This window comes from Streptomyces sp. WG5 (assembly GCF_049974565.1).
In the GTDB taxonomy this organism is placed as follows: domain Bacteria; phylum Actinomycetota; class Actinomycetes; order Streptomycetales; family Streptomycetaceae; genus Streptomyces.
In genome coordinates this window covers 1-57671 of sequence record NZ_JBNGGC010000001.1, presented here as the reverse complement: position 1 = coordinate 57671, position 57671 = coordinate 1, and the positions used below count along the sequence as shown (strand labels likewise).

At 73.2% G+C, this 57671-nt stretch carries 38 protein-coding genes and 1 rRNA gene (1 of these 39 running past the window's edge); 24 read left to right on the top strand and 15 right to left on the bottom strand.

All coding sequences use genetic code 11. The features are described from left to right. The 9 genes from ACP4IX_RS00195 to ACP4IX_RS00155 all read left to right on the top strand — a co-directional run. Positions 1–3385, top strand: partial view of an FHA domain-containing protein gene (locus tag ACP4IX_RS00195; protein WP_426554544.1) — the 3' portion only. Its footprint begins 329 nt before the window's first position; only the last 3385 of its 3714 coding nucleotides appear in the window; its start codon lies beyond the left edge, outside the window; its stop codon occupies positions 3383–3385. Between the two features lie 542 nt (positions 3386–3927). Continuing rightward, the gene (locus tag ACP4IX_RS00190) at positions 3928–5373 is read left to right on the top strand and encodes an ABC transporter substrate-binding protein (RefSeq protein ID WP_426516602.1); all 1446 of its coding nucleotides are present in this window, start codon (positions 3928–3930) and stop codon (positions 5371–5373) included. Positions 5374–5377: 4 nt separating this feature from the next. Next, positions 5378–6736 (top strand): carbohydrate ABC transporter permease, encoded by a 1359-nt coding sequence (locus ACP4IX_RS00185; protein ID WP_426516600.1) that lies wholly within the window; start codon positions 5378–5380, stop codon positions 6734–6736. After that, positions 6733–7650 carry a carbohydrate ABC transporter permease gene (locus ACP4IX_RS00180; protein ID WP_426516598.1) on the top strand — a complete coding sequence of 306 codons (918 nt, stop codon included), beginning with the start codon at positions 6733–6735 and terminating at the stop codon, positions 7648–7650. Before ACP4IX_RS00185 ends, ACP4IX_RS00180 begins: the two co-directional genes overlap by 4 nt. Positions 7651–7836: 186 nt before the next feature. Further along, positions 7837–10134 (top strand): bifunctional glycosyltransferase/CDP-glycerol:glycerophosphate glycerophosphotransferase, encoded by a 2298-nt coding sequence (locus ACP4IX_RS00175; protein ID WP_426516596.1) that lies wholly within the window; start codon positions 7837–7839, stop codon positions 10132–10134. A 250-nt stretch (positions 10135–10384) separates the two neighbouring features. Next, on the top strand, positions 10385–12592 hold the full coding sequence (locus ACP4IX_RS00170) for a bifunctional glycosyltransferase/CDP-glycerol:glycerophosphate glycerophosphotransferase (RefSeq protein ID WP_426554385.1): 2208 nt from the start codon (positions 10385–10387) through the stop codon (positions 12590–12592). Between the two features lie 7 nt (positions 12593–12599). Then, positions 12600–14843 (top strand): bifunctional glycosyltransferase/CDP-glycerol:glycerophosphate glycerophosphotransferase, encoded by a 2244-nt coding sequence (locus ACP4IX_RS00165; RefSeq protein ID WP_426516592.1) that lies wholly within the window; start codon positions 12600–12602, stop codon positions 14841–14843. Beyond that, positions 14840–16117 carry a hypothetical protein gene (locus tag ACP4IX_RS00160; protein ID WP_426516590.1) on the top strand — a complete coding sequence of 426 codons (1278 nt, stop codon included), beginning with the start codon at positions 14840–14842 and terminating at the stop codon, positions 16115–16117. Before ACP4IX_RS00165 ends, ACP4IX_RS00160 begins: the two co-directional genes overlap by 4 nt. A 128-nt stretch (positions 16118–16245) precedes the next feature. Continuing rightward, on the top strand, positions 16246–17808 hold the full coding sequence (locus ACP4IX_RS00155; protein WP_426554384.1) for a hypothetical protein: 1563 nt from the start codon (positions 16246–16248) through the stop codon (positions 17806–17808). On the opposite strand, the gene ACP4IX_RS00150 is transcribed toward ACP4IX_RS00155, so the two are convergent. Next, a complete protein-coding gene (locus ACP4IX_RS00150) occupies positions 17809–18222 on the bottom strand; it encodes an organic hydroperoxide resistance protein (RefSeq protein ID WP_426554383.1) in 414 nt (137 codons plus the stop codon). A gap of 132 nt (positions 18223–18354) precedes the next feature. Between ACP4IX_RS00150 and ACP4IX_RS00145 the strand changes: the two genes are divergently transcribed. Both ACP4IX_RS00145 and galE read left to right on the top strand, forming a co-directional pair. Beyond that, positions 18355–18825, top strand: a complete 471-nt coding sequence (locus ACP4IX_RS00145) for a MarR family winged helix-turn-helix transcriptional regulator (protein ID WP_426554382.1) — start codon at positions 18355–18357, stop codon at positions 18823–18825. Positions 18826–18899: 74 nt separating this feature from the next. Next, positions 18900–19880, top strand: coding sequence for a UDP-glucose 4-epimerase GalE (gene galE, locus ACP4IX_RS00140; RefSeq protein ID WP_426554381.1), 981 nt, complete (start codon positions 18900–18902; stop codon positions 19878–19880). A 195-nt stretch (positions 19881–20075) separates the two neighbouring features. Here galE and ACP4IX_RS00135 read toward each other — a convergent pair whose 3' ends face one another. Next, on the bottom strand, positions 20076–20702 hold the full coding sequence (locus tag ACP4IX_RS00135) for a TetR/AcrR family transcriptional regulator (protein ID WP_426554380.1): 627 nt from the start codon (positions 20700–20702) through the stop codon (positions 20076–20078). A 194-nt stretch (positions 20703–20896) separates the two neighbouring features. Here ACP4IX_RS00135 and ACP4IX_RS00130 point away from each other — a divergent pair, with 194 nt between their 5' ends. From ACP4IX_RS00130 to ACP4IX_RS00110, 5 genes are all read left to right on the top strand, one after another. Then, positions 20897–21826, top strand: a complete 930-nt coding sequence (locus ACP4IX_RS00130; RefSeq protein WP_426516578.1) for an ABC transporter permease — start codon at positions 20897–20899, stop codon at positions 21824–21826. After that, on the top strand, positions 21819–22676 hold the full coding sequence (locus ACP4IX_RS00125; RefSeq protein ID WP_426516576.1) for an ABC transporter ATP-binding protein: 858 nt from the start codon (positions 21819–21821) through the stop codon (positions 22674–22676). The genes ACP4IX_RS00130 and ACP4IX_RS00125 overlap by 8 nt, the downstream gene beginning before the upstream one ends. A gap of 313 nt (positions 22677–22989) precedes the next feature. Continuing rightward, on the top strand, positions 22990–23586 hold the full coding sequence (locus tag ACP4IX_RS00120) for a hypothetical protein (protein ID WP_426554379.1): 597 nt from the start codon (positions 22990–22992) through the stop codon (positions 23584–23586). A gap of 156 nt (positions 23587–23742) precedes the next feature. Continuing rightward, positions 23743–25986 carry a CDP-glycerol glycerophosphotransferase family protein gene (locus ACP4IX_RS00115; RefSeq protein WP_426554378.1) on the top strand — a complete coding sequence of 748 codons (2244 nt, stop codon included), beginning with the start codon at positions 23743–23745 and terminating at the stop codon, positions 25984–25986. Further along, on the top strand, positions 25983–27674 hold the full coding sequence (locus ACP4IX_RS00110) for a glycosyltransferase family 2 protein (RefSeq protein WP_426554377.1): 1692 nt from the start codon (positions 25983–25985) through the stop codon (positions 27672–27674). Before ACP4IX_RS00115 ends, ACP4IX_RS00110 begins: the two co-directional genes overlap by 4 nt. A 138-nt stretch (positions 27675–27812) precedes the next feature. Here the strand turns inward: ACP4IX_RS00110 and ACP4IX_RS00105 are convergent, their stop codons facing one another. The 4 genes from ACP4IX_RS00105 to ACP4IX_RS00090 all read right to left on the bottom strand — a co-directional run bounded on the left by ACP4IX_RS00105 (position 27813) and on the right by ACP4IX_RS00090 (position 36251). Next, positions 27813–29279 (bottom strand): hypothetical protein, encoded by a 1467-nt coding sequence (locus ACP4IX_RS00105; RefSeq protein WP_426554376.1) that lies wholly within the window; start codon positions 29277–29279, stop codon positions 27813–27815. Between the two features lie 97 nt (positions 29280–29376). Next, positions 29377–34317 carry an NAD-glutamate dehydrogenase gene (locus ACP4IX_RS00100; RefSeq protein WP_426516568.1) on the bottom strand — a complete coding sequence of 1647 codons (4941 nt, stop codon included), beginning with the start codon at positions 34315–34317 and terminating at the stop codon, positions 29377–29379. Positions 34318–35002: 685 nt separating this feature from the next. Further along, the gene (locus ACP4IX_RS00095; protein WP_426554375.1) at positions 35003–35674 is read right to left on the bottom strand and encodes an HAD family hydrolase; all 672 of its coding nucleotides are present in this window, start codon (positions 35672–35674) and stop codon (positions 35003–35005) included. Between the two features lie 58 nt (positions 35675–35732). After that, the gene (locus ACP4IX_RS00090) at positions 35733–36251 is read right to left on the bottom strand and encodes a DUF6912 family protein (protein ID WP_426516564.1); all 519 of its coding nucleotides are present in this window, start codon (positions 36249–36251) and stop codon (positions 35733–35735) included. A gap of 594 nt (positions 36252–36845) precedes the next feature. On the opposite strand from ACP4IX_RS00090, the gene ACP4IX_RS00085 reads away from it, so the two are divergent. Continuing rightward, complete coding sequence (locus ACP4IX_RS00085) at positions 36846–37463, top strand: Rv3235 family protein (RefSeq protein WP_426554543.1); 618 nt, start codon at positions 36846–36848, stop codon at positions 37461–37463. A 147-nt stretch (positions 37464–37610) separates the two neighbouring features. On the opposite strand, the gene secA is transcribed toward ACP4IX_RS00085, so the two are convergent. Beyond that, positions 37611–40457 (bottom strand): preprotein translocase subunit SecA, encoded by a 2847-nt coding sequence (secA, locus tag ACP4IX_RS00080; protein WP_426516562.1) that lies wholly within the window; start codon positions 40455–40457, stop codon positions 37611–37613. 277 nt (positions 40458–40734) lie between these two features. Here secA and ACP4IX_RS00075 point away from each other — a divergent pair, with 277 nt between their 5' ends. Both ACP4IX_RS00075 and ACP4IX_RS00070 read left to right on the top strand, forming a co-directional pair. Next, complete coding sequence (locus tag ACP4IX_RS00075; RefSeq protein WP_426516560.1) at positions 40735–41301, top strand: GNAT family N-acetyltransferase; 567 nt, start codon at positions 40735–40737, stop codon at positions 41299–41301. Between the two features lie 64 nt (positions 41302–41365). Further along, positions 41366–42568, top strand: coding sequence for a winged helix-turn-helix domain-containing protein (locus ACP4IX_RS00070; protein WP_426516558.1), 1203 nt, complete (start codon positions 41366–41368; stop codon positions 42566–42568). A 72-nt stretch (positions 42569–42640) separates the two neighbouring features. Here ACP4IX_RS00070 and ACP4IX_RS00065 read toward each other — a convergent pair whose 3' ends face one another. From ACP4IX_RS00065 to mtnA, 7 genes are all read right to left on the bottom strand, one after another. Then, complete coding sequence (locus ACP4IX_RS00065) at positions 42641–43399, bottom strand: response regulator (RefSeq protein ID WP_426516556.1); 759 nt, start codon at positions 43397–43399, stop codon at positions 42641–42643. Positions 43400–43623: 224 nt separating this feature from the next. Next, positions 43624–44316, bottom strand: coding sequence for a ribosome hibernation-promoting factor, HPF/YfiA family (gene hpf, locus ACP4IX_RS00060; RefSeq protein ID WP_426516554.1), 693 nt, complete (start codon positions 44314–44316; stop codon positions 43624–43626). A gap of 313 nt (positions 44317–44629) precedes the next feature. Next, a complete protein-coding gene (locus ACP4IX_RS00055; RefSeq protein ID WP_426516552.1) occupies positions 44630–45547 on the bottom strand; it encodes a ComF family protein in 918 nt (305 codons plus the stop codon). 192 nt (positions 45548–45739) lie between these two features. Continuing rightward, the gene (locus tag ACP4IX_RS00050; RefSeq protein WP_426554374.1) at positions 45740–47581 is read right to left on the bottom strand and encodes an LpqB family beta-propeller domain-containing protein; all 1842 of its coding nucleotides are present in this window, start codon (positions 47579–47581) and stop codon (positions 45740–45742) included. Then, positions 47571–49646 (bottom strand): MtrAB system histidine kinase MtrB, encoded by a 2076-nt coding sequence (mtrB, locus tag ACP4IX_RS00045; protein ID WP_426554373.1) that lies wholly within the window; start codon positions 49644–49646, stop codon positions 47571–47573. Before mtrB ends, ACP4IX_RS00050 begins: the two co-directional genes overlap by 11 nt. Position 49647: 1 nt before the next feature. Continuing rightward, a complete protein-coding gene (gene mtrA, locus ACP4IX_RS00040; RefSeq protein ID WP_193776289.1) occupies positions 49648–50337 on the bottom strand; it encodes a two-component system response regulator MtrA in 690 nt (229 codons plus the stop codon). Between the two features lie 4 nt (positions 50338–50341). Beyond that, positions 50342–51484 carry an S-methyl-5-thioribose-1-phosphate isomerase gene (gene mtnA, locus ACP4IX_RS00035; protein ID WP_426554372.1) on the bottom strand — a complete coding sequence of 381 codons (1143 nt, stop codon included), beginning with the start codon at positions 51482–51484 and terminating at the stop codon, positions 50342–50344. A gap of 140 nt (positions 51485–51624) precedes the next feature. On the opposite strand from mtnA, the gene ACP4IX_RS00030 reads away from it, so the two are divergent. Genes ACP4IX_RS00030 through ACP4IX_RS00010 form a run of 5 tightly spaced genes read left to right on the top strand, consistent with a single transcriptional unit; the run spans position 51625 to position 57307 of the window. After that, on the top strand, positions 51625–53007 hold the full coding sequence (locus ACP4IX_RS00030; RefSeq protein ID WP_426554371.1) for a glycerophosphoryl diester phosphodiesterase membrane domain-containing protein: 1383 nt from the start codon (positions 51625–51627) through the stop codon (positions 53005–53007). A 4-nt stretch (positions 53008–53011) separates the two neighbouring features. Next, on the top strand, positions 53012–53794 hold the full coding sequence (locus ACP4IX_RS00025) for a DUF4129 domain-containing protein (protein WP_426554370.1): 783 nt from the start codon (positions 53012–53014) through the stop codon (positions 53792–53794). After that, entirely contained in the window at positions 53791–55008 is a 1218-nt protein-coding gene (locus ACP4IX_RS00020) for a DUF4350 domain-containing protein (RefSeq protein WP_426516539.1), read from the top strand. The genes ACP4IX_RS00025 and ACP4IX_RS00020 overlap by 4 nt, the downstream gene beginning before the upstream one ends. Beyond that, positions 55008–55997: an AAA family ATPase gene (locus ACP4IX_RS00015; RefSeq protein ID WP_426554542.1), complete on the top strand. Its 990-nt coding sequence runs from the start codon at positions 55008–55010 to the stop codon at positions 55995–55997. Before ACP4IX_RS00020 ends, ACP4IX_RS00015 begins: the two co-directional genes overlap by 1 nt. Continuing rightward, entirely contained in the window at positions 55997–57307 is a 1311-nt protein-coding gene (locus tag ACP4IX_RS00010; protein ID WP_426554369.1) for a DUF58 domain-containing protein, read from the top strand. Before ACP4IX_RS00015 ends, ACP4IX_RS00010 begins: the two co-directional genes overlap by 1 nt. A gap of 104 nt (positions 57308–57411) precedes the next feature. Here the strand turns inward: ACP4IX_RS00010 and rrf are convergent. Further along, positions 57412–57528: ribosomal RNA gene (gene rrf / locus ACP4IX_RS00005) — 5S ribosomal RNA — on the bottom strand. Positions 57529–57671 lie beyond the last annotated feature (143 nt).

The window sequence follows — 57671 nt, the reverse complement described above, 5'->3', positions numbered from 1 at the left end:
CGGCCCCGACGCGGGCGGCGTCCACCTGCTGCACGGCGGCCAGGTCCGGCTCGGCCGCTCCGCCGACGCCGACGTCGCGCTCGACGACCCGGACGTCTCCAGGACGCACTGCGCCGTGACCGTCGCCCCCGACGGCCGCGTCTCGGTCGCCGACCTCGGCTCCACCAACGGCACCACCCTGGACGGCACCCGCGTGGGCAGCCGCCCGGTCCGCTTCGCGCCGGGGTCGCTGCTGCGGATCGGCGAGTCGGCCCTGCGGCTCGTGCCGGTCCCCCGGGGTGCGGTGGCGCGGGTGGCGACGACACCGGACGGGGAGGGGCACGTACGGCTGTCCGGTGCGGCGGCGTCCCCGTCGCCGGGCGCCGGCAGGGCCGCCGCCGGGGACGAGGTGGCGCACGCGCGCGTGGCCGACGGGGAGGGGGACCGCGCCGGCACGGGCGGTGAGCCGGGCCGTCCCGCACGCGCGGGCGGTCCCACGGACGGCACCGGCCGCCCGGCACGGGGCACGGGCAGTGCCCCGCGGACGGAACGGGCGGAACGGACGGCCGGGGAGGCGGACGGCCCCCCGCGCGGGTCCGGCACCGGGACGGCCCGGACCGGCGGGGCCGGGCCCGCGGACCGGAACCGCCCGGCCGGGCTCACACACCACGCCCACGGCACCGCCGCGGCCCGGCCCGACCCGCACCAGGTCCCCGGACAGGGCGGCGCACCGCGCATCGAGAGCCACGGCACGGGCCCCACGGCGGGCGTCCCCCGGCCGGCCCCGGCAGGAGACGCGACGCACGGAGGCGCTTCCGGCGCGACCACCTACGGCGCGGGGGCGTACCGAGCGGGCACACCCGACGCCGGCGCGTATGCGGCGGGCGCCCACGGACGGGACGCCTTCGAGGCGGCTCCCTCCGGTGCCTTCGGTGAGGCCCCCGGCGCCCCCGGTCCGGACGGCGGCACCGGGCGCAAGGGCACGCCCCTGCGCGGCACCGACGTCCCCCCGGGCGTGCGCAGGCGCGGCGGCCTCGGCGCGTGGGCGCGGCGGCTGGCCGGAGGCCGCGGCGGCCCCCAGGACACCGTCGGGTCCGGTGCGTACGCGTACGACGAGGAGCCCGCCGGACCGGCGCCGACGGCCCCGGCCGGCGTCCCCCGCGCGCCGGAGACCTGGCCGGACCCCGCCTCGCTGCTGCTGACGGCGCTCGGACCGGGGCCGCGGCTGTGGGAGCGCGGCCCGGGCCACCCGGAGGCGCTCACCGTGCGGCTCGGCACGGCCGACCGGGTGGCGCCCGGCGGCGACGTGCCGCTGCCCGCGGTCCCGGTGACCGCCGGACTGCGCGAGGTCGGGGCGCTCGGGCTGGCCGGGCCGCGCGCGCGGCTCGCCGGGCTGGCCCGGTCGGTGCTCGCCCAGCTCGCCGCGCTGCACTCCGCGGACGTCCTGGAGATCGTCCTGGTCAGCGCGGACCGCTCCCGTCCGCTCGCCGAGCGGGTCGCGGAGTGGTCGTGGCTGGGCTGGCTGCCGCAGCTGCGCCCGGGACACGGCCAGGACTGCCGCCTGCTGCTGGCCTACGACCGCGAGCAGGCCGCCGCCCGCGCGGGCGAACTCCTGCGCCGCCTGGAGGACCACCTGACGGACGCCCGGACCGGAGCACGGCGGCCGGCCCCCGCCGGCACGATCCCGGCCCAGCCGACGGCTCCCGCGCAGGACGTACGGCAGGACCCGCGGCAGGCCGCGACCACGGCCGGTACCCGGCAGCCCTCCTGGGCGCGGGCCGACGACGGGACCGACCCGGCCGGCGGCTTCGCCGGGCCGTACACCGTGGTCGTCGTCGACGGGGACCCCGGCGGTGCCGACGTGCGCGAGGCGGTGGCGCGGCTGGCCCTGGAGGGCCCGCGGGCCGGCATCCACGTCCTGTGCCTCGCCGAGACGGCCGCCGCCTCCCCGACGTCCCCGGTGACGGAGACGTACGAGGCCGCCTGCGCGGTGTCGTCGGTGTTCCGGGAGTGCGGTGCCGTGGCGCTGCTCAGCGGCGACGTGGCAACGGCCCTGCGCCTGCTGCGCGTCGCGCGCACCGGCACCTCCCAGGGCGCTCCGGACGCCTCCGCCGGCCCGGTCGGGCACGGCACCCTCGGCACGGTCGACGCCGTCTCCCTCGCCTGGGCCGAGCGGTTCGCGCGCGCCCTCGCCCCGCTGCGCACCGACGGCACGGTCGGCGACCGGCACGCCCGCGTGTCCGCGCCGCTGCCCCAGGCGGCCCGGCTCCTCGACGAGCTGGGCCTCGCCCGGGCCACCCCGGCCTCCCTGATGGCCCGGTGGGCCGACGCCGCCGACGACACGGAGGTCCCCGGCGGACGCGCCCAGGCCGTGCTGGGCGCCGGACCTCGCGGCCCGGTCACGGTCGACCTCGCCGCCGAGGGACCGCACCTGCTGATCGAGGGCCCGCCCGGCAGCGGCCGCACCGAGCTGCTGCGGGCGCTCGTCGCCTCGCTCGCCTCCGCCGAACGCCCCGACCGCCTCGGCATCGTCCTGATGGACGGCCGGGACAGCGTCGGCTCGGGCGGCGGCGGGCACGGGGAGGGACTGCGCGTCTGTACGGACGTACCCCATGTCACCACCCACCTCACCGCCAACGACCCCGTTCGCATGCGGGAGTTCGCGCAGTCCCTGAGCGCCGAGCTGAAGCGGCGCGCCGAGCTGCTCGGGCGGGCGGACTTCACCGAGTGGCACACCGGGCGCGAGGTGTCGGGCCGGATGGTCGCCCAGCGCACGGCCGCGGGCGCGCCCGGCCCCGCGGCGATATCCGATTCCGGGGACGTCGAGTCACCTCCCAGTTCCACGCTGCGGCTGCGACCGGGCGCGGTCCGGCGCCGGGCGGGGGCGGCGCCCCCGCTCCCCCGCCTCGTCGTGGTCGTGGACGACCTCGACGCCCTGGTCACTCCCCCGCTCGGCTCCCCCGGACGGCCCGCGGCGGGGTCGGTGATGCGGGCACTGGAATCGGTCGCGCGGGAGGGCGAGCGGCTGGGCGTGCACCTGGTGGCCGCCACCGCGCCCGGCGGCCGTACGGCCCAGACGGAACCCGCGCTCCGCGCCACCCTGCGCGTCGCGCTCGACGCTCCGTCGCCCGGCCCGGACGAACCCGTGCCGGGGCGTGGTCGGCTGGCCGGCCCGGACGGACGGGCCGTGCCGTTCCAGGGCGGCCGGGTCACGGGCCGCATCCCGCGCACGGCGACCCTGCGGCCCACGGTGGTCCCCCTGGAGTGGCACCGCATGGGCGACCCGCCCGCCCAGCGGCCGGTGCGCGAGCTGGGGAACGGGCCGACGGACCTGGCGTTGCTGGCCAGCGCGTTGGAGCGGGCGGCGCGGCAGGTCGCGGCGTCGGAGGTGCCGTCGCTGCTGTGACCGGGGCGTGTCACGATCTCGCCGCCGCCGTCCACGAGGCCCGGGCGCGGCGAGCCCGCGGGCACGCACTGCTCGGCGCGGGCGGGCCCGGCGGGGGCGCGGACGATGGCCGGCGTACCGCGGGGACACTCCGCGGCCTCGGCGGCAGACCCGGCGAACGGAAGGCCGGCCCGGCCTCCCCGACAGCCCGGCCCTGACGCCGCGGCCGGCGGACACGGTCACGGCCGCGCCCCGGGGAGACCGGGCCCGCGTGGGACGGTGGAGCCCTCCGGCCGGTCAGCGGCGCGCTCCCCGGGGCGGGCGGCAGCCTGCGAGCGGCCCCCGCGGCCTCACCCGGCGACCGGTCCCGGCCCCTCCGCGTGACCTCCGTGCTCCGCGGCCACGGCACGACCGCCGGACGGACACCGCCCGACGAGTCACGACGCGGTCACGATCCCCCGCTCGACAGCGGAGGCGCTCTTGCCGCCCTCACCCCCCTGGCGTACACCAGAGCCCACGGGACAGCGCCGGACGTTCGACGAGGAACGAAGAACGGGGCAGTGATGCGCACGAGCAGCACCATGCGGACACGCAGGGCCGTCAGGAAGGTCACGAGCAGGGCCGCGGGCGGGGCCACGGACAGGGCCGGGAAGAGGTCCGTCCGGGCCGCCGCCGCCCTCGCCGCGGGAGCCCTCGCGCTCTCGCTCACCGCGTGCGGCGGCGACGACGACAACGGCAGCGGCGACACGGACGGTCAGGGCGACGGCGGCAAGCAGCCGGCCGCCACCGTCACCCTCCCCCGGCTGGACGGCGAGAGCCTGGAGGTCGCCGCCGTCTGGACCGGCGCCGAGCAGGAGAACTTCAAGAAGGTCCTCGCGGAGTTCGAGAAGCGCACCGGCGCCAAGGTGACCTTCGTGCCCGCCCAGGACCCGATCATCAACTTCCTCGGCTCGAAGATCGCGGGCGGCGCCCCGCCGGACGTGGCGATGCTCCCGCAGCCCGGCGCCATCAAGCAGGCCGTGGAGAAGAGCTGGGCCAAGCCGCTGGGCACCGAGGCCACCAAGGAGCTGGCGGAGAACTACTCGCAGGGCTGGCAGGACATCGGCAAGGTCGCCGGCAAGCAGTTCGGCGTCTACTACAAGGCCGCGAACAAGTCCCTGATCTGGTACAACGCACAGGTCTTCGAGAACGCGGGCGCGGCCGAGCCCAAGACGTGGGACGAGCTGCTCACCGCCGCGCAGACGGTCTACGACTCCGGTGTCGCACCGTTCTCCGTCGGCGGCGCGGACGGCTGGACCCTCACCGACTGGTTCGAGAACGTCTACCTCTCGCAGGCGGGCCCGGAGAAGTACGACCAGCTGGCCAGGCACGAGATCAAGTGGACCGACCCGTCCGTGAAGGAGGCGCTGACCACCCTCGCCGAGATCTGGGGCAAGAAGGACTACGTGGCGGGCGGCGCGGCCGGCGCGTTGCAGACGGAGTTCCCGGCCTCGGTGACGCAGACCTTCACCGGCGGCGACCAGCCCAAGGCGGGCATGGTCTACGAGGGCGACTTCGTGCAGGTCAACATCGGCGAGACGGACGCGAAGGTCGGCACGGACGCGAAGGTGTTCCCGTTCCCGGCGGTCGGCGACACCGCGCCGGTGGTCTCCGGCGGTGACGCGGCCGTGATCCTGGAGGACTCGAAGGCGTCGCAGGCGCTGGCCACCTGGCTGGCCTCCCCGGACGCGGCGGCGATCCACGCGAAGCTCGGCGGCTACCTCTCGCCGAACAAGAACCTGGACGCGTCGGCGTACCCGAACGACGTGCAGAGGAAGATCGCCGAGGCGCTGGTCGCGGCCGGTGACGACTTCCGCTTCGACATGTCGGACCAGGCCCCGCAGGCCTTCGGCGGCACGCCCGGCAAGGGCGAGTGGAAGGCGTTGCAGGACTTCCTGAAGAACCCGAAGGACATCGCGGGCACGCAGCAGCGGCTGGAGGCGGACGCGGCCGCCGCCTACGGAGGCTGACGCGATGGCGTCGGCCACGGCGGCAGGAGCCTCCCAAGGGGCCTCACCGGGCCCTGCCGCCCCCGAATCGCGCAAGAGCGTGACCGGCACCCGCAGGACCGTGGCGGCCCTGTTCCTGCTGCCCGCCCTGGTACTGCTCGGCGCGCTCGTGGTCTACCCGATCGGGTACTCGCTGATCCGCAGCTTCTACGACCAGTCCGGCGACTCCTTCGCCGGAGTCGACAACTACCGGGCGCTGTTCACCGACGACGGCATCCGCACCGCCCTGAAGAACAACGTCATCTGGGTGGTGTTCGCCCCGACGGTCGCCACCGCGCTCGGCCTGGTCTTCGCGGTGCTGACCGAACGGGTGCGCTGGGGAACGGCGTTCAAGCTGGTCGTCTTCATGCCGATGGCCATCTCGATGCTGGCCGCCGGGATCATCTTCCGGCTGGTGTACGACCAGGACCCGGACAAGGGCGTCGCGAACGCGGTGTGGGTCGGGGTGCACGACACGTTCGCCGAGTCGTCCGCGTTCCCGAAGGCGCACCCGGGCCGCGAGTCGCCGCTGGAGCCGGCCGGCGGCGGCGCGTTCATCACCAGGCAGCCGGTGAGCGCGGGCGAGACGGTCGTCCTCCCCCTCGTGGGCGTCGCCCCGGACGTGATGCCGGACGGCGCGGAGAAGGCCGCACCTGCGAAACCCGAGGACGGGAAGATCACCGGTACCACCTGGCAGGACTTCACCCGCGGCAAGGGCGTCGGCAAGCTCAACGGCGTCGACGCGGCCGAGCTGGGCTACGCCGGGATGAAGATCGAGGCGGTGAAGGACGGCGAGGTCGTCGCGGAGACCACGGCGGCGGGCGACGGCACCTTCACGCTCCCCGCGGCGGCCGACGGGGCGCAGCTCAGGCTCCCCGCCGACAACTTCAAGGAGCCGTACAACGGCCTGGACTGGCTCGGCCCCTCCCTCGTCACCCCGGCCATCATCGGGTCGTACGTGTGGATGTGGGCGGGCTTCGCGATGGTGCTGATCGCGGCCGGGCTGGCGGGGGTGCCCCGGGAACTCCTCGAAGCGGCCCGGGTCGACGGCGCCAACGAGTGGCAGGTCTTCAGACGGGTCACGGTCCCGCTCCTCGCACCGGTCCTCGCGGTCGTCGTCGTCACCCTGATGATCAACGTGCTGAAGGTCTTCGACCTGGTCTTCATCATCGCGCCCGGTTCCTCCCAGGACGACGCGAACGTGCTCGCCCTGGAGCTGTACCGCAAGGGCTTCGCCTCGGACCAGCCGGGCATCGCCAGTGCCATCGCGGTGTTCCTGCTGCTCCTGGTCATCCCGGTGATGTGGTTCAACGTACGGCGGCTCAGGCGGGAGGTGCGGCGATGACCACGGACGCGGGCTCCCTCACGAAGACGGCGCCGGCACCACCCGGGACGGCCCGCAAGGCGAAGCGGTCGCTGGGCTCGCGGCTCGCCGAGGGCGTCAGCGGCGGGCTGGTCCGGGTGTTCCTGATCGTCGTGGGCCTGTTCTGGCTGGTCCCCACGATCGGTCTGCTGCTGTCGTCGCTGCGCACGCCCCGGGACATGGCGGCGAGCGGCTGGTGGGAGGTCTTCACCAAGCCGTCCCAGCTCACCTTCCAGAGCTACGAGGAGCTGCTGAGGAACGGCGACATCACCTCCTCCCTCCTCAACACCGTGATGATCACGGTCCCGGCGACGGTCCTGGTCGTGGTCATCGGGTCGTTGGCGGGCTACGCCTTCGCGTGGATGGAGTTCCCGGGCCGTGACTGGTGGTTCCTGGCCGTGGTCGGGCTGCTCGTCGTGCCCGTCCAGGTCGCGCTGATCCCGATCGCCGAACTCTTCGGCACGATCGGCCTGTTCGGGTCCGTCGTCGGGGTGATCCTGTTCCACGTCGGCTTCGGCCTGCCCTTCGCGGTGTTCCTGCTGCGGAACTTCTTCGCGGAGATCCCGCGAGAGCTGCTGGAGGCGGCACGGCTGGACGGCGCGGGTGAACTGCGGCTGTTCGTCCGGGTCGTGATGCCGCTGGGCGGGCCCGCGATCGCGAGCCTCGGCATCTTCCAGTTCCTGTGGGTGTGGAACGACATGCTGGTCGCGCTGATCTTCTCGGACTCCGGGAGCCAGCCGATCACGGTCGCCCTGCAGACCCAGGTACGGCAGTTCGGCAACAACATCGACGTACTGGCGCCGGGAGCGTTCATCTCCATGGTGATCCCGCTGGCCGTGTTCTTCGCGTTCCAGCGGCAGTTCGTCTCCGGCGTGATGGCGGGCGCCGTCAAGTAGCCGACAGGGAAGCACTCTTGAGGGGGCGGGCCGGACACCGGCCGGCCCCCTCTCGCGTACCGGGCTCCTCCCCGTGCACGGGGTCCCCCGAATGCCGCAGGGAACGTAACCAAGTCACTCCACCGGCCGTTCCCGGGCCGAACGCCCGCGCCGACTCCGCCGGCCCCGCCGACCCATGGATGCCCCGTGCCCAGGTTCAGTGTCATCGTCCCCGCGTACCAGGTTCAGGCGTATCTGCACGCGTGCCTGGAGTCGGTGCTGTCCCAGTCGTACCCGGACCTCGAACTGATCGTCGTCGACGACTGCTCCCCCGACGCCTGCGGCGCGATCGCCGACGAGTTCGCGGCCCGCGACCCGCGCGTACGCGCCGTGCACCTGCCCGGGAACGAGGGCCTGGGAGCCGCCCGCAACGCCGGGATGGAGCGGGCGAGCGGCGACTACCTGGTCTTCCTCGACGGCGACGACACCCTCACCCCCGACGCGCTCAGGGCCGTCGCCGACCGGGTGAAGGAGACCGGCGAACCGGACGTCCTGGTCTACGACTACGCGCGCACGCACTGGTCGGGCGAGACGGTCCGCAACCAGGCCGCCGCGCACCTCACCGAAGAGGGCCCGGCACCGTTCCGGCTCGCCGACCGGCCGGGGCTGCTCCGGCTGCTGATGGTGGCCTGGAACAAGGCGGTGCGGCGGGAGTTCGCCGAGCGCGCGGGGTTCACCTTCCCGCCCGGCTACTACGAGGACACGCCGTGGACGTACCCGGTCCTGATGACGGCCCGGTCCATCGCCACCCTGGACCGGGTCTGCGTCCACTACCGGCAGCGCCGGCGGGGCAGCATCCTGGGCACACCAAGCCCACGGCACCTCGACGTCTTCGCGCAGTACGACCGCGTCTTCGCGTTCCTGGAGTCGGCCCCGGAGCTGGAGCACTGGCGGCCGGTGCTGTTCCGCCGCATGGCCGACCACCTGACGACGGTGTTCACCCGCCCCGACCGCCTCCCCCGCTCCCTGCGCGGCGAGTTCCTGCGCCGGGCCCGCGTCCACTGCCGCCGCTACCGGGTCCCCGGCGCCCCCGCCCCGCTGCCGGTGCGCCTGCGCCACGCCCTGCTCCGGCTCGGCCTGCGCCGCACCTACGAGGCCCTGCGGCTGGCGTCGGCCCTGCGCCACCGGACGGTGAAGGGCACCGCCCAGCTGCTGCGCACCGCGCGGGCCGTCACCCTCCGCCTGCACTACCGCGTCCAGCGCCGCCTCCCCCTGCGCGCCGACCGTGCCGTCTTCGCCGGTGACGGGGACCGGGGGCACGGCTGCAACCCGGGCGCGCTGGAGGAGGCGTTCCGCAGCTTCGCGCCGCACGTGCGCACGGCGTGGGCCGCCGCCCCCGCGCACCACCACACGATCCCGCCCGGCACGCGCCGCCTGGTCCCCGGCACGGCCGCCTACTGGACGGCGCTGGCCCGCTCCCGCTACCTGGTGCACCACACCGGTTTCGACGCCGGCCTGGTCAAACGCCGGGGCCAGGTCCTGATCCAGACGCAGGCCGGAACACCCCTCAAGCACATGGGCCTGGACCTCCAGGAGCGCCCGGCCGCCGCGGCCGGCACCGACTTCGCCCGGCTGCTGCGCGACGTCGACTCCTGGGACTACGTCGTCTCCGCCAACCGCCACTCCACCCTGACCTGGGAACGCGTCCACCCCGGCGGCTACACCACGCTGGAGTGCGGCCAGCCCCGCACCGACGTCCTCCAGCGGGCGACGGCCGCGGACGTGGCGCGGCTGCGCGAGAGCCTCGGCATCCCCGAGGGCACCGTCGCGATCCTGTACGCGCCCACCCACCGCGACTACCGCCGCACCCAGCGCGTCGCCCTGGACCTGGAGCGCGTCATCACCCGTCTCGGCCCCCGCTTCATGGTGCTGGCCCGCGCCCATCCCCGGCACGGCGGTCCGCTCGCCGAGTCCCGGGGCCGCGTCCTCGACGTCAGCGGCCATCCCCGGGTGGAATCGCTCTGCCTGGCCTCGGACGCCCTCGTCACCGACTACTCGGCGCTGATGTTCGACTACGCGGGCCTGGACCGGCCGATCGTGCTCCACGCCGACGAGCCGGAGGCGTACGAGGCGGCCCGCGGCACCTACTTCGACCTGCGCTCCTTCCCGCCGGGCGCGATCGCGCGGGACGAGGACGAGCTGATCGACGTCTTCGCCGGCGGCCACTGGTGCGGACCCCGGTCCGACCGGCTGAGGGCCGCCTTCCGCGAGCGGTTCTGCCCGTACGACGACGGCCGCGCCGCGGAGCGCGTCGTACGCCGGGTGGTGCTCGGGGAGACGGACCTGCCGCCCGTCGTGCCGCTCGCCGAGCGCCGGCCGGCGCCCTCCTCCCCCGTTCTCGGCCTCGCCCGAGCGGGGGGTCCCCCGTCCGCGGCCCTCACCCGCACCCCGCTGGCGACCGTGCCGAAACCCGCCGGGCTCCGCACCGTCACCGACAGCCTCTGACCGCCGTTTGTCCTCTGGGAGTCCGTATGCCCCGCACCTCGTCGCGGCCCACTCCGACCCGGCCGCCCACCTGGCGGCCGACGGGACGGCCGGGCCGCCGGCCGGCGGGGGCGGCGGGGGGTGACGTCCGCCGGACGGGCAGCTTCCGTCCGGCGGAGGGCTCCCGTCCGGCGGAGGGCTTCCGTCGGACGGGGGGCTCCCGTCGGACGGACGGCTCCCGTGCGACCAGGAGAACGAGAGAAAGAGCAGCATGCCCCGCTTCAGCATCATCGTCCCGTCCCATGGGGTCGCGGGGCGGCTGTCCCAGGCGCTGGACTCGGTCCTCGCCCAGTCCTTCGGCGACTTCGAGCTGATCCCCGTCCACGACGCCCCCGACCGCGCCGAGGCGGACGTCGTGGCGGAGCGCGCCGAGCGGGACTCCCGGGTGGCGCCCGTGCACTCGCCGCCGTCGGCCGGGCTGGCCGGGGCGCGCAACACCGGGATGCGGGCGGCGACCGGCGCGTACCTGCTGTTCCTCGACGGCGACGACGTCCTCGTGCCGGGCGCGCTGGCGGCGCTGGACGCGCGGCTGGCGGACACCGGCGGCGTCGACGTGCTGTACGTCGGACACGAGCGGGTGCCCTGGTGGGAGGGCGAGGCGACCCATCCGGCCGCCCCGCTGCTGGCCAAGGCCCCGGACGGTGTCTTCGCCCCGGGCCGCGCCCCGCACCTCACCGGCGTGCGGCTGCCCGCGTGGAGCGCGGTGTACCGCCGTACCTTCCTCGCCGAGCGGCGCCTGGCGTTCCCCGACGGGCACTTCACGGACATCGGCTTCGGCGCCCTCGTCGCGGCGCGCGCCGAGCGGGTGGCGGTGCTGCGCTCCGTGGTCGTACGGCATCTGGTGCGGCGGCAGGGCAGCCGGCTGAACCTGCCCGGCGAGCACCACGCCGACCTCCTCGACCAGGCCGAACTGGCGCTCGCGCACGCCACCGAACGGGGGCTGCCGGCCGAGCGGCGCGGTCCGCTGTTCGAGGAGCTCTTCGCCATGATCCTGAAGACCGCCACGCATCCCCGGCGTCTGACGCGCCGGGGGCGCCGCGCCTTCTTCCGCCGGGCGAGCCACCTCTACCGGCGCCACCGCCCCGCCGGTTTCGTGCCTCCGGGCGGCCGGCTCGGCGTGCAGCACCGGCTGCTGGCGTCCGGGTCGTACGCCGCCTTCCGCGCCCTGCGCGCCGCGAACCGGGCGGCGGCCGGCGTCCTGCGTCACCTGCCGCGCCCGCACGGACTGCGCACCCGCCTGCGCTACCGCCGCCGGCTGCGCCGCCCGCTGGACCCCCACCTCGTCGTGTACTGCGCCTACTGGGGCCGCGGCTACGCCTGCAACCCGGCGGCGATCCACGCCAAGGCCCGCGAACTCGCCCCGCACCTGCGGTCGGTGTTCCTGGTCGAGCCGGACCAGGCGCACACGGTCCCCGAGGACGTCGACCACGCCGTCATCGGCAGCCCGCGCTACTGGGACGTGCTCGCCCGCGCCACGTACCTGGTCAACAACGCCAACTTCGCGGACGACGTCGTCAAGCGGCCCGGCAGCGTGCACCTGCAGACGCAGCACGGCACCCCCCTGAAGACGATGGGCGTCGACCAGTCGACGTACCCCGTGGTGGCCGCGGCCAGCGGCAGCTTCGCCAAGCTGCTGGGCCGCGTGGACCGCTGGGACTACAACCTGTCCTCCAACCGCCACTCCACCCAGACGTGGGAGCGCGCCTTCCCCGGCTCCTACGAGCAGCTGGAGTACGGCTATCCGCGCAACGACGTCTACTGCACGGCGACCGCCGGCGACGTCGCCCGCGTCCGGCGCGAGCTGGGCGTCCCCGAGGGGGCGACGGCCGTGCTGTACGCGCCCACGCACCGGGACTACGAGGCCGGTTTCGGCACTGGCGGCCTGGACCTGGAGGCGTTCTGCGAGGCGGCCGGCGAGGACGTGGTGGTGCTGCTGCGCGCCCACTACTTCTACGACCGGGGTGGTGCGCGGAGCACCGGCCGGGTCATCGACGTCACCGCGCACCGCTCCTCCGAGGACGTGTGCCTGGCCGCCGACGCGCTGGTCACCGACTACTCGTCGATCATGTTCGACTACGCCAACCTGGACCGGCCGATCGTCGTGTACGCCGACGACTGGGACGTCTACCGGGAGACCCGCGGCGTCTGCTTCGACCTGATGGCGGCGCCGCCCGGCCCGGTGGTGCGGACGCCCGAGGAACTGGCCCGCGTCTTCGGCGACGGCTCGTACGCGGGGCCGGAGTCGGCGGCGCTGCGGGCGGCGTTCCGGGAGCGGTTCTGCGAGTTCGACGACGGCCGGGCCGCCGAGCGCGTCGTACGCCGGGTGCTGCTCGGCGAGCCGCCCGAGGCCCTGCCGCCCGTGACCCCGCTCGCGGAGCGCGTCCCCGCCCCCGCCGCCGCCACCTTCGCAAGGAGCTGACTCCGCAGTGCCCCGCTTCAGCGTCATCATCCCCTGCTTCAAGGTGCAGGGCTTCCTGCGCGAGTGCCTCGACTCGGTCCTGGACCAGTCCTACCGGGACATCGAGGTCGTCGCCGTCGACGACTGCTCGCCGGACGGCTCGGGCGCGATCCTCGACGAGTACGCCGCCCGCGACGAGCGGGTGCGCGTGCTGCACCTGGAGGAGAACGCCGGCCTCGGCCGGGCCCGCAACGCCGGTATGCCGCACGCCACCGGCGACTACCTCTTCTTCCTCGACAGCGACGACACGCTCACCCCGGGCGCCCTGCGCGCGATGGCCGACCGCCTGGCGGAGACGGCCGACCCGGACGTCCTGGTCTTCGACTACGCGCGCACCTACTGGTGGGGAGGCACCCGGCGCAACGTGCTGGCCGGGGTGCTGGCGGAGGCCGGCGACGGCACCTTCACCGCGGCCGAACACCCCGGGATCCTCGACCTGCTGATGGTGGTGTGGAACAAGGTCTACCGGCGCGACTTCGTGGAGCGGGAGGGCTTCACCTTCCCGCCGGGCTACTACGAGGACACGCCCTGGACCTTCCCGGTCATGTTCAGCGCCGGGCGGATCGCCACGCTGGACCGCATCTGCCTCAACTACCGGCAGCGCCGCCAGGGCAACATCCTGTCCACCACCAGCCGCAAGCACTTCGACGTCCACGCGCAGTACGAGCGGGTCTTCGCGTTCCTCGACGCCCGCCCGCACCTGGCCCGGTGGCGGCCGTTCCTGCACACCAAGATGGGCGAGCACTGCCTGGACATCCTGTCCAAGCCGGACCGGCTGCCCCCGGGCGACAGGGCCGAGTTCTTCCTCCGCACCGCCGAGATGTTCCGCGCGTACCGGCCGGAGGGCGCCGAGGTCCCGGCCGAACTGCGCGTCCTGGACTGCGGGGCCCTCGGGTACGCGGCCTACCGGCTGCGGCGGCAGTCCGGGAGGGCGGGCCGGGAACTGGCGCGGCGGGCGCGGCGGGCGCAGGAAGCGGCCGGCGGGGGTCTGGGGCGGGTGCGCGGCGCGGTGAACATCCGCCGTCCGCTGGATCCCGGCCTCGTCGTCTACTCGGCCTTCTCCCACCGGGGGGTGCTCGGCGACCCCGCGGCGATCCACCGCAAGGCGCGCGAGATCGCCCCGCACCTGCGCGGGGTGTGGGTGGTGCGCGACGAGGAGTGCGCGGCGGACAGGGCCGTGCTGCCGCCGGACACCGAACACGTGGTCCTCGGCAGTGCGGCCTACCGCCGGATCACCGAGCGGGCCACGTACTTCGTCAACAACGTCAACTGGCCCGGTGCCGTGGCCAAGCGGCCCGGCAGCGTCCACATCCACACCCACCAGGGCACCCCGCTCAAGTACATGGGCGCCGACCTGCTGGACAGGCCCGGTGCCCGGCACGGCCTGGACGTGCCGCAGATGCTGCGCCGGGCCGACCGCTGGGACTACAGCCTGGTCGCGAGCCGGTACGCGGAACGGGTGTGGGAGCGGGCGTACCCGTGCCACTTCACCTCGGTGCGCACCGGCAGTCCGCGCAACGACGTGCTGGTGGGCGCCGCCCCGGAGGACGGCCGCGCGGTCCGCGAGCGGCTCGGCGTCCCCGACGGCCACACCCTCGTGCTGTACGCGCCGACCCGCCGTGAGTACCGGCGCGGCGGGCACGTCGACCGGATCGACCCGGCCCGTCTCGCCGCCGACCTCGGGGACGGCCACACCCTGGTGGTGCGGCTCCATCCGTCCCTCGCCACCGGGCCGGCGCGCGGCATGGGCCTGTCGGAGCTGCACCGGCGGGGCGTCCTGGTCGACGCGACCGACGAACCGCACGTCGAGGAGCTGATGCTCGCCTCCGACCTGCTGATCACCGACTACTCCGCCCTGATGTTCGACTACGCCCTCCTGGACCGGCCGATCGTGATCCACGCCGACGACTGGGGCGCCTACGCGGCGAGCCGCGGCGCCTACTTCGACATCACCGCCGAGGCGCCGGGTCACGTGTCCCGCTCCTACCGGGAACTGGCGTGGCTGCTGGACTCCGGTGCGTGGCGGGACGAGGAGGCGGCACGGCTGCGGTCCGCGTTCCGGGCACGGTTCTGCGAGTACGACGACGGGCGGGCCGCCGAGCGGGTGGTCCGGACGCTGATGCTGGGCGAGGCGATGCCCGCCCCCGGGGCCCTGCACGTCCCCGGTGCCCGCGCCGTGCCGGACGGCCGCGACGTGCTGACCTCCCCGTGAGGCCGCGCACCTGGGTGCTCGTCCTGGCCGCGGTGTTCGCCCTGCTCCAGCTCGCGAACGTCACCGGCCGGGCCACGCCCGACTCCAAGAACTACCTGTCGTACGCGCTGAGCCTCGGCGGTGGGAGCGAGCGCGCGGTGGCGGCGGCCACCATCGACTACGCGTGCGCGAGCGAGGCGTCGGCGGCCCGCCGCGACCAGAGCGTGCACGTGGTCCGTTTCCATCGCCCCGACCCCACCGGACCGGTCATGGCCGCGTGCCGGGAGCGGGAGTGGCGTGCGGTGGAGCCGCGGCTGGCGGCCGGGACGGCCGGCGGGCACACCACGCCGTTCATGCCGGAGCGCTTCATGCGGATCTTCGAGGTGCGGCCCGGTTACCCGGTGTTCCTGGTGCCGTTCGTCACGGCCTTCGGGGTGACGTGGGGTCTGTGGGCGGCGGGCGTCGTCATCGCGTGTGCGGGCGGCGTCCTCGCCTTCCTGGTCCTGCGCACGCTGTCCGTGCCGGTACCGGTCGCGCTGACCGGGCAGGCGCTGTACTACGTGCTGCCGTGCGGGACGACGGCCATGCGCCCGATGGCCGAGGGGCTGCTGATGGCGCTGACCCTGGCGGCGGTGTGGGGCTGTGCGCTGGTGCTGCGGGCGGGGCGTGCGCGGGCCGGGCTCGCCCTGGTCGCCGGGTCGCTGCTCGCGCTGTTCACGGTCAAGCACTCGCAGGCGCTGTTCCTCGGGCTGTGCCTGGCGGCGGCGGGCGCGCTGATCGCCCTGCGACGGCACCGGCGGGGCCGGCCACCGGGCCGGGAGGTGCTGTCGCTCACGGCGATCGGCCTGGCCGGCGTCGTCGTCACGCTGACCCTGGCGCGGCTGCTGCACTACCCCTCCGAGACCGACAGTCTGCAGGACCTGCTCACCGACCACTTCGCCCGGCCCGACCGGGAGCGGCCGTGGGCGGAGTTCTGGCAGTTGCAGGGCAACTTCTGGGTGGAGTGGCTGCGCCGGCAGGCGCGGGAGCCGCTGTTCGTCGCGGCCCTGGCCGCCGGGGCGTGGGGTGCGCTGCGGCGCGGGGGCGCGGCCGGCGGCTTCCTGGCCGCGGCTGCGTTCACCGGGATCCTCACCCAGGCGGGGCATCCGGACATCAACATCTGGGGTGAGCGGCTGATCGTGCTGGCGTGGCTGCTGCCGGTGGTGGGGGTGCCGCTGCTGCTGGAGCCGGGGGTGCGGCGCCGGGTGGCGCTGCCCGCGCAGGGGCGTGCCGGCCGGGCTCGCGCGCCCCGGTGATCCGCGCTCCGGGCGTCACTCGGTTCCGCACACCGGGCGTCACTCGATGAGGTGAACCGGGGTCATTTCACTGACCTCAACGGGAACATACGGCAAATGCCCCGAATGTCCCACCTTTCACCCCTTCCGTGAGTGCCGGCGTCGCCGTCCGGCGGTCCGTGCGCGGCGCGACGGCGCTGCGCGGCGGCCGCGCCTGGCGCCCCACCCCGTACCAGGCCGCCGGCTTCCTGTTCTTCCTGCTGATGTCACTGGCGTACTGGGCGGTGCCGCTGTGCTGCGACGCCGGCCAGCACGCGGCCGTCGTGGAGCGCCTGAGGGCCGACCTCCTGAACCCCCGCCACCCGATGGCCGACCTGCCGGGCGCGGGAAGCGCCTACTACTCGCCGTACGCGGTGGCGCAGGGCCTGTTCGCCCGGCTGACCGGGCTGGGCGGCTGGGAGGTGGTGCGGCTCACCGGACCGGTGAACCTGCTGGTACTGCTGACCGGCCTGGGCCGCTTCGTACGGGTCCTGACCCCGCGGCCGTGGGCGCCGGTGCTGGCGCTGGGCGCGATGACGCTGCTGTGGGGCACCGAGCGGGCCTGGTGGAGCGGCTATCTCGGGCTGATGTCGATGACGGGAAACCTCGGCTACCCGTCGGCGTGCGCGATCGGGCTGACGTTCTGGGCCTGGGCGCTGACCGGGGCGCGGGCACGGGACGCGCGCCGGGTGCGGTACGTGGGGCCGAGCGGACTGCACGGCCTGCCCGGGTACGCGGCGCTCGGCCTCCTCTACGGCCTGGTCCTCCTCGTCCACCCGATCACGGCGGTGGCGGCTGCGCTCGGCGCGGTGGCGCTGGTGACCGGGTGGCAGCGCGGGTGGCGCGGGGCGGTCGCCGGGCGGTGGGCGCTGACGGGCGCCGTGGCGGCGGCGTCGGCGGCGGCGTGGCCGTACTTCGACGTGTTCGCGCTGGCCGGCGACGACAGCGTGGACGGGATGCACCGGATCCTGTACCTGCACCTGCCCGGGGAGTTCTGGCTGGCGCTGCTCGGGCTGCCGGCGCTGTGGCTGCGCGGACGCCGGTCACCGTCGGATCCGCTGGTGCTGATGTGCGCGCTGGACTGCGCGGTGGTGGCGTACGGCTGGTTCAGCGGCCACTACACCTACGGCCGGATCCTCGGGCTCACCCTGGTGCCGCTGCAGTTCGCCCTGGCGGTGGAGCTGGCGGCGCCCCGGCCGTGGGGGCGGTGGCGCGCGGCACTGGGCTGGACCGCGGCCGCGGGGGCGCTGCTGGGGTTCCTCACCGTCCATGCCGGGGCGGTCGTGCCGCGCGCGCTGGACCCGGTCGGCTTCGAGCAGCCGCCCCACTGGCCGACGTACGAGTGGGCGGCCCGGCACATCGGCCCCGGCGAGGTCGTGATCACCGACGGCTACTACGCCGGGCACGCCATCGCCGGGTACGGGCCGAACCTCGCGGCGCCCGCCTGGCCGGATCCGTCGCTGGACGAGGCGGAACGCCGGCGGCGGGTGGCCGACGTCGAGGCCTACCTCGCGCCCGGCTCGACCCGCGCCGAGCGCGCCGCCGTCGTCCGCCGCCACCACGTCCGCTGGCTGCTGCTGACCCGCTGGCAGCCGGTGCCCGAGGAGGCGGTGGTGGTGGCGTGGAGCGAACGGACGGGAGAGGTGCTGGCGCGGGTCGGGGCCCGGGGCTGACTACTCGATGACGAGGTCGACCGGGATGTTGCCGCGGGTGGCGTTGGAGTAGGGGCAGACCTGGTGGGCCTGCTCGACCAGCGTGCGGCCGGTCTCCTCGTCCACGCCCTCGGGCAGCTCGACCCGGAGGGTGACGGCGAGCGCGAAGCCCTCGCCCTGCTTGCCGATGCCGACCTCGGCGGTCACCGCGGCGTCGCTGACGTCGACCTTCGCCTGCCGGCCGACGAGGCCGAGGGCGCTGCCGAAACAGGCGGCGTACCCGGCGGCGAACAGCTGCTCGGGGTTGGTGCCCTGCCCGTTGCCGCCCAGCTCCACGGGGGCACCGAGCGCGAGGTCGAGCTTGCCGTCGGAGCTGACGGCGCGGCCGTCGCGGCCGTGGGTGGCGGTGGCGGCGGCGGTGTAGAGCGCGTCCATGGGAAAACCGTCCCTCTCGAGGAATTGCGGGGGTGCGGAGTCGGGAAGAGGTTCCGACGACGCCAAGTAGAGCACACAATTCAGTTGTGCACAATTCAGTGACGGGCAAAGACCGTCGGTTAGGCTGAAGGCATGACCACGCCCGCAACGGACTGGCTCCGCCTCGACCAGCAGATCTGCTTCTCGCTCAACGCCGCCTCGCGCGCCTTCAACGGCGTCTACCGCGTGGTCCTCAAGGAACTGGGCCTCACCTACCCGCAGTACCTGGTGATGCTGGTGCTGTGGGAGCACGGGGAGCTGCCGGTGAAGAAGCTCGGCGAGCACCTGCGGCTCGACTCCGGCACACTCTCGCCCCTGCTCAAGCGGCTGGAGACGGCCGGTCTGGTCCGGCGGGAGCGCAGCGCGCGGGACGAGCGGTCCGTGGAGGTGCGGCCGACCGCACAGGGCGCGGCGCTGCGCGAGCGGGCCCGCGAGGTACCGCGCCGGATCGCCGCGGCGACCGGCCTGGACCTCGCGGAGATCCAGGAACTGCGCTCGCGCCTCGACCGGCTCACGACCTCCCTGGACGCGTACGTCCCGAAGTCCCCCTCCGCCCCGTCCTGACGGGTACGGTGCCCACCGGGCACCGAATGCCGGATCATGGCTACCGACGACCACTGACGAGGGGACGGCCACACATGACCTGGCTGATCACCGGCGGCGCCGGTTACATCGGGGCGCACGTCGTACGGGCGATGACCGAGGCGGGCGAGAAGGCGGTCGTGTACGACGACCTGTCCACCGGCATCGCCGAGCGCGTGCCCGACGGCGTCCCCCTGGTGGTGGGCTCGGTCCTCGACGGCGAACGGGTCGCGCGCGCCCTCACCGGCCACTCCGTCACCGGCGTCGTACACCTCGCGGCGAAGAAGCAGGTCGGCGAGTCGGTGGACCTGCCGCTGCACTACTACCGGGAGAACGTCGAGGGCCTGCGCGTCCTGCTGGAGGCGGTCACCGCGGCCGGCGTGCCGTCCTTCGTCTTCTCCTCCTCCGCGGCCGTGTACGGCATGCCCGACGTCGACCTGGTGACGGAGGAGACACCGTGCCTGCCCATGTCGCCGTACGGCGAGACCAAGCTGGCCGGTGAGTGGCTGGTCCGCGCCACCGGCCGGGCGGCAGGCCTGTCCACGGCGGCGCTGCGCTACTTCAACGTGGCGGGCGCGGCGAGCCCGGAACTCGCCGACACCGGCGTCTACAACCTCGTCCCGATGGTCTTCGAGAAGCTGACGGAGGGCGCCGCGCCGCGCGTCTTCGGCGACGACTACGCGACGCCGGACGGCACCTGCGTCCGCGACTACATCCACGTGGTCGACGTGGCCGAGGCCCACGTCGCCGCGGCCCGCGCCCTGACGGCCTCCCCCGGGCGCGCCCTCACCCTCAACATCGGCCGGGGCGAGGGCGTCTCCGTCCGCGAGATGATCGACCGCATCAGCACCGTCACCGGCCACGACCACCCGGCGACGGTCACCCCCCGCCGCCCCGGCGACCCGGCCCGCGTGGTCGCCTCGGCCGACCGGGCCTCGGTGGAACTGGGCTGGAAGGCCAAGTACGACGTCGACGACATGATCGCGTCCGCGTGGGCGGGCTGGGTCCGGCTGCACCCGGGGGCGGCGCGGGACTGAGCACGACCGGGGCCGGGTGCCGCCCGCCGGCCCCGGCGCTCGGACACCACGACCGGGGCCGGGTGCCGCCCGCCGCCGGCCTCGGCGCTCGGGCCCACGACGGGCCGCCACACGCGGAGGGCGCGCACCTCCACGCCGGGAGCGCGCCGGCAGTACGGGTCCTCGTCGGGGATCCGTCCTGCCGGCGGCGCGCGCTCACAACGCCTTGAGCCCCTCCGCCGTGGCCCGCGCCAGCGCCCCCAGGTACTCCTTGGGCAGCTTCGGGCTGCGGACGACCACCGAGCGCCAGTACAGCGGGCCCGAGATCAGGTCGAGGGCGAGGTCGGTGTCGGCGGCGGGGCTGAGCTCGCCCCGTTCCGCAGCCGCCGAGAGAATCTTGCTGGCGACGCCGTCCTGCCCCTCCCGCAACGTCTTCTGCAGGGCTTTCGCGATGTCGGGATTGCGGGCCGCCTCCGCCTGGAGGTCGGGGATGACCTGCGAGGCCACCGGGTGGCGCAGGGCACGGGACGTCACCTCGTACAGCAGCCGCAGGTCGCCCTCCAGGGACCCGGTGTCGGGCGCGGGCAGGCCCTGCACGGCGAGTGCGGAGACGATGTCGAGCACCAGGTGCAGCTTGGAGCGCCAGCGCCGGTAGACGGCCGTCTTGCCGACGCCCGCACGGCGCGCGATCCCCTCGATGGACATCCGCGCGTAGCCGACCGCCACGAGTTCCCCGATGACCGCCGCCCGGATGGCCTCCGTCACGTCCTCGCGGAGCACGGCCGCCCCGGCGGGGGCCCGGCGGCGCGGGCGCGGCTGCGGCTCGTCGGCGTTGGTCGTCATGCGAGCCAAGCATAGGGGCGTGACGACGGAACGGTTGCGTTCCGACGTCGTCACGCCCTACGCTCGCGAGACGACGATACGGTCCCGTCCCGACGTAAGTGAACGCACAAGGTCACCCAGGTGAACAGCACACACGTCACCCGGGTGGACGACGGGCGCCCCCCACCCCTCCCCTCGAGCTGAAAGCAGCGGATGTGAGTCAGGCCCTCCACACACCGCCCTCGAAAGCGGCCCCGGCCGCCCCCGCCGCCGACCACGACCTCGCGGCCCTCGCCGCCCGCCACGGTCTGTCGGTCAGCGGCGCCCGCCCGTCCCTGCCCGCGTACGTCCGCCAGCTGTGGGCACGCCGGCACTTCATCACCGCCTTCGCCACCGCCAAGCTCACCGCCCAGTACAGCCAGGCCAAACTGGGTCAGGTCTGGCAGGTGATGACGCCCCTGCTCAACGCGGCGGTGTACTACTTCATCTTCGGCATGCTGATGAACACCAGCCGGGGCGTGGAGGACTTCGTCCCGTTCCTGGTCACCGGCGTGTTCGTGTGGACGTTCACGCAGAGCTCGATCATGGCGGGCACCAAGGCCATCTCCGGCAACCTCGGTCTCGTGCGCGCCCTGCACTTCCCGCGGGCCGCGCTGCCGGTCTCCTTCTGCCTCCAGCAGCTCCAGCAGCTGCTGTTCTCGATGGCCGCGCTGCTCGTGATCCTGCTCGCCTTCGGCGTACCGCCCGCCGCCTCCTGGGTGCTGGCGGTCCCGGCCCTGGTCCTGCAGTTCACGTTCAACACCGGCGTGTCGCTGCTCATGGCCCGGGTCGGCTCCAAGATCCCCGACGCCGCCCAGCTGATGCCGTTCCTGCTGCGCACCTGGATGTACGCCTCCGGCGTCATGTTCAGCATCGACCACATGACCGGCCCCGACAGCGGCCTGCCGTCCTGGGTCGGCACCGCGCTCCAGCTCAACCCCGCCGTCGTCTACATCGACCTGATGCGCTTCGCCCTGATCGACACCTTCGACGGGAGCCACCTGCCGCCCCACGTGTGGGCGCTCGCGACGGGCTGGGCGCTGCTCGCCGGGATCGGCGGCTTCATCTACTTCTGGAAGGCCGAGGAGACGTACGGTCGTGGCTGACAACACCCCCAGCAACCAGGCGGACGAACGCGTCCCCACCGTCGTCGCCGACGGCGTCGACATCGTCTACCGGGTCAACGGCACCGGCGCCGGCCGCGGCTCCGCGACCGCCGCCCTCCACCGCATCCTGCGCCGCGGGAAGGCCGAGAAGGCGGCGGGAGTACGCCGGGTGCACGCCGTGAAGAACGTGTCCTTCGTGGCGTACCGGGGCGAGGCCATCGGCCTGATCGGCACCAACGGCTCCGGCAAGTCGACCCTCCTCAAGGCGGTCGCCGGCCTCCTCCCGGTGGAGAACGGCCGCATCTACACCGACGGCCAGCCCTCCCTCCTCGGCGTCAACGCGGCCCTGATGAACGACCTCACCGGCGAGCGCAACGTGCACCTCGGCGGCCTGGCGATGGGCATGTCCCGGACGCAGATCAAGGAGCGCTACCAGGAGATCGTCGACTTCTCCGGGATCAACGACAAGGGCGACTTCATCACCCTGCCGATGCGCACGTACTCCTCCGGCATGGCGGCCCGGCTGCGCTTCTCCATCGCCGCCGCCAAGGACCACGACGTCCTCCTCGTCGACGAGGCGCTGGCCACCGGCGACCGCTCCTTCCAGAAGCGCTCCGAGGAACGCATCCGGGAGCTGCGCCAGCACGCCGGCACGGTGTTCCTGGTCAGCCACAGCAACAAGTCCATCCGCGACACCTGCGACCGGGTGCTGTGGCTGGAGCGCGGCGAGCTGCGCATGGACGGGCCCACGGAGGAGGTCCTGAGGGAGTACGAGAAGTTCACCAACACTCCGGACAAGGGGGCGAAGCCCAGGCCCGCCCCCGCACCCGGGGCGAAGACGGCCGTCTGAATCCTCCCCTTCCGCAGGGGTCCCGGCTCGTGCCGCCTCCTGGAGCGGCGCTCCAGGAGGTCATCTCTCCCGCCCTCGACGCCGTCCGGGCCGGGACCAGCCCGGACGAGCATGACGGACGCGGAGTTCCGGCCTCCCTGGAACGTACGGGTCATGCGGCGGACGGTCGCTGCGGTCATCCGCCGGTCGCACCACCTCACCGGCCGTCAGACGGAGCCGATTCGTCCCTCGGAGCGACGCTCGGAGCCCCCGCGACCGGGATCTTCGGTACCGAACGGACCGAACAGCAGTCCGTCCGAGCCGAGGACCGCCCATGCAGCAGCTCCAGCACGCCGGAGAACCCACCACCGTCCGCCCCGGACGCTTGCGCGCCACCTGGCGGGCGGCCCACGAGCCCGTTGCCGGGGTGTCACGACGGATGCGACTGGTGGCTTACGCCGTGCCCTTGACCGTCCTTCCTTCCAGTGTCTGGCGGCTCCCGCCCGCGTTCGGCGAGGGTCGCGGACTCGGCGAGCGGTCGTACGTCGTCTTCCTCTCGGTTCTGTCCGAGGTCTTCGCCTTCGCCGCGATCGGTCTGATCGCCCGCTGGGGTGAGGTGTTCCCGCGCTGGATCCCGTTCCTTCGCGGCCGCCGGGTTCCGAGAAGGGCAGCCGTCCTCCCCGCCGCCATCGGCGCCGCGAGCCTCACCCTCCTGTTCACCCTCTTGTTCGTCGCCTCCCAGGTCAGGGGTACCACGATCCGAGGTGGCGACCTGCCGGCCGACTACCCCAGCCGAGCCGGCGGCTGGGAAACCGCCTGGTTCTACCTCTGCTACGCGCCGCTGACCCTGTGGGGGCCACTGCTGGGCGTACTGACTGTCGCGTACTGGAAACGCCGTTCCGCCGCCGAGAGGGCACCTGCGGCGGCGTGAGATCACTCGTCGCGCCATCCGGATGCGCCTCCTCCCCGCCGCGCCCCTTACCCCGGAAGATGTCGGAGCGGTTAACCCCTTTGCCTGTTTCATGGCAATATGACCGAACGGCCGAAGGAGTGTGTCGGGAGCGACGACGGCGAAGGAGTCCCCGCCATGTCCGAGACCCTGTCCGAGACCGCGTCCGAGACGCCCGAACTCAGCGTCGTCGTGCACGGCCCCGACGTCCAGGACCACCTGTCCGCACTCCTCGACTCCCTGGACGCCCACCCCCTCACCGGCGTCGAGGTGATCGTCGCCGCCGTCGGGGACTGGGCCCGGGAGGCCGCCGAGCGGCACACCCCCGCGTTCACCGTGCTGCCCCTGCCGGACGGGGCCCGCGACCCGGCGGCCCGCTCGGCCGGGGCGGCGCGGGCGTCGGGCCGGTGGCTGCACTTCGTCCACGCCAAGGACGGGCTGCCCCCGGGCGCCCCGCGCGCCATCGCCGAGCACGCCGCCGGCCTCCCCGACACCGTGGACGTCCTGCTCCTCGACCACGTCCGCAGCACCTGGCGCGCCTCCGGCCTGCCCTCCCCCGACGGCCCCCGCCTCGCCCGCGCGGGCCGTGCCGCCCTCGCCCCCGACGACCACCCGGCGCTGCTCGAAGTGACCCCGCTGCTCGGCAACCGGGCCGTGCGCGCCGGCTTCTGGCGGGCCCACGAGCGCCTCCTCACCACCGACGACGAGCCGTTCGCCGCGTACGCCGCCCTGCTGCTCGCCGACCGCGTCGCCTGCCTGCCCCACCCGGCGTACGAGGACCGCCGGCTGCGCCCCGAAAGCCTCCCGCCCCCCACGCCGGAGCAGCGGTACGCCCTGGTCGAGCGCTTCGAGACGCTCCTCGGCCTGGCCGCCGGCCGCCCGGCCGCGCACGCCGTCCTGTACGACCTGATGATCCGCGAGTGCCTCCACGCCTTCGCCCGCTCCGGGATGCCGGACGACGTCGCGCGGGAGTTCTTCCACCGGGCCTCCCTGGCCGCCCGGCGCCACCGCCCCGACGGCCACCGGCACCCGGCCGGCCTCGAGGGCGTACGCCGGTCGCTGCTGGAGCGGGACGCCTGCGCCGAGTACCGCGCCCTGCGGGCCGCCCACCGCACGCGCCGCAGGGCGCGGTCCGCGGTGCGCACCGGAAGGCACCGGGCCGGGACGCTGCTGCGCACCCTCCAGTACCGCCGGGCACTCGCCGGGCCGGTCGACCCCCACCTCGCCGTCTTCTCGGCGTACTGGGCCCGCGGCGTGGCCTGCAACCCCGCCGCGATCGCCGCCAGGCTCGCCGAACTCGCCCCCGGCGTCCACCCGGTGTGGGTGGTCACCGCGGCGGGCGCGGCCCTGCTGCCGCCCGGCACCGACCACGTCGTCCCCGGCACCCGCCGCTACTGGGAGGTACTGGCCCGCGCCAAGTACCTCGTCAACAACGTCAACTTCCCGGACGCGGTGGTCAAACGCCCCGGCACCGTCCACCTCCAGACCCACCACGGGACCCCGCTCAAGCGGATGGGGGTGGACCAGATGCCGTACCCCGCGGCCGCCCGGGGCCTCGACTTCCAGGCGCTGCTGGAGCGGGTGGACCGGTGGGACTTCAGCGTCAGCGCCAACAGCCACTCCACGCGCATGTGGCAGCGGGCGTACCCGTCCCGCCACGTCTCCCTCGACCACGGCTATCCGCGCAACGACGTCTTCTACACGGCCGGCGCCGCCGACGTCCGCGCGGTCCGCGAGCGCCTCGGCATCGCGCCCGGCCACCGGGCGGTCCTGTACGCGCCGACCCACCGCGACTACGAGGCCGGCTGGACCCCGCGCCTGGACCTCGCCGCCCTCGCCGACGCACTCGGCGAGGAAACGATTCTCCTGGTGCGCGCCCACTACTTCTACGAGGGCACGGCCGCCCCGCACGCCTCCCCGCCGGCCGGCCCGCGCCGCACCGGCCGGATCATCGACGTCTCCTCCTACGATCCGGTCGAGGAGCTGTGCCTGGCCGCCGACGCGCTGGTCACCGACTACTCGTCGATCATGTTCGACTACGCCAACCTCGACCGCCCGATCGTGATCCACGCCGACGACTGGGAGACGTACCGCACCACCCGCGGCGTCTACTTCGACCTGATGGCCGAGGCACCGGGCCCGGTCGCCCGCGACCAGGCGGAGCTGACGGAGATCCTCACCACGGACGCCTGGCGCGACGAACGCGCGGCGAAGGCGCGGGCCGCCTTCCGGCGCCGGTTCTGCGAGTACGACGACGGCCGCGCCGCCGAACGCGTCGTGCGCCGCGTCTTCCTCGGCGAGGACGAACGGACGCTGCCCCCCGTCCTGCCGGTCGAGGAACGCACTCCCGCGCCCAGCCCCGAGGAGGCGACCGCGTCATGAGCACGTCCACGGACTCCCTGACGGACGCCCCCGACGTCACCGTCACCGTCATCGTCCACAACGACGCCGGACGCCTCCCCCGCGCGGTCGCCTCCGTCCTGCGCCAGACCCACGCGAACCTCGAGGTCGTCATCAGCGACGACCACTCGACGGACGCGACCGAGGACGTGGCCCGCCGGCTCGCGGCCCGCGACCCCCGCGTCGGGTACCTCCGCCTGCCCGAGAACAGCGGCGGCTGCAGCGCCCCGCGCAACCGCGCCCTGGAGATCGCGCGGGCGCCGTACCTGATGTTCCTGGACAGCGACGACGAACTGCCCGAGCGCGCCGTGGAGGTCCTGCTCGCCGCCCACCGCGCACGCGACATCGACTTCGCGATGGGCGCGGTGCACCGGATACGCGTGGACGGCGGGCGCCGCACCACCTGGATGCCGCACCTGGTCGCCGAACGCCGCACGCTCGACGGCATCGAGGCCGACCCGCGGCTGTTCTTCGAGCACCTGGCGACCAGCAAGATGTACGCCCGCGCCTTCCTCGACCGGCACGGCCTGCGCTTCCCCGAGGGCATCCACTACGAGGACCAGCTCTTCTCGGCGCAGGCGTACTGCCTGGCCAAGACGTTCACCGTCGTCCCGGATCCCGTCTACCGCTGGTACGTCGCCCCGTACGCCGCCTCCGAGGCGGCCTCCATCTCCAACCAGCGGTACAAGCTGACCAACGTCCGCGACCGCGTCCACGTCCAGCGCCTCATCGACGCGTTCCTGGCCGAGAGCGGGCACGAGTCGCTGCGCGAGGACAAGGACTTCAAGTTCCTCAAGCACGACTTCCGGATGTACGCGGGCGACCTGCCGTACCGGGACGACGCGTGGCTCGCGTCCTTCGCGGACCTCGTGAACCCGTACCTCGACACGCTGGCCCCGGGTGCCTTCGCCCGCCTCCCCCGCCCCGAACGGGTCGTGCTCCAGCTGGTCCGCGACCGCCGGCTGTCCGACGTACGGGAGGCGGCCCACGGCCTCGGGCACGACGTGGCACCCCGCCGGACCACGACGGACCCGGCGGACGGCCGCACGTACTGGGGCGAGGAGCTCCCGCACTCCGCACAGGCCCGCCGCGAGCTGGACCTGACGGACCTGGACCTGGACACCCGCCCGTTCTCCAGCGCCGGGCTCCGCCACGAGATCACCGGGATCGCGCGGGGCCCCGGCGCCTGCGTCGACCTGACCGTCCGCACCTACGACCCGGCCCTGCGCCTCCCGGTCGGCCCCCGGCGCGCCACCCTCCACCTCTCCCCCGGCCGTCGTCGCCTGACCGTCCCCTTCCGCCTCTCCCCCGTCCGCCCCGGCACCTTCGAGGGCCGCGTACGCCTGGACCTGGCGTCGGCGCCCCTCCCCTTCCACGGCTTCGAGGGCGTCCGCCACCCCGTACTCCGCCTCCACCACCAGGGCCAGACCCACACGGGCATCGTCCTGGCCCCCCTGTCCTTCCCGGCGCTGACCGCCCGTGTCCCCTACCGCGCCGGCGCGACCCCGCACCGGGTCACCGTGGAACCGGAGGGCCACAACCCGGGACGCCTCCGGATCCGCTGGCAGCCGGTGGGCGCCACGGCGACGCTGATCCGCCCGGCCGTGCACCGCCTGGCCACGCCCCGGGTGAAGCGAGCGGCCCGCCTGGCAGCCGGCATCCTCCACTGACGCCGCCGCCACGACCCGCGGGCAGCGTCGGCGTCGGCGTCGGCAGCGCCGGTACCCGTTCCCCCTTCGTTCCCCTCCTCCACTCGTTCCTCTCCTCCACCACGTTCCCCCTCCACCCGGTTCACCCCACCGCCCCGTTCATCCCACCACCGCGTACAGCACCTCCCCGCCCGGTCCCCGAGCCACCTCCCGCAAGCCCTCGGCCCCCCGGAGCGCCTCGCCCCGGTCCACCACCCACCGCACCCCGTACTCCCGCACGATCCCCCGCCGCACACTCCCCGCCACTCCCTCCGCGAAGTACGTCCGCGACGCCGCGACCCGGGCCCCCTCGTCGGGCAGGAAGAAGTCGGGATATCCCGGAGCCACGGTGTACGCCCCGTACGCCGGGATCTGCCGTGAGGGGGACTCCCGCGCCATGACCACGTCCCCGTACCCCACCCACGGCGTGATCCAGTGGTACCCCGTCCACGGCTCCCGGTACTTCCCCTCGACCGCCCCCGGCAACACCCCCCGCCCCACCACGTACCCGAGCACCCCCGCCTGCCCCCACGCCCCCACCACCAGCGCCGCGCCCAGCACGCACGCCCACCCGGCCCGCACCACCCGGCGCCCGGACTCCGCCGCCTCCAGCGCCACCGCGAGCTGCGCCGGAATCAGCACGGCCGGCAGCACCCGCCCCCACGACCAGTGCCCGCTCACCCCACCCGCCACGAACACCACCGCACCCAGCACGAAGAACAGCACCAGCGCGTCCCGCCCCTCCCGCCGCCGGCGCACCTCCAGCGCCGCCACTCCCACCAGCACCAGCCAGTACCGTCCGAGCAGGTCCCGGTAGAGCGAACGGTGCACCGCGTCCATCCCGTCCCCGGCGCCGAGCAGCGCGAAGAAGTCGTAGTACGGCCAGGCCCACAGCACCACCGTCCCCAGCACCAGCCCCGCCCCGAACCGCCCCCACCCGCTCCGCCCGGCCCGCGCCGCGATCACGACGGCGAGCGCGCCCAGCGAGGCGACGACCCCGGAGAACTGGTGGACGAGCAGGATCACCGCCCACAGCACTCCGCACCCGAGCCAGGCCGCCCATCCGGCCGGCTGCGCCAGCCACGCCCACAGGTGAAACGCGAGACCGAGCGCGAGCACGCTCGGATAGGCCACCGTCAGCGCCAGCGAGTGGAGTCCGAGGAATCCGCTCCAGCTGAACTCCGCCGTGCCCCACAGCAGCACCAGGCAGAGCAACGCGAGCGGGGGCGCCGCCGGACGCGCGCTCAGCACCCGTATGTACCGCCACACGCCCGTCACCAGCAGCCCGAGCGCCGCCAGTGCACCGATCCGCAGCACGACGAAGACGGAGAGCCCGGTCGCCCTGGCCACGCAGCCGAGCAGCACCGTCCACGGCGAGTAGTAGGGGCTCGGCGTGTCCGCGTCGACCAGTGGATTGCCGGGGTCGAGCAGGCTGTGCCGCAGGCGTTCGACGGTGGCCGCGTGGATGCCCAGGTCACCGGCCCAGGGCAGCCGGACGACCACCAGGAACAGCAGCAGGAGAAGGGGGAGGAGGAGCAGAAGGGGGACGAGCGCGGCGACGCGTGTCGTCCGGAGGCGCCCGGTCACGCGGCCACTTTATACGGGACATCCGGGCAACTCGGATATAAAGGCGCCCCGGGCCTTGACGGGCCCGGGGCGCCTCACCCGGCTACGGCGTCACGCGTCACGCATGCGTGCGCAGCAGCGTCCGCATCGTCCGCATCGCCACCGACAGGTTGGCCAGGTCGAAGGCGTCCGAACCGCGGATCTCCTCCAGGGTGGTGCGGGCCCGGCCGAGGATCGCCGCGTTCTTCTGCTCCCACGCCTTGAACCGCTGCTCGGGCGTCGACGTGCCGTTGCCCGCCGCCAGGACGTCGGCGGTGAGCGACGCGTGGGCCGCGTACAGGTCCTCGCGGATCGCCGCGCGGGCCATGGACTGCCAGCGGTCGGTGCGGGGCAGATCGCTGATCCGGTCCATCAGCTGGGTGACGCTCAGCCGGTCGGCGAGGTCGTAGTACACCTCGGCGACGTCCAGCGGCTCCTTGCCCGTGCGGTCGGCCACCGACACGATGTCCAGCGTCGGGAACGCCGACGAGAACCCGGCCACCCGCGTGGCCGGCTCGTCCGGGACTCCGGCGGCGGTCAGCTCGTCGTAGATGTGCTGGTACCACTCCGCGTCCGCGCCGCGCAGCAGCTTGGGCAGCTGCGACCAGACCTGCTCGACGCGCTCGGCGAAGAAGTCGACGGTCTCGGCGAGTTCCAGCGGCTGCGGCCGGTTGTTGAGCAGCCAGCGCGTGCCGCGCTCGACCAGCCGCCGCGAGTGCAGCCTGATGCGGGTCTGCACGGCGGCCTCGACCTTGGTGTCCAGGGCCTCCACCGCGTCCCACACCGGGGCGGCGCGGAAGATCGCCCGGGCCGCGGTCTGCGCCCGCACGATCTCCTCCAGCGACGCACCGGTCTCCTCGCGCATCCGGTGCAGGTACGTCGTACCGCCCGTGTTGACCGTGTCGTTGACCAGGACGGTCGTCGTGATCTCGCGGCGCAGCGGGTGGCCGTCGATCCGGTCGCCGAACTGCTCGCGCAGCGCCGTCGGGAAGTACGCGTGCAGCAGGCCCTTGAGGTACGGGTCGTCGGGCAGCGAGGTGTGCAGCAGCTCCTCGGCGACCGTGATCTTCGTGTACGCCAGCAGCACGGCCGTCTCGGGACCGGTCAGGCCCTGCCCGGTGCCGAGGCGCTCGCGGATCTGGCGGTCGGTGGGCAGGAACTCCAGGGCCCGGTTGAGGTGCCCCTCCCTGACCAGGTGGCGCATGAAGCGCTGCTGGGCGTGGAGCATGTCCTTGGACTGGGCCAGCGCGTTGGCGATCGCGGTGTTCTGCGCGTAGTTGTTGCGCAGGACGAGCGCGCCGACCTCGTCGGTCATCTCGGCGAGCAGCTTGTTGCGCTGCTTGACGGTCATGTCGCCGTCCTTGACGAGACCGTTGAGCAGGATCTTGATGTTCACCTCGTGGTCGGAGGTGTCCACGCCCGCGCTGTTGTCGATGGCGTCGGTGTTGACCCGGCCGCCGTGCGTGGCGATCTCGATCCGGCCGAGCTGGGTCAGGCCCAGGTTGCCGCCCTCGCCGACGACCCGGGCCCGCAGGTCCTTGCCGTCGACGCGGATGGCGTCGTTGGCCTTGTCGCCGACGTCGCCGTTGGACTCGGTGGACGCCTTGACGTACGTACCGATGCCGCCGTTCCACAGCAGGTCCACCGGGGCGACGAGGATGGCCTTCATCAGCTCGGCCGGGGTCATCTTGGTGACGCCGGGCTCGATGCCGAGGGCCTCGCGCATGTGGGCGTTGACCGGGATGGACTTGGCCGAGCGCGGGAAGACGCCGCCGCCGGCCGAGAGCAGTTCGGTGTCGTAGTCCGCCCACGACGAGCGCGGCAGCTCGAACAGGCGGCGGCGCTCGGCGTACGAGGTGGCCGCGTCCGGGTTCGGGTCGACGACGATGTGCCGGTGGTCGAAGGCGGCGACCAGGCGGATGTGCTCGCTGAGCAGCATGCCGTTGCCGAACACGTCACCGGACATGTCGCCGATGCCGACGACGGTGAAGTCCTGGGTCTGGGTGTCCACGCCCAGCTCCCGGAAGTGCCGCTTGACGGACTCCCAGGCACCGCGGGCGGTGATGCCCATGCCCTTGTGGTCGTAGCCCGCCGAGCCGCCGGAGGCGAAGGCGTCGCCGAGCCAGAAGTTGTAGGACTCGGCGACCTCGTTGGCGATGTCCGAGAACTTCGCGGTGCCCTTGTCGGCGGCGACCACGAGGTAGGTGTCGTCCTCGTCGTGCCGGACGACGTCCGCGGGGTGCACGACCTCGCCGGCCACCATGTTGTCGGTGATGTCGAGGAGCGCGGAGATGAAGGTGCGGTAGCTGGCGACGCCCTCGGCCATCCAGGCGTCGCGGTCGGTGTTCGGGTCGGGAAGCTGCTTGGCGACGAAGCCGCCCTTGGCACCGACCGGCACGATGACGGTGTTCTTCACCATCTGCGCCTTGACCAGGCCGAGGATCTCGGTACGGAAGTCCTCCCGCCGGTCCGACCAGCGCAGACCGCCGCGCGCGACCTTGCCGAAGCGCAGGTGCACGCCCTCGACGCGCGGCGAGTACACCCAGATCTCGAACGCCGGGCGCGGCGCGGGCAGGTCGGGGATGGCCTGCGGGTCGAACTTCATGGAGACGTAGTCGTGCGGCTCGCCGTCGCTGGTCTTCTGGAAGAAGTTGGTCCGCAGCGTCGCCTTGATGACGGTGAGGAAGGACCTCAGGATCCGGTCCTCGTCGAGGCTCGCGACCTGGTCGAGGGCCGCGTCGACCTCTTCGAGCAGGGCGTCGACGATCTCGCGCCCGGCGCGCTGCCGCTCCGGGGCCATCCGCGCCTCGAAGAGGGAGACGAGCAGGCGCGTGGTGTGGACGTTGTTGCGGAGGGTGTCCTCCATGTAGTCCTGGCTGAACGTCGAGCCGGCCTGCCGCAGGTACTTGGCGTACGCGCGCAGCACCATCGCCTGCCGCCAGGTCAGCCCGGCGCTGAGGACGAGGGCGTTGAAGCCGTCGTTCTCCGCCTGGCCGGTCCAGGTGGCGGCGAAGGCGTCCTGCACGCGCTCGCGCGCGTCGTCGCCGAGGTAGTCGGCGCCGCCCGCCACCGACTTGGGCATGCGCAGCCCGAAGTCGTAGATCCAGGCGGTCGTGCGGTCCGAGCAGCGCAGTTCGTACGGCCGCTCGTCGGTGACCTCGACGCCGAGCCGGCTGAGCACCGGGAGGACGGCCGACAGGGAGACCTGGCCGCCCTTCTGGTAGATCTTGAAACGCCGCTCCTCGGGCGCGGCACCGACCGGCTCGTACAGGCTCAGCGCGAACGTCCGGTCCTCGTCGAGCCGCTCCAGGTGACCGAGGTCGGCGACCGCGGAGCGCGGGCCGTGGTCGGCCTTGTAGCCCTCGGGGAAGGCACTTCCGTACTGGCGCAGCAGCTCGGCGGACCGCTCCTCGCCGACCTCGGCGGTCAGCGCCTCGGCGAACCCGTCGGCCCAGGAGCGGGCGGCCTCGACGAGGCGGGCCTCGATGCGCTCCTTGTCGGCGTCGGACAGCTGCGGCAGCTCGGTGCCCTGCGGGACGCGGACCACGAAGTGCAGCCGGGACAGGATCGACTCGGTGTTCCAGGCGGTGAAGTCGACGCTGGTGCCGCCGAGCTCCTCCTTGAGGATGTCGATGATCCGCAGCCGGACGCCGGTGGTGTAGCGGTCGCGGGGGAGGTAGACGAGGGCCGAGTAGTAGCGCCCGTACTCGTCCTGGCGCAGGTAGAGGCGCAGGCGGCGCCGCTCCTGGAGGTAGAGCACGGAGGTGACGATGGCCTGCAGCTCGTCCGGCGGGGTCTGGAACAGCTCGTCGCGCGGGTAGGTCTCCAGGATCTGGAGCAGGTCCCGCCCGTCGTGGCTGTGGGGCGAGAAGCCGGCCCGCTCCAGCACCTCCTCCACCTTGCGCCGGATGACCGGGACGCGGCGGACGGACTCCGTGTAGGCGGCGGAGGAGAACAGGCCGAGGAAGCGGCGCTCGCCGACCACGTTGCCGTTCTCGTCGAACTTCTTGACGCCGATGTAGTCCAGGTACGACGGCCGGTGCACGGTGGCCCGGCTGTTGGCCTTGGTCAGCACCAGCAGCCGGTGCTCGCGGGCCTTGGCCCGGGCGTCCGCGGGCAGCCGCTCGAAGGACGGACTGACCGGGTGGCTCTCGTCGGCCGCGTGGTGCGGGTCGGAGCGCAGGATGCCGAGGCCGGTGCCGGGGACGGCGGCGAGGGAGTCGTCGCCGCGCAGCTGGTACTCGCGGTAGCCGAGGAAGGTGAAGTGGTCGTCGGCCAGCCAGCGCAGCAGCTCGCGGGCCTCCTCCAGCTCACGCGGGGGAAGGTCGCCGGGGGTGGGCTCCGCCGGCAGCCGCTCCGCGATGCGGACGGCCGCGTCGCGCATCTTGCCCCAGTCCTCGACGGTCTCGCGGACGTCGTTCAGGACGCGGAGCAGGTCGGCGGTGATCTGCTTGAGGTCGCCGCGGTCGGTCTCGCGGTCGAACTCCACGTGGATCCAGGACTCGACGTGCGCGTCGTGCGGCAGGCCGGCGGTGGGCGGACCGGCGAGCACCTCGACCAGCTTGCCGGTGACGTCGCGCCGCACCACGATCTGCGGGTGGACGACGACGTGGATGCCGCGGCCCTGCCGGGTCAGCTCGTTGGTCACGGAGTCGACGAGGAAGGGCATGTCGTCCGTGACCACCTCGACGACGGAGTGGCTGCACGTCCAGCCGTTCTCCTCGACCGTCGGGGTGTGCACCCGCACGTTCGCCGTGCCCTGCGGACGGTTCTCGGCCAGCCGGTAGTGCGAGACGGCGGCTCCGAAGACGTCGACCGGGTCGCGGTCGGCCAGGTCCTCCGGGGCGGTATGCCGGTAGTAGCGCTGGAGGAACGCGAACACGGATGCGTGGTCCGGGGTGCCCGGGGTGCTCCCGTCCGTCGTCCCGGTCGGTAGGTGCCCCCCGACCGGGCTGTTCTCAGCTACCCGCGCAGCCCTTTCGAGCAGCTCGGCCTTGGCTTCGTCCAGCTTGGTCTGCATTGTCCTCTGACTCCTGTCGCGCGCCGTTGCGTGACGTAGAAGGAAGTACGGTCTCCTGCCTTCCGGCATGACGTCGAGACGCGGGGTGTCCGGTCTGTTCCGACGCTATGCCGCAAGGCGCGAAGAGCGGGGGCATATCAGCCAATGTCGCCGCGTCCGCCGGGTGTGACGTCGCTCTCGCCGCCACCGCCCGGGGGATGCGCGGCGCCGTACCGGGGGCCCTCGATGCCCCGTCCCGCCCGCGAAGACCAGCGACCGCCGCCCGGACACGGATGTCGTCCGTGCGCACCGGGCGCGGGGCGGGGGCACCAGTGCCCCCGCGAGCTATCGCGCTGATCACGCCACAAGGCTATCGCTCCCCGCGGGGCCCCCGTCACGAGCCGCATGTGTACAAAACCAGGGCCGAAACTTTGACGTTTTGCACAGAACCACTTCCCCCGCAGCGGACGGACGCGCCTCCCCCGGTGCCTGAACGCCCGGGTGGGTACCCGCGGGCCCGGCACGGAGCCGGCCCGGGCGGGACGGGGCCGGCCCGGGCGGGACGGGCGGCACCCCGCCACGCCGGGCTGCCCGCCCACCGGGCTCGCTCCGGCGCGGACCACCCTCGCCCCCTCTCCCCCGCAGAGCCACCACACGAGCCCGCGACGGCTGCCCAGCCCGCGGCGCCTGCCGGCCCGCGGCAGCCTCACGCCGCCAGCCGCTCCGCCTCCGCCACCGCCTCCGCCAACGTGTCCACCACGGGCACGCCGACCCCCTCGAGGCTGGCGCGGCTGTGCGACCCCCCGGTGTACAGCACCGCACCCGCTCCCACGTGCCGCGCGGCCACCGCGTCATCCGCGGCGTCCCCGATCACCACCGTGCGGGCGGGCTCCACCCCGGCCCGCGCCAGCTCCGCGAGGTGCCGGACCATGTGCTCCGCCTTGCTGCCCCCGGACGGCCCGGTCCGCCCGTCGACCCGTATGAAGTGCGCCTCGATCCCGAACCCCTTGACCAGCGGCACCAGCTCGTCATGGCCGTACATGCTGAGGATCGACTGGCTGCGCCCCGCCGACCGCCAGCCCGCGAGCAGCTCCGCCACGCCCTCGGCGAGCCCGCACCGCACCCGGTGCTCGGTGTAGTGGCGGTGGAAGGCCGCGTCCATGACCTCCCACTCGGCGTCGGTGGGCAGCCGCCCCATCAGCCGCTCGTAGAACTTGGGCACCGGCACGCAGTACAGCGCCCGGTACTGCTCCAGCGTGATCGACGCCAGTCCCAGCTCGGCGAAGGCGGCGTTCGTCGCCCCGATGACCGCGTCATTGTCGTGGAACAGCGTCCCGTTCCAGTCCCAGACGATGTGCGCCCCTGTCTGCATCCCCATGCTCAAGAACGTACCCGCCGCCACTGACAGTCAGGACGGGGACCTCGACGGCGGTACGTCAGTGACCGGCCCCCACCAGGTTCGGGATCTCCTGCGTCGCGTACCACAGCAGCTCGTGGTCCTCCGCCCCGTCCACGACGAACCGGGCGTCGTCGTCCCCGCCGTCCGCCGCGGCGAGGGCCTCGGCCGCCGCGGTCACGTCCGCCTCCGCGTCGGCGGAGTCGACGTGCACCGAGGCCACCTCGGCCAGCCGCAGGGGTTCGGCGAGCAGCACCGCGCCCAGCGCCGCCGGGTCCTCGCGCCCGCGGTCCGGGCCGGCCGAGGCGGCGCCGTCGGCCACGTCGGCGGCGACCACGACCCGGCGCCGCGCCGCGTCCGCGTCGGCCGCCAACCGCCGCAGCGAGGCCAGCGCGGCCCGGTTCAGGGCGGCGTACTCCAGCTCCTCGACATCGTCCGAGCGGTACCACTCACGCAGCCCCGGGGTGACGGCGTAGGCGACGAGCGGACCGGACCCCAGCTTCCCCGTCCTGTGCGCCTCGGCGAGGCCGGCGAGGGTCAGGGGGACGTAGACGCGCATGGGACTTCCGCTTTCGTGTCGGGAGCTCCACCGAAGACCTCGGTCGGCCTGGGGTGATGTGGGGTGCCGGGTCGGCCTGGACGAGCCTTCAGGATACGTGCGGGTGTCCCCTTTCGGGTCCCCGCCCGTGGTGTCCGACGTGTCCACCCCGGGCCCGGAATTCACCCGGTGCAGCCGCTCCGCGCCGGGCTCTCCGACCACCCTGGTCACTCTGATAGGTGAACCTCCTGACACCCTCGGCCCGGCCGCCCTCCTCCTTGCCGTCCCCCCGCACCACCCCGTACAAGATCCCCGATCACGAAGTTACTGCCCGGTATCGTCCGGGCCGCCGAACGGGGAGCCCCCATGCGCAAGGTCATGACCCGGACCGAGCTCCGCCCGAGCAGCACACCCCTCCGCACCCCGGACGGCTCGCTCGTCCCCACCCCTGCCCGCACGCCCGGCGACGAACCCACGTCCCGCCCGCCTGCCGCAGCACCACCGGCCGCCCCGGCCGGCACCCCGCACCGCACGGCCGCGGGCGTCCCGCCCCGCCCGACCGGCGGCCCCGAGCCCCGCACGACCGGCAGCGCCCCACCCCGCCCAGCCGGCGGCATGCCGCCCCGCAGGCCCGGCGGAAGGGCCGTGCGGGCCGCGGCGCCCGGTGGCCGGCCGCCTGGCTCCCCGGGCAGGGACTCGCGTGCCCGTACGAGGCCCGCGGACACCCGTCCGCCCACGACCGGCCCGGGCAGGGCCCCCAGGACGGCTTCCCGCACGGCGACGGGTGCCTCCCTGGCCGGCCCCGCCGCAGCCGCAGCCGCCGTGCACAGGACCGCGCCGGCTCCCGCACCGCCTCCCGCCCCCGCCCGGCCCCCTCGCCCGCCCGTCCCGCAGCTCCGTCCCACCGACCGTTTCGCCGAGCTCCTCCTCAACGTCCTGAGCGGCCGGCGCCCCGTCCACTCGATGCTCCGGCACACCGCCGGGCGTGCCTACGACGAGCTGGCCCACCTCGCCGAACGCGGCCCCCTGCGCACCCGCGGCACCCTGCCCGTCGTCCGCGACATCGGCTACTTCGAGCCCCGGCCGGGTGCCCTGGAGGTCTTCGCCCGCATCGGCGCGGGCGACCAGCTGCGCGCCATGGCCTTCCGGCTGGAGCGGGGCGGGGACCTGCGCTGGCGTTGCACGGCGGTGGAACTGGGCGGACCCCGCCGCCCGCACACGGACGACGACTGATCCCGCGTCCGGCCGACACCGCCCGAAGACCGGTGCCGGCCGCCGGGCAGGCCGAAGGGCCGGGCACCCACGGGTGCCCGGCCCTTCCTGCCGCTACGGCGCCCACCGGCACCGCACCGTCACTCCTGCGCTGTCACTCCGGGGCCGTCACTTCTTGCGGCGCCGTCCGCCCTTGGCCTGCTTGCGGCGCTCCGCGCGCGTGAGCCCGTCGGACTGGGCCTGCGCGGGCTCTCCGTCGGTGGCGAACTCGCCCTCGACGACACCGCCCTCACCGTCCACGGTCGGCGCGGAGAAGTGCAGGTCCCTGCGCTGCGGGGCATCGAGCCCCTTGGCGCGGATCTCCGGTCGGGTGCCCGCCTGGGCCGGAACCGTGTCCTGCGCGCCCTTCTCCAGCGACGGGGCCTTGTCCTCGACCGGGACCTCCTCGACCTGCTGCTCGACCTGGACCTCCAGGTTGAACAGGTAGCCGACGGACTCCTCCTTGATGCCCTCCATCATGGCCTGGAACATGTCGAAGCCCTCGCGCTGGTACTCGACCAGCGGGTCCTTCTGCGCCATCGCGCGCAGGCCGATGCCCTCCTGGAGGTAGTCCATCTCGTAGAGGTGCTCGCGCCACTTGCGGTCCAGGACCGAGAGCACGACCCGGCGCTCCAGCTCACGCATGATCTCCGAGCCGAGCTGCGCCTCACGCGCCTCGTACTGCTCCCGGACGTCGTCCTTGATGGACTCCGCGATGAAGTCTGCGGTCAGCCCGGCCCGGTCACCGGCCGCCTCCTCCAGCTCCTCGACGGTGACCTTCACCGGGTAGAGCTGCTTGAAGGCGCCCCACAGCCGGTCGAGGTCCCAGTCCTCGGGGAAGCCCTCGGCGGTCTCGGCCTGCACGTACGCGTCGATCGTGTCGTTCGTGAAGTGCTGGATCTGCTCCTGCAGGTCCTCGCCCTCCAGGACGCGGCGCCGCTCGCCGTAGATGACCTCGCGCTGCCGGTTGAGGACCTCGTCGTACTTCAGGACGTTCTTGCGGGTCTCGAAGTTCTGCGTCTCGACCTGCGACTGGGCGGACGCGATCGCGCGCGTGACCATCTTGTTCTCGATCGGCACGTCGTCCGGGACGTTCGCCATCGACATCACGCGCTCGACCATCTGGGCCTTGAACAGCCGCATCAGGTCGTCGCCCAGGGAGAGGTAGAAGCGGGACTCGCCGGGGTCGCCCTGACGGCCGCTGCGGCCGCGCAGCTGGTTGTCGATACGCCGCGACTCGTGCCGCTCGGTGCCCAGCACGTAGAGACCGCCGAGGTTCTTGACCTCCTCGAACTCCGCCTTGACCGCCTGCTCGGCCCGCTCCAGCGCGGCGGGCAGGGCCGCGGCCCACTCCTCGATGTGCTCCTCGGGGTCGAGGCCGCGCTGGCGCAGCTCCGCCTCGGCGAGGTCCTCGGGGTTGCCGCCGAGCTTGATGTCCGTGCCACGGCCGGCCATGTTCGTGGCCACCGTCACGGCGCCCTTGCGGCCCGCCTGGGCGACGATCGTCGCCTCACGGTCGTGCTGCTTGGCGTTCAGTACCTCGTGCTGGACACCGCGCTTGCTGAGCTGCTGCGAGAGGTACTCGGACTTCTCGACCGACGTGGTGCCGACGAGGATCGGCTGGCCCTTGCGGTGCTTCTCCTCGATGTCGTCGACGACCGCCTCGAACTTGGCGACCTCGGTGCGGTAGATCAGGTCCGACTGGTCCTTGCGGACCATCGGCCGGTTGGTCGGGATGGGCACCACGCCGAGCTTGTAGATCTGGTGGAACTCGGCGGCCTCGGTCATCGCCGTACCCGTCATGCCGGACAGGCCGGGCTGCTCCTTGCCGTTGTGGTCGTGGCGCTTGTAGAGGCGGAAGAAGTTCTGGAGGGTGATCGTGGCGAGCGTCTGGTTCTCGTCCTTGATGTCCACCCCTTCCTTCGCCTCGATCGCCTGGTGCATGCCCTCGTTGTAGCGGCGGCCGGCGAGGATACGGCCGGTGTGCTCGTCGACGATCATGACTTCGCCGTCGAGGACGACGTAGTCCTTGTCCTTCTTGAAGAGTTCCTTGGCCTTGATGGCGTTGTTCAGGTAGCCGACCAGGGGGGTGTTCACCGACTCGTAGAGGTTGTCGATGCCCAGCCAGTCCTCGACCTTGGCGACGCCGGACTCGTGGATGGCGACGGTGCGCTTCTTCTCGTCGACCTCGTAGTCGCCGGTCTCCTCGATGCCCTTGAGGGTGTTGCCGGCCTCGCCCTTCTTGAGGCGCGTGACCAGCTTGGCGAAGTCGCCGTACCACTTGGTGGCCTGGTCGGCCGGGCCGGAGATGATCAGCGGCGTACGGGCCTCGTCGACGAGGATGGAGTCGACCTCGTCGACGATGGCGAAGTTGTGGCCGCGCTGGACGAGTTCGTCCTTGGACCACGCCATGTTGTCGCGCAGGTAGTCGAAGCCGAACTCGTTGTTCGTGCCGTAGGTGATGTCGCAGCCGTACATCTCGCGGCGCTGGGCCGGCGTCTGGTTGGCGAGGATGCAGCCGACGGTCAGACCGAGGAACTTGTGGACACGGCCCATCAGCTCGGAGTCGCGCTCGGCCAGGTAGTCGTTGACCGTGACGATGTGCACGCCCTCGCCGGACAGGGCGTTGAGATAGGCGGGCAGCGTGCCGACGAGGGTCTTGCCCTCACCGGTCTTCATCTCGGCCACGTAGCCCATGTGCAGGGCCGCGCCACCCATCATCTGCACGTCGTAGTGCCGCTGTCCGAGGACGCGCTTGGCGGCCTCCCGGACGGTGGCGAAGGCTTCGGGAAGCAGGTCGTCCAGGCTCTCACCATCGGCGTAGCGCTGCTTGTACTCATCGGTGAGGGCCCGCAGCTCGGCGTCGGAGAGGTCGACGAAGTCCTCTTCGATGGAGTTGACCTGGTCCGCGATGCGGTGCAGCTTGCGCAGGATCTTGCCTTCGCCTGCACGCATGATCTTCGAGAGGACGGACACGGGGGTTGGTCTCCTTGCCGGTCGGGCCTGGGACGGTCGTTTTCCTGTGACGGACTGAGCAACGGCCATCGTATGCGAGGACCCCGCCGCCCCGGGAGGCTGCCGTAACGGGGACCGCGTGCTCCTTCATCCAGCTTCCCGTCTGCTGTCATCGGGTTCAACGTCCGGGCACCGCGGATGGTGCCGCGCCCGCCGACGAATTGCGCGAACAGTGACCGTCTGTTCACGCACGGCTAAAAGATGGCGTCCGTCGCGGACCACCGCGCAGAATCGGTCGATGGAACCCCTCACGCTCACCACCGACCGCCTCGTCCTGCGCACGGTCGGCCCCCGGGACGCCGATTCCGTGTACGCCGCGTGCCAGGATCCGGACATCCAGCGCTGGACCACGATCCCGTCGCCCTACCTTCCCGAGCACGCGCGCGGCTTCACGGAGCAGATGGTCCCCGACGGGTGGGCGAACGCGTCGATGTTCACCTTCGGCCTCTTCCTTCCCACCGGGGACCTCGCGGGGATGCTCGGCGTCACGATGATCTCCCTGGGCGTCGGCGAGATCGGTTTCTGGGGCGCCAAGGAGCACCGCGGGCACGGCTACGTCACCGAGGCCGCCGTGGCCGTCTCCCGCTGGGCCTTCACCGACCGGGCGATCGACCGTTTGGAGTGGCGCGCCGAGGTCGGCAACACGGCCTCCCGCGCGGTGGCCCGACGGGCGGGCTTCACCATGGAGGGCACACTGCGCTCCGCGATCAACAACAACGGCGTACGCCGCGACTGCTGGATCGGCTCCCTCCTCCCCTCGGACCTCGCCCTCCCGTCGACGGCTCCGTACCTGCCGGCGCCCTAGCCGGTCCCGCCCCGCCCCGCATCCCCAACGCCGTTGTCGGACCCACCCCTTATCGTGCGGACGTATGACGACCCTCCCGCACCCCGTTACGGAACTGTCGGCAGACGAGGCCCGCCGCCTCGCCCTCCGCGCACAGGGCTTCCTCGGTGTGCCCGACCGCCGCGCGGGCGTCCGGGGCGTCCTCCGTCACCTGGGCGCGGTGCAGCTCGACACCATCTCGGTCCTCGCCCGCTCCCACGAACTCATCCCGTACGCCCGCCTGGGCGCCGTGGGCCGCAGGACGGTCGAGAACGCCTACTGGCACCCTGTTTCCACCGGCGCGCCTCCGGCACGACCGGCCGCCTTCGAGTACTGGTCCCACGCCGCCTGCATCCTCCCCATCGAGGAATGGCCCCACTTCGCCTTCCGCCGCCGCGCCTACCGCAACCGCCCGCACTGGAACCACCACCTCCCCGACGGCACCTACGACCAGGTCGTCAAGCAGCTCCGCACCGAGGGCCCCCTCACCGCGACGGACCTGGGGGGCGCGAAGAAGACCAGCGAGTGGTGGGACTGGTCGGGCACGAAGGTCGCCGTCGAGCGCGCCCTCATGTACGGCGAGGTGGTGTGCGTCGAGCGCCGCGGCTGGAAGCGGGTGTACGACCTGGCCGAGCGCGCGGTCCCGGCCGAGCTGCTCCACGACGAGCTGGACGACGCCGCATGCCTGCGCCGCCTGGTCCGCCTGGCCGGTCAGTCCCTGGGCGTCGGCACGCGCGCGGACATCGCGGACTACCACCGTCTCAAGGGCGAGCAGGTCGACGCCGTGATCGCCGACTCCGGTCTGGTCCCGGTCACGGTGGAGGGCTGGGGAAGGCCGGCCTGGGCGGACCCCGCGGCCCTGGAGACGCCTCCGCGCGGCCGCCACCGCACGACGCTCCTGTCTCCCTTCGACTCCCTGGTCTGGGAGCGTGCGCGTACGGAACGGATCTTCGGCTTCACCCACCGCCTGGAGGCCTACGTGCCCAAGCAGAAGCGGGTGCACGGCTACTTCGCGATGCCGGTCCTGGCAGGCGGCCGGCTCGTCGGCCGCGTGGACCCGGCGCGCGAGGGGCGCACGCTGGTCGCCAAGCAGGTCACGCTGGACGGCCCCAAAGCGGCCCCGGCGGTGGCCCAGGCACTGGTCGAGGCGGCCGGCTGGGTGGACTGCACGGACGTACGCGTGGAACGCGTCGACGCGCCGGACCTGCGCGAGCCCCTCACGCGGGAGCTGGCCCGCCTGCTCGCCTGACCCTCGGCGGCGACGACCGCCGACCGTAGGCCGTGGGCGTCGGTGTCGGCGGTCGGCGTCGGGCGTCGGCCGTCACCGGATCTCGAGGATCTTCTCCCGCATCGCGTACACCACGGCCTCCATCCTGGAGTGCAGCTGCAGTTTCTCCAGGATGTTGCGCACGTGGTTCTTCACGGTGTTCTCGGAAATGAACAGTTCCTTGGCGATGTCGCGGTTGTTCATTCCCGTGGCGACGAGCTTGAGGACCTCCAGCTCGCGATCCGTGAGCCGTGGCGCGGGCACCAGCCGGCGTTCGTCGGTCCGCTGGATCATCGACTTGAACTCGGTGAGCAGTTTCGACGCCATGGACGGACTGATCTGGGACTGCCCGTCGGCCACCGCGCGAATGGCGGTGGCGACCTCGTCCGTCGAGATCTCCTTGAGGAGATAGCCCGTCGCGCCCGCCTTGATCGCGTCGTAGAGGTCGGCCTCCTCGTCGCTGATCGTCAGCATGATGATCTTCGCGCTGGGGGCCACCTCCTTGATGGAGGTGCAGGCCTCGATCCCGCCCCGCTTGGGCATCCGCACATCCATCAGGATGATGTCCGGCAGCAGGTCGGCGGCCTTCTCCACGGCCTCCGCGCCGTCACCGGCCTCCCCGACGACCTGGATGTCCTCCTCGGCCGCGAGCACGATCTCCAGACCGCGGCGGAACAGGGCGTGGTCGTCCACGACCAGGACCCTGATCGGCTCCTTGCGCGCAGAGCCCGCGTCCGGGCCCATGCCGGCAGCGCCGTCGTCGACCCCCTGGTCGACGCCCTCGCCCCGCATCGGTCCGAAACTGTCCGCCATCGTTCCTCCCCCTGAAGGCTGTGGCCTGTGGTCCTGAGCCATCGCCAACCCAGAGCAACGACCCACCGGTTGGGCCGTTGCCGCCATGATTCCATGCCCAGCCGACACCGGGGTGACGAGCGGGCCACGAAGGGGTCGCACACCCTCGCGCACCGTCGCACGGCGGTGCCCCTGGGGGCGCACACGCGCTCCAGGGGCACCGCTTCCGCTGTCACCCGGCGTCGTCAGCCACCGAGCGCATCGCCCGCCTCGGGAGCGTGCGCCTGGGTGACCATCGTGTCCGTGGTGAGGTGGATCACGCCGTAGTCGTAGGCGTGCCGTCGGTACACGACGCTGGGCTCCTTGGTCTCGGAGTCGACGAACAGGTAGAAGTCGTGTCCGACCAGCTCCATCTCGTAGAGCGCCTGGTCGAGGCTCATCGGTGCGGCCACGTGGGTCTTCTCGCGGACGACGAGGGGGCCGTCGCCCTGGACCTCGAGCGAGCCGATCTTCTTGGTGGGGACGCCGTCCTGCTTCACCTGCGGGACGACCTCGCCGCTCCCGTTGAGCGTCGCCGCGCCGGGGACGTGGTCGGCGACCTCGGCTGCCGAGATCCGGCGCGCACCGCGGCGCGAGAAACGCTTGTCGTGCTGCTTGCGCAGCCGGGCACCGAGCTTCTCCGCCGCCAGGTCGAGCGCCGCGTAGGGGTCGCTCGCCGCTGCCTCCGCCCTGATCACCGGACCGCGGGAGCGGAGCGTGATCTCCACTCGGTCACAGCGGTCGGCCTGCCGGGGGTTCGGCTCCTTGGACACCTCGACGTCGAGGCTGATCACCTTGCCATCGAGCTTCTGGATCTTCTCCAGCTTCAGCTTCTCGGCCACGTGCTTCCGGAACCGCTCGGGCACCTCGGTCTTGCGGCCCTTGACGACGATGTCCACGCAGAACTCCGTTCCCGGATCGCTCCGCTCCGACGGCGGAGCATCTCCCTTTTGCACCAGGCTCCGGTCTGTCCCAGAACCTCGGACTCGGTGACTTCCACCTCCTCCCCCGCGGGCGGGATCTCCACTCCACCAGTGCGGGTGATGACGGTAAAACCCGCAGCACGGCATTCGGATTCGAGAGGTGTGGCCTGCGGCTTTGCCTCTCAACCGAACATATCTCGCCCGGACGGATGTCGTCACCCTCTACCGCGACGTACCTCCGTTCCGGTGAATTGAACCTCTCAATACCTGCAACGAAGCAAGTTCTCAGTCAGTTCCGGTTTATTTTGAAAGAATCTGGTGAAGCCGCGACCACTGCCGCGCGGATGGCTTCACGGATCACGCCACCGCCTCCGTTCGGACCCGCCATTCGGGGCCCGGTCTTCCGTTCCTCTCTGCCTTCCCCTGCCATCGACGGATACACAGCCGATTTCGCCGTCCGGTACGTGATCGGCCCCGTGCCCCACGCAGACGCGTCGGACCTCTCCGTCATCACCCCGGCCCCGCACGCGTCGGCCGTCACCGCGCGCACGGCACGCGCCGCCTCCGCCAGGGAGGCCCCCGTCGTCATCAGGTCGTCGACGAGGATCACCGGCCCCCCGCCGCACAGCAGCCGTCCGCCGCCGGGAGTCACCGCCAGCGCGCCGGCGAGGTTGTCCAGCCGCTGCCGGGCACCGAGCCCCGACTGGTCGGCCACGGGGTGGCGCTGCCGCAGCACGGCCAGCACCCGGGCGGATGTCCCGGCCCGCCTCAGTTCCCCGGCGGCCGCGAGGGCGATCCGCCGCACCGGGTCGTGCCCGCGTGTGCGCACCGCCCGTCGCGCGGAGGGCACGGGCACGAGCAGCACCGGCGCCCGCGCCCGTACGGCCCCCACCGCACCGGCGCTCGACCGCGGCTCCCGGAGCCCCGCCCGCACCGCGCCCGCCAGAGCGGCGCCGAGCGGTGCCGTGAGGGCCAGTACGCCCCGCTCTTTGTGGGCCAGCAGGACGGCCCGCGCCTCGTCCGCGTACCGGGCGGCCGCGTGCACCACCGGCAGCCCGGGCGGCTCCGGCACGGGACGCACCCGACGCGGCGCGGCTCCGCCGAGAGCCGTACGGCACCGAGGGCACAGCACCGTGCGAGGCCTGCCGCAGCCTCCGCACTCGGCCGGCAGCACCAGGTCCGTGAGGTCCTGCCACCATCCCCGCATGGCCACCACTGTGCCAACGCCCGCACGACTCGACCAGGCCTGTGGAAAACGCTGGAGAGCTCCCGGTGGAAAACTCCGGACACCGAACGCCACGCATCACCCGCACGAGTGAACGCCCGCGTCAGGAACAGCCGGTCGCCTCGCCCCGCCCGGGCTCCTCACCCCGTCCGGACGCTCACCCCGTCCGGACGCTCACCCCGGGTAGACCGGCGCCGCCCCCTCCGTCACCTTCTGCCACTGCAGCCCGGACGGCAGCCGCACGATCAGGTTCTCCGAGTACGCCACCAGCGGCAGTCGCTCGTCCTCGGTCGCGGCGATCTCCTTCACCCCGGTCAGGGCCGCGGGCACCGACGCCTCCGGCGTGGAGCCGTCGACCTGGACGTATCCGACCTGCTGGACGCCCCCGCGCTCGCGCCCGACCACCACGAGCCGGCTGTCACCGGCCCAGGACATGGCCGTGACCTCCTCCAGTTCCGGAGTCGCGGAGCGCGGTTCGACGACGGTGACCGCGGACGGTTCACGGGCGTTCCCGTCCCGTTCGATCCGTCCGATGAGCAGCGACCGCTTGCCGTCCTTCTCCACGATGAGCGCGATCCGCACACCGTCGGCCGCCACCCGCACGGCCTGGACCCGTCCGTCCAGCCCCGGGGTCCGCACCTCCAGCGGCTCGCCCGCGCCCTCCTTCAGGAGCAGCAACCGGGGGTGGGCCGGGTCGCGGTCGGCGATCCACAGGTCTCCCTGCGCGTCCCAGCTGGGTGGCGTCAGCCGGGTCTCCTCCGTCTTGCCCTTGCTGACCAGCACGGGGTCGCCGAGCGAACCACCCGACACCAGCGAGCCGACGTACAGCGTCTTGTTGTCGAGACCGATCGCGGCCGCGCTGTGTTCGTCCCGCGACACCGCCACCGACCGCAGGCCCACCGCGCCCTCGCCCAGCGCCCCGGGGACGGGTTCCGGCCGGGTCCCGTTGCTGCCGGCGGCGATGCGCACCAGGCGGTTCTTGTCACGTATGAAGTACAGGTAGTCGGCCCGCTGGACGGAGCCGCGCGTCGCGACCGCCTCGGCCCGGTCCTCGGTGAGCGAGCACAGTCGCCTGTCGCCCGAGCGCAGCTCGACCTCGTCCACCACCGGGGTCAGGTTCTGCAGCGAGAAGAGGAGCTGGGCCGCCATCTCGTCGCACTTTTCCGCGCCGACCCGGGCAGCCCTGTCGTTCAGCGGCACCGTCAGCTTGTTGTGCTCGTCGGGCGTCAGCGGGTCGGCGGTCTCCGCCAGCGCGGTGCCGGCCGGAAAGCCCGACCTCACCCCGGGGGCGAGCAACCTCGTCGGCCCGCTGATCAGGGAACGCACCACCTGGGTCATGGGGTCCACGAGCCGGCGCACGTAGACGGGGTCGGCGACGGCCGTCGGCTGCGCGCTCGTACCGGCCTGTGTGGTGGGAGCGGTGTTCGACGCGAAGTAGTACTTGTTGACGGACATGTAGGTGCGCTGGAAGTCCGACTTGCCCATGATGACGCCCTGCGGCAGCGCGTCGATGCGCCACTGCCCGCTCTTGTCGTCCCGGGTGAGGTGCACCGGTTCGCGGTACTGGCCGTCCGCCGGCGCGTACGACTGCTGCGCGTCCACCGTGGCGACCCTGGTGCCGGTCAGCATGACCGAGTAGTCGTCGGCGTCCTCGCGGCTTCCCGAGTGGTCGGACTCGGTGCCCGGCCCGCCCGTGAGCACCGTCGTGGACCGCTCCGGCCGCCAGGTCTTCGCCGCCTCGCCCGTCAGGTACTTGCGCGCCGTCTCGTACTGCGGCTCGTTGCTGGTCAGTGCCTCCAGGAAGCCCTGCACGATCTCCGTGGGCGAGTCGTCCTCCCGCGGCGGCATCGCGAACACCCGCACCTGCGGGTCCTGCCGGGGCGTGGACTCCACGCCCCGCAGGTCCCCGCTGTCGGGCATGGACGCACACCCCGCCAGCAGTACGACGCCACAGACGGCGTACGTCACCGCGCGTGCCGGCCCCCGCCGGCCACTCCCCTGGCGGTCAGCGCCCACGAGATGCCTCCCCTTGCCTGTTCGAGTCCTCCGGCGCGGCGCCCGGACGGCTCGCCGTCACCGCCTCCGGCGCGGGTCCGCCGCCCTGCCTCCGTGCGCCCGACACGGGCCGCGGCACCACCCGCGCGCCGTTGCCGGGCAGTGCCGTCGGGTCGGCCGTGGGGGCATCCGACCGCGGCGGGATCGGGCCCCGCGCGGACACCGCCGGCGCCTGTCCGGCCGACGCCTGCGCGGGTACGGTGGCCGCCCTGTCCGCGCCGTGCCGCGGTCCGGCGTCGTCGAGGCCGTCGTCGCCCTGCCCGCGGTCGCGCCGCGAGTCCGTCGGCTCCAGCGGTATCGGTGAGCCCCGCAGCGGCTCGTCCGCGGTCCTGGGCAGCGTCAGCCGGAACTGCGACCCGCCGCCCGGCTCGCCCCAGGCCTGCAGCCAGCCTCCGTGCAGCCGCGCGTCCTCCAGGGCGATCGACAGCCCGAGTCCCGTGCCGCCGGTGGTCCGCGCGCGTGCCGGGTCGGCCCGCCAGAATCGGCTGAAGACGCGAGTGGCCTCTCCCGGTTTGAGGCCGACGCCGTAGTCGCGCACCGCGACGGCGACCGCGCCGCCGGCCGCGGCGAGCTTGACGACGACGTCGTTGCCCTCGCCGTGCTCGACGGCGTTGACGACGAGGTTGCGCAGTACCCGCTCCACGCGCCGGGCATCCGCCTCGGCGACGACGGGCTGCTGGTCGCCGACCACACGTATCCGCGTGCCCTTGCGCTCGGCGAGCGGCTCGGCCCCGCCGACGACCCGCCGTACGACCTCCCTGAGGTCTATCGGCTCCGCCTCCAGTGCCGCCGCGCCCGCGTCGAAACGGCTGATCTCCAGCAGGTCCGCGAGCAGGGTCTCGAACCGGTCCAGCTGGTCGGCGAGCAGCTCGGCCGACCGCGCGGTCACCGGATCGAAGTCCACGCGCGCGTCGTGGATGACGTCGGCGGCCATCCGCACGGTCGTCAACGGCGTCCGCAGCTCGTGCGACACGTCGGAGACGAACCGCCGCTGCATCCGCGACAGGTCCTCCAGCTGGCTGATCTTCAGCTGCAGGTTCTGCGCCATCTTGTTGAAGGCCTCGCCGAGCCGCGCGATGTCGTCCTCGCCGGTGACCTTCATCCGTTCCTGCAGCCGCCCGGCGGACAGCCGCTCCGCGATGCTCGCCGCCATCCGTACGGGCGTGACGACCTGACGCACCACGAGCCAGGCGATGGCCCCGAGCAGCACCACGACGAAGAGCCCGGCCGTCGCCAGGGTGCCCGTGACCAGGCTGAGCGACTTCTCCTCCTGCGTGAGCGGGAAGAGGTAGTACAGCTGGTACGGCTCACCGTTCGGGTCGTTGACCTGCTTGCCGATGACCAGACCGGGCTGCGAGGCCTCGTCGGAGTCGTAGACGATCCGGGTGTAGCTCTGCGCCGCCGCCGTGCTGCCGTCGATTCGCTCCCGCAGGTCCTCGGGCACGCTGGCCGACCAGTTGACGAAGCCGGAGGCGCGCGGTCCGCGCCCGCTGCCGCTCTCCCCGCCCATGGGGAGCGTGACCACGTCGAAGGCGCCCTGGCCGCCGCTGGAGAGCGACTTCACCAGTTCGCTCATCCACTGGATGACGTTCTGCGGGGCACGGCCGTCCACGGGCACGCCGTCGTCACCGGTCACGCTGGCCGCCTCCTCGGCCTTCTGCTTGGCGACCGCGAATCCACCGGTGGCCTGGCTCTGGGACGCCTTCACCTTCGCGTCCAGCAGCCCGTTGCGAACCTGACCGATCACCACGAAGCCGAGCAGCAGCACCACGCCCAGCGACATCAGCAGCGTGGTGACGACGACCTTGAGCTGGATGTTGCGCCGCCACAGCCGCATGACGGGCAGCAGCGGACGTCGCACCCAGCGCATGAACAGACGGAGCACCGGGCTGCCCTGTACCCCGCCGTGCAGCAGCCCGCCCTCCAGCAGGCGGCTCCAGCGGGAGCCGGCGGGCGTGTGGCCGACAGGCCGTCCGGCGCGGGCCCCGGAGCGGCCGGGCGCCGAAGCGGCACTGTCCCTGCTCATGTCAGCTCGGCCCGGCCTTGTAACCGACGCCGCGGACGGTCACCACGATCTCCGGCTTCTCCGGGTCCTTCTCGACCTTGGAGCGCAGCCGCTGCACATGCACGTTGACCAGCCGGGTGTCGGCCGCGTGCCGGTAGCCCCAGACCTGCTCGAGGAGCACCTCACGCGTGAACACCTGCCACGGCTTGCGGGCCAGCGCCACCAGCAGGTCGAACTCCAGCGGCGTCAGCGCGATCGACTGGCCCTCCCGCTTCACGGAGTGACCGGCCACGTCGATGACCAGGTCGCCTATGGCGAGCTGCTCCGGTGCCGGCTCCTCGGACCTCCTCAGGCGCGCCCTGATACGGGCCACCAGCTCCTTCGGCTTGAACGGCTTCACGATGTAGTCGTCGGCACCCGACTCCAGACCCACCACGACATCGACGGTGTCACTCTTCGCCGTCAGCATCACGATCGGCACGCCCGACTCCGCCCTGATCAGGCGGCACACCTCGATGCCGTCCCGACCGGGCAGCATCAGGTCGAGCAGCACCAGGTCCGGCTTGGTCTCCCGGAAGGCGGCCAGCGCCTTGTCGCCGTCGGCTACGAAAGATGGCTCAAAACCCTCACCACGCAGCACAATGCCGAGCATCTCGGCCAGTGCGGTGTCGTCGTCGACGACAAGGACTCGTCCCTTCATGAACGACATCATCCCATTAGCTAATCGTTACCTGGCGTGACCTGGCACACAGCTGTGCGAGAGCCCCGGTCGTCACGGGCGAAACCGCGCCCTCCTCGGTGACGATCGCCGTCACCAGCTCGGGCGGAGTCACGTCGAACGCCGGGTTGTACGCCTGGGTCCCCAGGGGTGCCACCGGAATCCCGCCTCCCGCTCCTGCCACCGGCACCTGCGGTGCTGTGACCTCGGTCACCTCATATCCGGGACGCTGTTCGACCTCGACGGACGCCCCGTCCGGCGTGTCCGGGTCCACCGTCGTGACCGGCGCCACCACGATGAACGGCACGTGGTGGTACCGCGCGAGCACGGCGAGCGGATAGCTCCCCACCTTGTTCGCCACCGAACCGTCGGCCGCGATGCGGTCGGCACCGATCAGCACCGCGTCCACCTCACCCGCCGCGAACAGCGAACCGGCCGCGTTGTCGGTGAGCAAGGTGTACGGCATGTCGTTCCGCGCCGCCTCGTAAGCCGTCAGGCGAGCACCTTGCAGCAACGGACGCGTTTCGTCCACCCACAGGCGTCGCAGCCGGCCCGCCCGGTGTGCGGCGAGCGCCACCGCGAAAGCCGTTCCCTCACCTCCCGACACCAGCGAACCGGTGTTGCAGTGCGTCAGGACACGGTGCCCGCCGGCGGGCAGCAGCTCGTCCAGCAGCGCCAGCCCGTGCGCGGCCATCCGGGCGCTGGCCTCGGCGTCCTCCCGGTGCAGCGCCCTCGCCGCGGCCAGCGCGGCCGCGGCGGCCTGCCGGGGGTCGCCGGTCCTGGCGAGGACCTCCTGGTGGGCGGCCTGCGCCCGGCGCACACCGACGGCGAGGTTCACCGCGGTGGGGCGGGCGCCCGCCAGCGCGGTCGCGGCCTCCCGCACCTCGAAGCCGCGGACGGCGGCGAGCGCGACGCCGTAGGCACCCGCGATGCCGAGCAGCGGTGCCCCGCGCACGACGAGCGAGCGGATCGCCTCCACGAGCGCTGACGGGTCCGTGCAGACCAGTTCGACCTCCTCCGCCGGAAGCCTGGTCTGGTCCAGCAGGACCAGCACCGGGCCCTCGGGGGGTTCCTCCCAGCGAAGAGCCGGTATCCCGGTCGGCCGCTTGTCCTCGCCGCTTTGCGCGTACTGATCAGCCATGCGGTCAGTCTGCCCCCTGTCCGGCGGACAATTGAAGGTGCGCGGCCCGTACCGCGCCCGGTCCGCACTCGGCCACCCCATGGCACGATGGCTGCCAACCTGCCGCCGCGACCGCGGACGGGCACCGAGAAGGAGCGACGATGAACGACACTCCGGGCTGGGCCTCGCCCGGATCTGCCCCGTCCGACGGGCCGGAGCCCGGCGGGTCCGGCCCCGCCGAGCCCGCCGACCGCCCCGGCTCCGCGCAGCCCGCGGACTGGCCGGGCGCGGAACCGACGGGCCCCGGCACGAAGTGGTCCAAGGAGCAGCCGCCTCCCGGCCAGTGGTCCGCACCCACCGGCCCCGGCCAGGCCCCGCCTCCCCCACCGTCCGACCAGGGCTGGGGCACCCCGCCTCCCGGCCACCCGGGCGGCGGGTACGGAGCTCCCGGCGGTCCCGGCGGCTACGGCGGCCAGGGCGGAGGGTACGGCGGCTACGGGCCGCCTGGTGGGCCCGGCGGCTGGGGAAGCGGTTGGGGAGGCGGCTGGGGAGGCCCCCCGCCCGCGGCCAAGCCCGGCGTGATCCCGCTCCGCCCGCTCGGCGTCGGCGAGATCCTCGACGGCGCGGTCTCCACCATGCGCACCTACTGGCGCACGGTCCTCGGCATCTCGCTGACCGTCGCGGTCTTCACGGAGATCATCGTCGTACTGCTCCAGGGCCTCGTCCTGGACAACACCAGCACCGAGGCCCTCAACGACCCCGACGCCACCCTGAGCGAACTGGGCGACGCGCTGGCCGACACCATGGTCAACTCGGGTGTCATCTTCGTGATCTCCCTGGTCGGCACTGTCCTGGCCACCGCCCTGCTGACGACCGTCACCAGCCGTGCCGTGCTCGGCCGGCCGGTGACCATCGGCGAGGCCTGGCGGGACGCCCGCCCTCAGGTCGTGAAACTCTTCGGCCTGATCGTCCTCCTGCTGCTCATCGTCTTCGGCATCGTCATGGCCGGCATGGCGCCCGGTCTCCTCGTCACGGCCGCGGGGGGCGGCGACGCCGCCGTGGCCCTGACGGTCCTGGGCTTCCTGGCCGCCGGCGTCGTCGCGGTGTGGCTCATGGTCCGCTTCTCGCTGGCGTCGCCCACGCTGATGCTGGAGAAGCAGGGCATCAGGAAGGCGCTGAGCCGCTCGGTGAAGCTCGTACGCGGCTCCTGGTGGCGGGTCTTCGGCATCCAGCTGCTCGCGACGATCATCGCGAACGTCGTCGCCTCGATCATCGTCATCCCCTTCGCCCTCCTCGCCTCGGCCGTCGGCGGCGACGGTGTCGGCGGACTCCTGGAGGGCACCGGGGACCTCAGCTGGACGTTCCTCGTGGTCAGCGGTATCGGCTCGGTGATCGGCTCCACGATCACCTTCCCGATCACGGCGGGTGTCGCGGTGCTGCTGTACATCGACCAGCGCATCCGCCGCGAGGCCCTCGACCTCGAACTGGCCCGTGCCGCCGGCCACCAGGGCTCCGGCACTCCCGGCACCACCCCGGGGAGCTGATGCGGTGAGTCCCGCGGGGGGAGTGCTCACGGAGGTGCTGTCACGCACCGCGGTACGGACGGTGTCGCGCGCGGGCGACGCCTCCGTGCTGTCGCTGTCGCGTTCCGGCGACGAACCGCCGGTGACGATCCCGCGCGATCCCGCGCGGGAGGCCGCGCGCCGCGAGCTGTCCAAGCGGATGTACCACGAGAACGACCCCAGCTGGTTCCAGCGGGCCCTGGACGCCTTCTGGGACTGGATCGACGAACTGTTCAGCAGCGCGTCCACCGCGACCCCCGGCGGGACGGTGGGCCTGATCGTCATCATCGTGGCCGCCGTGGCGGTGCTGGGCGCCCTCTGGTGGCGCCTGGGCACCCCGCGCCGCGGACCGGCCTCCGCCCCCGCCCTGTTCGACGACGGGCCCCGCACCGCCGCCGACCACCGCGCCGCCGCCGAGGCACATGCCGCCCAGGGCCACTGGAACCAGGCCGTCCAGGAACGCATGCGGGCCGTCGTCCGTGCCCTGGAGGAACGCGCCCTCCTCGACATCCGTCCCGGTCGGACCGCCGACGAGGCGGCCACGGAAGCGGGCCGCGCCCTGCCCGCCCACGGTGCCGGGCTGCGCGCCGCCGCCCGGGACTTCGACGACGTCGCATACGGCGGCCGCCCCGGTTCCGAGCGGTCGTACCGTCGCCTCACCGAACTCGACCGCGACCTGGAGCGCAGCAGGCCACAGCCGGCGAGCAGCACGACCGCCGGTACGGCCGGCGGCGAGGGCTCCGACACCCGCCCGGGAGCCGCCGGATGACCACCGAGGCCACGCTCCCCACCACCTCGGCCTCGCCCACCGCACGCCAGGTCTGGTCGCGCGGGCGGGGCATCGTGCTCGCGCTCGTCGTGCTCCTCGTCGGTGCCGTCGCGATCGCCGTCGTCCGCTCCGACGCGAAGCACGGCGCACTCGACCCCCGCTCCGCCGATCCGTACGGCAGCCGGGCCGTCGCCGAGCTCCTCGCCGACCGGGGCGTGTCCACGCGCGTGGTCACCACCCTGGACGCCGCACGCGCCGCGGCCGGCCCGGACACCACCCTGCTGGTCGCCGTCCCCGACCTCCTGACCGAGCGCCAGCAGACGCGGCTGCACGCCGCGACCGAGGGTTCCGGCGGCCGTACCCTCCTCGTGGCCCCCGGCGGCCCCGCCGTGGAACGGCTCGCCCCCGGGGTCACCGCCGACCCCGCGCTCAGCTTCGACTCGGCGCTGGCCCCCGACTGCGACCTGCCCGCCGCCCGGCGCGCGGGCACCGCCGACACGGGCGGCATCCGCTACAGCAGCACCCACGTCGAAGCCGACGCCTGCTACCCCAGCCGTCGCCTGGCCACCCTCCTCCGCGTCCCCGAGGCGTCCGCCGGGGCGCCCCAGGGCGTCCCGGGCGACACGGTGGTCCTCGGCGCCCCCGACATCTTCTACAACAACCACCTCGACGAGCACGGCAACGCCTCGCTCGCCCTCCAACTCCTCGGCTCCCGGGACCACCTGGTCTGGTACCTCCCCTCGGTCTCCGACACCACCGCCCCGGACGACGAGCGCAGCTTGTTCGACCTGCTCCCCTCCGGCTGGCTCTGGGGCACCCTGCAGCTCTTCGTCGCCGCGGCCCTCGCGGCCCTGTGGCGGGCACGCCGGCTCGGCCCCCTGGTGCCCGAGAAACTCCCCGTCGCGATCCGCGCCTCCGAAACCGCCGAGGGCCGTGCCCGTCTCTACCGGAAGGCGAACGCCCGCGACCGCGCGGCCGCCGCTCTTCGCTCCGCCACCCGCACCCGCCTCGCCCCCTTCACCGGCGTCCCCGTCGCCCAGGCCCACTCGCCCGAAGCCCTGCTCCCCGCCCTGTCCGCCCATCTCCACGGCGAACACGGCGACGGACAGTCCCTGCACACCCTCCTCTTCGGCCCGCCGCCCGCCGACGACGCGGCCCTCGTCGCGCTCGCCGACCAACTCGACACCCTCGAAAGAGAGGCACGCCGTCCATGATGGACCCGACCACTGACAACGCCGGGCAGACCGGGGACCCGGGCAACGCCCGCGCCGCCCTGGAGGCCCTGCGCGCCGAGATCGCCAAGGCCGTGGTCGGCCAGGACGCCGCCGTCACCGGTCTCGTCGTGGCGCTCCTGTGCCGCGGCCACGTGCTCCTCGAAGGCGTCCCCGGAGTCGCCAAGACTCTCCTCGTCCGCGCCTTGGCAGCCGCCACCGAACTCGACACCAAGCGCGTCCAGTTCACCCCCGACCTGATGCCGAGCGACGTCACCGGCTCCCTGGTCTACGACGCCCGCACCGCCGAGTTCTCCTTCCAGCCCGGCCCGGCCTTCACCAACCTGCTCCTCGCCGACGAGATCAACCGGACGCCCCCGAAGACCCAGTCGTCCCTCCTCGAAGCCATGGAGGAACGCCAGGTCACGGTCGACGGCACCCCCCGACCGCTCCCCGAGCCGTTCCTGGTCGCGGCGACGCAGAACCCGGTCGAGTACGAGGGCACCTACCCTCTCCCCGAAGCCCAGCTGGACCGCTTCCTCCTCAAGCTCACCGTCCCCCTGCCCTCCCGGCAGGACGAGATCAACGTCCTCACCCGGCACGCCTCGGGCTTCAACCCGCGCGACCTGCGCGCCGCCGGCGTACGCCCCGTGGCGAACGCCGCCGACCTGGAGGCGGCCCGCGCGGAGGTGGCCAGGACAACGATCTCTCCCGAGATCACGGCCTACGTCGTCGACATCTGCCGCGCCACCCGCGAGTCACCGTCGCTCACCCTCGGCGTCTCCCCGCGCGGTGCCACGGCACTGCTTTCGGCCTCCCGAGCGTGGGCTTGGCTCACGGGCCGCGACTACGTGACCCCCGACGACGTGAAGGCCCTCGCGCTCCCCACCCTCCGGCATCGTGTCCAGCTCCGCCCGGAGGCCGAGATGGAGGGCGTGACCACGGACTCCGTGATCAACGCGATCCTCGCCCACGTCCCCGTTCCCCGCTGATGGGGCTCACCGGACGCGCCGCCCTGCTCGCGGCCATCGGCTCCGTCCCCGTCGGCATCTGGGACCCCGGCTGGACGGGTATCCTCGCGGTCAACGCGCCGCTGGCCGCGGCCTGCGCCTGTGACTTCGCTCTGGCCGCGCCCGTACGACGCCTGCGTCTGGCCCGCTCCGGCGACACCTCCACACGGCTGGGCGACACCGCCGACGTCGTTCTGACGGTCACCAACCCGTCCGGCCGCCCGCTCCGTGCCCTCCTCCGCGACGCCTGGCCGCCCAGCAGCTGGCAGCCCGGTACGGAGACGGCGGCCTCCCGCCACCGGGTGACGGTGCCCGCCGGTGAACGCCGACGCGTCACCACCCGTCTGCGCCCCACCCGCCGCGGTGACCGCCGGTCGGACCGCGTCACGATCCGCTCGTACGGGCCCCTGGGCCTCTTCGCCCGCCAGGGCACCCACCGGGTCCCCTGGACGGTACGCGTCCTTCCTCCGTTCACCAGCCGCAAGCACCTGCCTTCCAAGCTGTCCCGTCTCCGCGAGCTCGACGGCCGCACCAGCGTCCTCACCCGTGGAGAGGGCACGGAGTTCGACAGCCTGCGTGAGTACGTTCCCGGTGACGACACCCGTTCCATCGACTGGCGTGCGACGGCCCGCCAGTCCGCCGTCGCGGTACGCACCTGGCGTCCCGAACGCGACCGCCACATCCTGCTCGTCCTCGACACCGGTCGCACGTCGGCCGGCCGGGTGGGCGACGTTCCTCGTCTCGACGCGTCCATGGACGCCACCCTGCTCCTGGCCGCGCTGGCTTCCCGCGCCGGCGACCGTGTCGATCTCCTCGCGTACGACCGTCGCGTGCGGGCTCTCGTTCAGGGCCGTACGGCGGGCGACGTGCTCCCGTCCCTGGTCAACGCGATGGCGACTCTGGAGCCGGAGCTCGTCGAGACCGATGCCCGCGGCCTCACCGCCACCGCCCTCCGGGTCGCCCCCCGCCGTTCCTTGATCGTGCTGCTCACGACTCTCGACGCTGCCCCGGTCGAGGAAGGGCTGCTTCCCGTCCTGGCGCAACTGACGCAGCGGCACACCGTCGTCCTGGCGTCGGTCGCCGATCCGCACATCGCCCGGATGGCCGAGGCCCGCGGGAACGCGGACGCCGTCTACGAGGCCGCCGCGGCGGCACAGGCCCAGGCGGAGCGCCACCGCACCGCGGACCGGCTCCGCCGGCACGGCGTGAAGGTCGTTGACGCGGTCCCTGACGCACTGGCCCCGGCACTGGCCGATGCCTACCTGGAACTGAAGGCGGCAGGACGTTTGTGAGGGAGGACGGGGCTTACTGGCCCCGCCACTTCCTGATCGCCCATTGCCCCCTAAACGCAGAAGACCCCGCACCGTTCCCGGTGCGGGGTCTTCTCGCAATGATTGTTCGGCGGCGTCCTACTCTCCCACAGGGTCCCCCCTGCAGTACCATCGGCGCTGTAAGGCTTAGCTTCCGGGTTCGAAATGTAACCGGGCGTTTCCCCTACGCTATGACCACCGAAACACTATGAAACAGACAACCAGCCACCCCGTGACCATGGGGCGGGATTGTTCGTGGTTTCAGAACCAACACAGTGGACGCGAGCAACTGAGGACAAGCCCTCGGCCTATTAGTACCGGTCACCTCCACACCTTGCGGTGCTTC

What these genes read in the sequence shown, in the direction of transcription:
- mtnA (WP_426554372.1), bottom strand. Translation starts at nt 51,484, where the DNA reads ATGGCTGATCAGTACGCGCAAAGCGGCGAGGACAAGCGGCCGACCGGG.
- ACP4IX_RS00170 (WP_426554385.1), top strand. Translation starts at nt 10,385, where the DNA reads ATGCCCCGCTTCAGCATCATCGTCCCGTCCCATGGGGTCGCGGGGCGG.
- ACP4IX_RS00020 (WP_426516539.1), top strand. Translation starts at nt 53,791, where the DNA reads ATGACCACCGAGGCCACGCTCCCCACCACCTCGGCCTCGCCCACCGCA.
- galE (WP_426554381.1), top strand. Translation starts at nt 18,900, where the DNA reads ATGACCTGGCTGATCACCGGCGGCGCCGGTTACATCGGGGCGCACGTC.
- ACP4IX_RS00070 (WP_426516558.1), top strand. Translation starts at nt 41,366, where the DNA reads ATGACGACCCTCCCGCACCCCGTTACGGAACTGTCGGCAGACGAGGCC.
- ACP4IX_RS00090 (WP_426516564.1), bottom strand. Translation starts at nt 36,251, where the DNA reads ATGCGCGTCTACGTCCCCCTGACCCTCGCCGGCCTCGCCGAGGCGCAC.
- ACP4IX_RS00100 (WP_426516568.1), bottom strand. Translation starts at nt 34,317, where the DNA reads ATGCAGACCAAGCTGGACGAAGCCAAGGCCGAGCTGCTCGAAAGGGCT.
- ACP4IX_RS00030 (WP_426554371.1), top strand. Translation starts at nt 51,625, where the DNA reads ATGAACGACACTCCGGGCTGGGCCTCGCCCGGATCTGCCCCGTCCGAC.
- ACP4IX_RS00075 (WP_426516560.1), top strand. Translation starts at nt 40,735, where the DNA reads ATGGAACCCCTCACGCTCACCACCGACCGCCTCGTCCTGCGCACGGTC.
- ACP4IX_RS00185 (WP_426516600.1), top strand. Translation starts at nt 5,378, where the DNA reads ATGGCGTCGGCCACGGCGGCAGGAGCCTCCCAAGGGGCCTCACCGGGC.
- ACP4IX_RS00065 (WP_426516556.1), bottom strand. Translation starts at nt 43,399, where the DNA reads ATGGCGGACAGTTTCGGACCGATGCGGGGCGAGGGCGTCGACCAGGGG.
- ACP4IX_RS00055 (WP_426516552.1), bottom strand. Translation starts at nt 45,547, where the DNA reads ATGCGGGGATGGTGGCAGGACCTCACGGACCTGGTGCTGCCGGCCGAG.
- ACP4IX_RS00115 (WP_426554378.1), top strand. Translation starts at nt 23,743, where the DNA reads ATGTCCGAGACCCTGTCCGAGACCGCGTCCGAGACGCCCGAACTCAGC.
- ACP4IX_RS00110 (WP_426554377.1), top strand. Translation starts at nt 25,983, where the DNA reads ATGAGCACGTCCACGGACTCCCTGACGGACGCCCCCGACGTCACCGTC.
- ACP4IX_RS00120 (WP_426554379.1), top strand. Translation starts at nt 22,990, where the DNA reads ATGCAGCAGCTCCAGCACGCCGGAGAACCCACCACCGTCCGCCCCGGA.
- ACP4IX_RS00190 (WP_426516602.1), top strand. Translation starts at nt 3,928, where the DNA reads ATGCGCACGAGCAGCACCATGCGGACACGCAGGGCCGTCAGGAAGGTC.
- mtrB (WP_426554373.1), bottom strand. Translation starts at nt 49,646, where the DNA reads ATGAGCAGGGACAGTGCCGCTTCGGCGCCCGGCCGCTCCGGGGCCCGC.
- ACP4IX_RS00135 (WP_426554380.1), bottom strand. Translation starts at nt 20,702, where the DNA reads ATGACGACCAACGCCGACGAGCCGCAGCCGCGCCCGCGCCGCCGGGCC.
- ACP4IX_RS00145 (WP_426554382.1), top strand. Translation starts at nt 18,355, where the DNA reads ATGACCACGCCCGCAACGGACTGGCTCCGCCTCGACCAGCAGATCTGC.
- ACP4IX_RS00085 (WP_426554543.1), top strand. Translation starts at nt 36,846, where the DNA reads ATGCCGCCCCGCAGGCCCGGCGGAAGGGCCGTGCGGGCCGCGGCGCCC.
- ACP4IX_RS00180 (WP_426516598.1), top strand. Translation starts at nt 6,733, where the DNA reads ATGACCACGGACGCGGGCTCCCTCACGAAGACGGCGCCGGCACCACCC.
- ACP4IX_RS00095 (WP_426554375.1), bottom strand. Translation starts at nt 35,674, where the DNA reads ATGGGGATGCAGACAGGGGCGCACATCGTCTGGGACTGGAACGGGACG.
- ACP4IX_RS00010 (WP_426554369.1), top strand. Translation starts at nt 55,997, where the DNA reads ATGGGGCTCACCGGACGCGCCGCCCTGCTCGCGGCCATCGGCTCCGTC.
- mtrA (WP_193776289.1), bottom strand. Translation starts at nt 50,337, where the DNA reads ATGATGTCGTTCATGAAGGGACGAGTCCTTGTCGTCGACGACGACACC.
- ACP4IX_RS00015 (WP_426554542.1), top strand. Translation starts at nt 55,008, where the DNA reads ATGGACCCGACCACTGACAACGCCGGGCAGACCGGGGACCCGGGCAAC.
- ACP4IX_RS00150 (WP_426554383.1), bottom strand. Translation starts at nt 18,222, where the DNA reads ATGGACGCGCTCTACACCGCCGCCGCCACCGCCACCCACGGCCGCGAC.